Raw genomic sequence first — 55653 nt, 5'->3', positions numbered from 1 at the left:
GGACGTGGCGCCCGAGGCCAGCGCCGGCGCCGTCGCGCCCGCGCCGCTCGCGCCGCCTGTGGCCGCGCCGCCGCCAGCCCCGCCCGCTGCGGCCCGCGCCGCGGCGCCGGCCATGCCCCCCGCCCCCAGCCACACGCTGCAGGAAGAGCTGAAGCAGGCCGCCGCGCTGTGCCGCCAGGCCCATGCGCAGGTCAAGTCGATGTTCAGCGAGGCGCGGTTGGGCCGGGCGGCCGACGCCGAGCAATGCCTGCCGCTGGTCAACGACATCGCCGACTCGGTGTTTCGCAACCCGGGGGCGCTGGTCAGCCTGGCGCGGCTGAAGACGCAGGACGACTACACCTACCTGCACTCGGTGGCGGTGTGCGCGCTGATGATCACGCTGGGCCGCGAGCTCGGCCTGTCGGCCGATGCCTGCCGCGAGGTCGGTCTGGCAGGGCTGATGCACGACCTGGGCAAGGCCGCGATGCCGCTGGATGTGCTGAACAAACCCGGCAAGCTGACCGACGACGAATACACGCTGATGAAGACCCACCCGTTGCGGGGGTACGAATTGCTGGTCGAAGGCCGCGGCGCGCCCGGGGCGGCGCTCGATGTCTGCCTGAACCACCACGAGCGGATCGACGGCACCGGTTACCCGAGCGGCTTGCCGCCCGAGCGCATCAGCCAGTTCGCCCGCATGGGCGCGGTGTGCGATGTCTACGACGCGATCACCTCCGACCGGCCCTACAAGATGGGCTGGGACCCGGCGGCGTCGATCGCCGCGATGGCCACGTGGAAGGGGCACTTCGACCCGGCCGTGTTCAAGGCCTTCGTCAAGGGCGTGGGCATCTACCCGGTCGGCTCGCTGGTCAAGCTGCAATCGGGCCGCCTGGCGGTGGTGCTCGAGCAGAACCCGCAAAGCCTGGCGGCGCCACGGGTCAAGATCTTCTTCTCGACCAAGTCGAACATGCCGGTGTCGGTGCAGGTGCTGGACCTGGCCCGCGCGACCGACAAGATCGTTTCGCGCGAAGACCCGAAGGTCTGGGGCTTTCCGCAGCTCGACGAGCTGTGGGCCGGCGAAATGGCACCGAAGCGGGGCTGACCCCCAAGGGCGCCCGATGTGGGCGCGGATATCCCCTTGCTTGCACCGGCATGGGCCTTGCCTACACTGCGCCGGTCGCCCCCGCCTTCGAGGGGCTCGAGGAGAACCGACCATGCCCCGAACCATTGCAGCGGCCTTGCTGTCGCTGGCGCTCGTTGCCGGCGCTGCCGGCAGTGCCCAGGCCCAGGCCCAGACCTTCCGCTGGGCCAGCCGCGGCGACGTGCAGACGCTCGACCCGGTGTCGCAGAACGAGTTGTTCACCAACGCGATGAACGGCCAGATGTACGAGTTTCTCGTGGCGCGAGACAAGCAGCTGAAGATCGTGCCGTCGCTGGCCACCGAGTGGAAGCAGGACGGCCCGCTGAAGTGGACCTTCAAGCTGCGCAAGGGCGTGAAGTTCCACGAAGGCCAGAACTTCACCGCCGACGACGTGGTGTTCTCGGTCAACCGCGCGAAGGAAAAGACCTCGCAGATCGCCAACTACGCCACCGCGCTGGGCGAGCCGAAGAAGATCGATGACTACACGGTCGAATTCAACCTGACGCAGTTCGACCCGATCTTCCTCGAGCACCTGAACACCATCTACATCATGAGCAAGACCTGGTGTGAAGAGCACAAGGTCACCAAGCCGCAGGACTTCACCAACAAGGAAGAGACCTACGCCGTGCTTCACGCCAACGGCACCGGCCCGTGGATGCTGGTCTCGCGCGCGCCCGACGTGAAGATGGTGCTCAAGCGCAACCCGGCCTACTGGGGCAAGATCGAAGGCAATGTGCAGGAGGTGGTCTACACCCCGATCAAGAGCGACCCGACGCGGGTGGCCGCGCTGATCTCGGGCGAGGTCGATTTCATCCTCGACCCGCCGTCGAACGACCTCGACCGGCTGCGCAACACCGACGGCGTTCGCGTCATCGACGGGCCCGAGAACCGCGTGCTCTTCATCGGCCTGGACCAGGCCCGCGACGAGCTGCTCTACAGCAGCGTGAAGGGCAAGAACCCGTTCAAGGACGTGCGGGTGCGCAAGGCGCTGTACCAGGCGGTCGACATCGAGTCGATCAAGACCAAGCTGATGAAGAACCAGGCCACGCCGACCGGCGCGGTGATGCCGTCGCCGCTGGGTGATTTCAACGACCCCGAGATCGAAAAGCGCCTGCCGTTCGACCTGACCGCGGCGCGCAAGCTGATGGCCGACGCGGGTTACGCCGACGGTTTCGAGGTGACGCTGGACTGCCCGAACGACCGCTACATCAACGACGAGAAGATCTGCGTCGCGCTGGCCGGCATGTGGGACAAGATCAAGGTCAAGGTGCGCGTGAACACGATGCCCAAGGCCACCTACTTCCCCAAGCAGGAGAAGATGGACACCTCGATGTACATGCTCGGCTGGGGTGGCTCGATCACCGACGCGGAGACGACCTTCACGTCGATCTACCGCAACCGGGGCGAGAAGGGCATCGGCGAATACAACCGCGGCAACTTCAAGGACGACGAGCTCGATGCGCTGGTCGCCGCGTCGAGCAAGGAGCCCGATGTCGAGAAGCGCAAGGCGCTGATCAAGAAGGCCTTGCTGCGCCACAACGAGCAGGTGCACCACATCCCGCTGCACCGCCAGTTCATCCCCTGGGCGGCACGCAAGAGCGTCAGCGTCGTGCACCGGGCCGACAACTGGCTCGAGCTGCAGTGGGTCCAGCTGAAGTGAGGCGACCCCGCCATTGACGAAAAACGGGCCGGCCGCTTGCGCGACCGGCCCGTTGTTCATGCAGGCCCGCCGCGAAGCGGGCCAGCCAGGTCAGCGAACGCCTTGGCGGCCTTCGGTCTTGGCGGCCTTGGCAGCCACGGCGGTGCCGCAGGCGACCCAGGTGCCTTCTTGGGCGCCGTACGCGCCGTTGTAGTACCAGGCGAAGTTCGGGTACACGCCACGCAGCATGTACAGCTGGTTGGTGTTGCCGGAGTCGGTCATCGTCAGCTGCTGCTCTTTGCGCTTCGTGCCGGTCTTGTTGGTCGCGTAGCTGCCGCTGAGCGTCCACTGCTCGTTGTTGCGTTGCACGACGGTGGCCACGCCGGTGATCGACTTGTTCACGGCGTCGAAGGTGACGTTGTACTGGTTGCCGTACTGGTCTTGCAGGCATTCCTGGGCCATCACGGCGGGTGCGCTGAACACGGCGGCCAGGGCCAGGGCGGCGATCTTCACTTGCTTCATGCGGTGTGCTCGTTTCGTCTTGATTGGCGAGGCACGCACTGCGCGTACCCCGGCCCGATCTGGGCGGTCGTGAGCATAGGTAAGCTCACCGTCAAACGGCATCCCCAAAAGTCATCCCCAAATTGGGGGGGCTCGCGCTCAACGGGTGAGCCAGCGCGATGGCTGGGTCAGTCGCGCGTGGCGCGTTGGCGCACCCGGTCGAGGTACGCCAGGCCGTCTGGTGGGCGGCCGCTGCGTTGCGACTCCCAGATCATCTCGCCCAGGCACTCCATCACCTCGTGGTGGGCGTCGTGCAGCGATTGGCGCTTGGCGGCCAGCAACTCGACGGCCTGGCGGATGCCGCGGGGCTGGTCGATCGAGACCTGCTCGCTGATCGTCAGGTGCATCGCCAGGTGCAGGAACGGGTTGGTCTTGCCGCCTTCGACGCTGTAGGTGGCGGCCAGTGCGGCGTCGACGTCGGCCAAGTCGGTGGCGTATTCGGGGTGTTCGTCGATCCAGCCACCGGCCAGCACCTCGATCGCGGCCAGCGGGGCACGCTGCTTCTGCTTGGCGGCGACTTCGCAGAAGAATCGCCGGACGTCGTGCTGGGAGGGTTGGAACATTCGACAATTGTCGCCCCGCAGCCTTGCCCCCAGCGCGCCATGCACGTCACCACCGAAGCCTTGTTCACGCAAGCCCGCACCGCCAGGGGCTATCTGCCCGGCGAGGTGCCCGATGCCACGCTGCAGGCGATCTACGAGCTGGTGAAATTCGGCCCGACCTCGGGCAACTGCACCCCGCTGCGCATCGTCTTCGTGCGCACGCCCGAAGCGCGTGAGACGCTGGCGCAGTGCATGAACCCGGGCAGCAACCAGGCCAAGGTGCGCGCCGCACCGGTCGCCGCCATCCTGGGCACTGACCTGCTGTTCACCGAGAAGCTGCCCCGCCTGTTCCCGAGCGCCGATGCGCGGTCCTGGTACGCCGGCAACCCGGCCAAGACGACCGATGCGGCGATCCGCAATGCGCACATCCAGGTCGGCTACTTCATCATCGCGGCCCGCGCGCTGGGGCTGGACGCAGGGCCGATGGGCGGCTTCGATGCCGGCGCGGTCGACGCCGCCTTCTGGCCCGCGAGCCCGAAGCGCAGCATCGTGGTCTGCACGCTGGGCCATGGCGACGCCAGCCGGCTGCACCCGCGTGACCCGCGGCTGGATTTCGACGAAGCCTGCGCATTCGCCTGAGGCCACCGCCGGGTGATCACCGACCCCTGGTTCTATGCGGTGGCGGTGCCGTCGGTGGTGCTGATGGGCCTGTCCAAGAGTGGTTTCGGGGCCGGCTTCGGCGCGCTCGCGGTGCCGCTGATGGCGCTGGCCGTGCCGGTGCCGCAGGCCGCGGCGATCATGCTGCCCTTGCTGGCGATCATGGACGCCATGGGCCTGGCCGCGTTGATCCGCCAGCGTGACAAGGCCCTGGTGCGATTGCTGCTGCCGGCCGGGCTGATCGGCACGGTGATCGGCACGCTGCTGTTCGGCGTGCTGTCGGCCAAGACGGTGGCCGGCGTCGTCGGCGTCATCACGCTGGCGTTCCTGGCCATTCGCATCGCCTTCCCGCCGCGGGCGGACGCGCCACCGCCGCCGCGCTGGCTGGGCTGGCTGCTCGGTGCCACCTCGGGCTTCACCAGCTTCGTGGCCCATGCCGGCGGCCCACCGGTGAGCTTCTATGTGCTGCCGCTGAAGCTGCCGCCGATGGTCTTCACCGCGACGATGTCGGTCTTCTTTGCGGCGATCAATGCCAGCAAGTGGGTGCCCTATGCGTGGCTCGGGCTGATCGACCTGCGCAACCTGTCGACCTCGCTGGCGCTGGCGCCGTTTGCACCGGTCGGCGTGTGGCTGGGCCTGCACGTGGTGCGCCGCCTCGACCCGGTGTGGTTCTACCGCCTGTTCCACATCGGCATGGCGCTCACCGGCAGCAAGCTGGTCTACGACGCGTGGCGTTAGCTGCCCGGTAAGACAGGTGGTCTGCCGGCAGATAGGACGGAACCGCTTACGTCGAACACCGCTTGTCACAGGATTTGTAGGAGCAGGCCGACAAAGAGTGCGGCTGCTGTCCCATGGTGCGCCGCCGGCCATCGCTTCAAGCTGAGGGCCATGGAAAAGACCACCTACTCCCCGACCAGCTATTCCTCCACCACGCCGGATGTGGACGCCTCGGTTGAAGCGTCTTTGTGGCAGCCGCCCTCCGCGTCAACCGGACCTTCGTCCACGGCTGCCCAACAGTGGGAGGCGCCCTCGGGCGGCAAGCGGATCGTTCCGGCCGTCGTCATCGGCGTGGCCGTGGCGGCGCTGGTGGTGGGCATGAACTACCGGTTCAAGCACAACGACCACGACACCACGCTGGCACAAGGTCAGGCGACCGAGTCCATCGTGACCGAGCCGCCGGCGGCGGGCACGCCCACCCCGGCGACGGCAACGACCGAAGCGGCGGCACCCGCCCCCGTCCCTGCAGCCGTCCCCGCCACCGAGGCCGCGCCCCCCGCGCCAGCGGTGACTGAGCCGGCACCCGCCCCGGCCGTGAAGCCACGCGCCGAAGCGCCAGCGCCGGTGCAGCGTTCGACCCCCGCAGCTCCTCGCACGCCTGCCGTCCAACAACCTGCAGCGCCAAGCCCCGACCTGCGCGCCCCGTTGCCTGAGCCGACGCCGGCCCCGGCGGTGCCCGACCCGGCGCCCGTGCCGACACCGATGCCGTCCGCCCAGGTGCCCCAGCCGCTGCCCGAGACCTCACCGCAGCCACCGCTGCCGGTGCCCGCCCCCACGCCGGTGCCGCAACCGGCCCCGGAGCCCAGCAATTCGAATTGACGGCAACCTGAGTTCGCTGTCGCCGCGCTGAAGCCTTCAGCGCGGCGTGGGCGTTTGGGTGGCTTGGGTGGCTTGGGTGTCGTCCTCGGCGTGCCAGCCTTTGCCGCCGGGGTGTTCGGCCCGATGCGCGCGGTCCTGCGCAAACATTTCTTCCAGCTGCTGCCGGCCCGCCTTGGCCATCGCCATCAGGCGGGCCTGGTCGCCGCGGTGCGGCGCGAGCGCGTGCAACTGCTCGACGCTGTGGCGGCGGAACTTGAGCGCCAGCGTGCGCGCATGGTGGGGCTCGAAGCCCAGCGTCTCCAGCACGCTGCGGCCCGACATCAGCGCCGAATCGAAGGTCTCGCGCTCGATGTGCGTGACGCCGCGCTTGTTCAGGTCGTACCAGTGCTGCGCGTTGCGCGCCCGCACGACCAGCGTCAGGTTCGGGAAATGGGCCCGCGCCAGGTCGACCACGGCGAGGCTTTGCTCGATGTCGTCGATCGCCACCACCAGCACCTTGGCGCTGCCGGCGCCGGCCACGCGCAGCAGGTCCAGCCGCGTCGCGTCGCCGTAGTAGACCCGCCAGCCCCATTTGCGCAGGCTTTCGACCTGCTCGGCCGAGTGTTCCAGCACGGTGGCCCGCAACCCGTTGGCAAACAGCAGCCGGCCGACGATCTGCCCGTAGCGGCCGAAGCCGGCGATGATGATCGGCGCGTCCTGCGCCTCGGAGATCGGGGCGAGCCCGTGGTCATCGGGCCGGCCAGCCGCGCGGCTCGCGCACCAGCGGTCGGCGCCCACCAGCAGCAGCGGTGTCAGCAACATCGACAGCGCGACCACCGCCACCAGCAGCGACGAGGTCTGGGCCTCGATCACCCCGGCCTGCGCAGCGGCCTGGAAGACGACGAAGCCGAACTCGCCGCCTTGCGCCAGCAGGATCACGAACACCGGCCGCTCGACCAGCGGGATCGGCATCAAGCGCGCCATCACCGCCAGCACCAGCGCCTTCAGCAGCAAGAAGGCCACGACCAGCCCAGCCACCCAGGCCGGGTGGGCCCAGACCGCGCCGAAGTCGATGCTCATGCCGACGGCGATGAAGAACAGCCCCAGCAGCAGCCCCTTGAAGGGCTCGAGGTCGGTCTCCAGCTCGCGCCGGTATTCGCTCTCGGCCAGCAGCACGCCGGCGAGAAAAGCGCCCAGCGCCATCGACAGGCCCACCGCCTGCATCAAGGCCGCGGTGGCCACCACCAGCAGCAGCGAGGCGGCGGTGAAGATCTCGGGTGTCTTGCTTTGCGCGATCCAGCGCAACGCGGGCCGCAGCAGCAACCGGCCGCCCAGCACGATGACGGCGATCACCGCGACGGCCTTCAGCGCCCCGGCCCAGCCGCCGCCCTCGCTGCCGCCGCCCCCCACGGCCAGCAAGGGCACCAGCGCCAGGATCGGGATCGCAGCGATGTCCTGGAACAGCGCCACGCTGAGCACGCTCTGGCCCGAGGTGGTCGACATCAGGTTGCGTTCGGCCAGCACGCCCAGCCCGATCGCGGTGGACGACAAGGCCAGCCCCAGCGACGCGACCAGCGCGAGCCGCCAATCGGCCCCCAGCGCGACCGCGGCGCCGCACATCAGCGCGGCCGAGCCCAGCGTCTGCACCGCGCCCCAGCCGAAGATCGGCCGGCGCAAGGCCCACAGCCGCCGCGGCTCGAGCTCCAGCCCGACCAGGAACAGCATCAGCACGACGCCGAATTCGGCGAAATGCAACATCGCCTGCGCATCGGTCACCAGCTTCAGGCCCCACGGGCCGATGACGATGCCGGCGGCCAGGTAGCCGATGATCGAGCCCAGCCCGGCCAGCCGGGCCAGCGGCACCGCCAGCACCGCGGCGCCGAGGTAGACCAGGCTGGTCAGCAGCCAGCTTGTCGTGTGTACTTCTTCCATCGCGGCGGGGCTTTCAGTCTTCTTCGGGGCGGTCGGTGGCGGGCACGAAGCAGGAGGTGTCGACCTCCAGCTCGGCCAGTTCGGGCCAGTTCGGGTAGCTGGCCAGGAGCTCGGCGTACATCGCTGCGTGGGCCCGCACGGTGTCGTCGTCGACGCGGTGTGCGGCATGCAGCACCAGCGGCGGCAGAAAGCGCATGCCGGCCAGCGCGGCGGTCTGCTCGGCCGGCGGCCAGAAGGCGTCGATGAAGTGGCGGTTGTGGCCGCTGGGGTGGTAGGCGTCTTCGGCGCCACCGGTGCTGACCACCAGCCACAGGTCTTTGCCGCGCAGCGCGTTGCCGCCCGGCCCATAGGCCCAGCCGAAGCCGAACACCTCGTCCAGCCACAGCTTCAGCAGCGCCGGCATGCCGTACCAATGGAAGGGAAACTGCCAGACCACCAGCTTGGCCTGTGCGAGCAGCGCGCGTTCGGCGTCGATGTCGATCAGGTAGTCGGGGTAGATGCGGTACAGGTCGCGCACCAGCGCGCGGCCGGGGGGCAGGGCATGGGCCGCCTGGAGCAGGGCACGGTTGACGCGCGAGTGGTCGAGCCGAGGGTGGGCCACCAGCACGACGATCTCGGGGGCGGCAGGGGCAGGTGCGGGCATGGATGGGCCGGGAGGGGGCGAGGAAGGCGGGGGCGAGAGGGCCGCCCGCGCCGCCGGGGTTCATCCGGGGCGGGGGCCCGTGGGCTGGCCGTTACCATACCTTCGAATCTGGAGCCTGGGTTGCGAAGCCCGGGTCGGCCTGGCCACAACAGGAGACGAGAGCGCATGCCGGTGATCGCGATCGCAAATCCCAAAGGGGGCGTGGGCAAGAGCACGCTGGCCACCAACCTGGCCGGCGCCCTGGCGCGCCAGGGCCACGCGGTGATGCTGGGTGACCTCGATCGCCAGCAGTCGTCGCGGCAGTGGCTGCAGCTGCGGCCGCCGGCGGCGCCGGCCATCGCCAGCTGGGAGATCCGCGAAGACACCGGCCAGGTGCGGCCGCCCAAGGGCACCACCCACGTCGTGGTCGACACGCCGGCCGGCCTGCACGACAAGAAGCTGAAGGCCTTGCTGAACCTGGCCGACCTGATGCTGGTGCCGCTGCAGCCCAGCCTGTTCGACATCCAGGCCACCCACGCCTTCCTGGCCGAGCTGCGCGGCCACCCGCGGGCGGCCAAGATCCGCATCGGCCTGGTCGGCATGCGGGTCAAGGACCACACCATTGCGCAAGAGCGGCTGCAGGAATACGTGGCCACGCTGCCGGCGCCGATGGTGGCCACGATCCGCGACACGCAGAACTACGTGCACCTGGCCGCCCACGGCCTGACGCTGTGGGACGTGGCGCCCAGCCGCGTCGAGCGCGACCTGGCACAGTGGGAGCCGCTGCTGACCTGGGTGGCCGCATGACGGCCCAGATCGAGCACCTGGCCGACCTGGCCGGCCGCGTGGGCGAGGTGCTGGGCGTCAGCGACTGGATCACCGTCGACCAGGCCCGTATCGACCGGTTTGCCGACGCGACCGGCGACCACCAGTGGATCCACGTCGACCCGGTGCGTGCGGCCGCCGGCCCCTTTGGTGGCACGGTGGCGCATGGTTTTCTCACGCTGTCGCTGCTGCCCTGGTTCTTCGACCACGGCTTCGTGGTGGCCGACACGCGCATGGGCCTGAACTACGGCCTGAACAAGGTGCGCTTTCCGGCGCCGGTGCCGGTGGACAGCCGGCTGCGCGCGCAGTTCAAGCTGCTGGCCTACGAGCCGATCGAGGGCGGGGCGCAGTTGCTGGTCGAGGCGACGATCGAGCGCGAAGGCGCCAGCAAACCAGTGTGCGTGGCAGAGTCATTGACCCGCCGCTTCGTTTGACAGCTACGATCCCAAACTGAGCGCCCGAGGTCTCGGCAAGCCGAGCCCGCCCCCGAGGGGATCAAAGAACTCGGGAACGGCCCTTCGTTTCTTTGAGAGACCCACAGAGCCACAAGCCCTTGATGAAAGTCCTGCTGGTCGATGACCACCCCCTGATCCTGTCCGCGCTGAAGGCCATGATCGAGAACCTGAGCCCCGGCGTGGTGGTCAACGCCGTGTCCAGCGCAAAAGAAGCCCGCTTCACGCTGCGTGTGCAGCAAGACCACGACCTGATGCTGCTCGACCTGCAGCTGGGCGACGCCAACGGCTTCGAGTTGCTGACCGAGGTGCGCCAGACCGACCCCGAGCTGTCGGTGGTGGTGCTGAGCTCGTCCGACCGCGCCAGCGACGTGATCCAGGCGATCGACCTTGGCGCGATGGGTTTCCTGCCCAAGCGCATGACCACCGAAGACCTGGCCGATGCGCTGCGCCTGGTGATGGCCGGCGGCATCTACGTGCCGACGATGACCGTCAACCCGGTGCGTGACGCCGACGAGCCCGAACCCACCTCGCCGCCCGGTGCCCCGGCCCCGGGCGAGAGCCTGCCGTCGTTCGAAGAACTCGGCATCACGCCGCGCCAGGCCGATGTGCTGACGCTGCTGCTGCAAGGCAAGTCCAACAAAGACATCGCCCGCCGCCTGGGCCTCTCGGTCGAGACCATCAAGGACCACGTGCAGGCGGTGCTGCGCGCACTGGGCGTCAGCTCACGCACGCAGGCGGTGCTGGCGGTGGGGCAGATGACGCAGAAGAGGCGCGGCGCGGGACGCTGAAGCGGTGAGTCTGGGAAATGGGACGGCGCTTCGCGGCCGGTCGATCTCATGTCCTGGACATGAGATCGGGCGCGGTGCAAGGAACATCACCTCAGCAACTGTGATGAGACCCGGCTGATTGCGTACCAAGACAATGATGCCGCTGAGGCCTCATGGCTTGGCAACCGGCAAGTTCTAAGAGATTCCAACGGGAGGGCACGATGAAGAGGCAACTGATTGTCATCATTTCGATCGGCATGAGTATGGGCGCTGTGGCGGCGCTTCCCAGCTACCGATGCGAGCGCCTGCGCGTCAAAGCTGATGATCTCGACGTGCGGCCCGCAGCCGTCAATTCCCGCGGTGAAATCGTTGGGACTGTGAGGCCTGACGCTCCTCCCGACGCTATTGCCTACCGCTGGGGAAAGAACCTGGGCGCTTCGCGCCTAACCCGCAGGAAGCGCGAGTCCTATGCCAGTGCCCTCAACGATGCAGGGCAGGTCGTCGGCACTGCCGTTCGGAAAGATGGCAGGGTTGGTGCGCTGACATGGGTCGATGGCGTCGAGCTGGAGTTGCAGGACCTCCCCGGACCGCACAGGAACTCCTACGCCTTTGGCGTCAACAACGCTGGCCAGATCGCGGGCAAAAGCCTTGCCGGCGGGAAGCGATGGCACGCGGTAGTGTGGGACCAGGGATCGATCGTCGAGCTCGTGGATCCGAACGACGAGCAAGACAGCGACGCCAGGCACATCAATGATGATGGACTGATTGTCGGCGTCCGGACAGTCGACGAGTTTCACTCGCACGCCACGAGTTGGGACCACGGCGTGATGACTGATCTTGGTGTGCTCGACGGCGGTGCGCGATCCGTGGCATCGGCCTCGAACAGCCACGGACTCATTGTCGGAATCAGCAACATCGCCGGCGGCGAACCTTGGCTGTACCGCGCGGTTGCGTGGCGCAGCGGCGTCATCACGGATTTGGGTCTACTGACGGGTGCGCAGGCAGGCTATGCCAGCGCCGTCAATGACACTGGAACGATTGTCGGTGCATCCGAGGCCTTTCCGGCGTCCAGGACGGCGGTGGTCTGGTTCGACGGGGCGCCAGGCCCTGTCGATCTCAATTCATTGCTGATCGAAGGCGGGTGCACGGCCGCGGATGGCTCGTCAGTGAAGCTCGAATGGGCAGCCGGCGTCAATCGACACGGCCAGATCGCGGCCTACGGAGTCGCGGAGAAGAGTATTGGCTTCCGCCTCACTCCGCAGTAGCGGCCGCGGTGGGTCGGCTACGCTGGTGTGTACGCCAACCTGACGTAAATCGGCGCAAACGCCTCTGCCTGCGTCAGCTCGAGCAGTCGTTCGCGCGCCAGCTCGAGCATCGCGATGAAGGTCACCACCATCACCGGGGCGCCGCGGGTCACGTCGAACAGGTCCTGGAATTCGACAAAGCGCTGGCCTTGCAGGCGGCGCAGCACGGTGCTCATGAACTCGCGCACCGACAACTGCTCGCGTGAGATCTTGTGGTGCTGGTGCAGCTTGGCGCGCTTGATGATGTCGGCCCAGGCGTCGCGCAACTCGTCCACCGACACGTCGGGAAAGCGCGTCACCAGCGATTGCTCGACCGTGACCTGGGCGCGCAGGAAATCGCGGCCCAGCTGCGGCAGGGCGTCCAGCCGCGCGGCGGCGAGTTTCATCTGCTCGTATTCGAGCAGGCGGCGCACCAGCTCGGCCCGCGGGTCTTCGGGCTCGGCGCCGTCGTCGGTCTTCTTCGGCGGCAGCAACATGCGCGACTTGATCTCGATCAGCATCGCGGCCATCAAGAGGTAGTCGCTGGCCAGTTCGAGGTTGTGCTTGCGGATCTGGTCCACGTAGCGCAGGTACTGGCGCGTGACATCCGCCATCGGGATGTCGAGGATGTTGAAGTTCTGCTTGCGGATCAGGTACAGCAGCAGGTCCAACGGGCCCTGGAAGGCTTCGAGAAAGACCTCGAGCGCGTCGGGCGGGATGTACAGGTCGGTCGGCAGCGCGAACAGCGGCTCACCGTACAGGCGCGCGACGGCGATGCCGTCCACCACCTGCGGCGAGTCCACCTCGGGCGCCGACGGCGGCGGCAAATCCGCTTCCGGCGCGACGGCCGTGCCGGTCACTTGGGCTGGGTCTGGTAGACGTAAGGCTGCTGGGCGACGCGGGCGGCCTGGAATTCAGCCTGGGCCTCGCGGTCTTGCGAGCGGTCCCACAGCAGGGCGCGGCCGGCGCGCTGCTCGGCCTCGAGCGTCGGCCGCTTGGCCTTCAGTTCGTCGATGAACTGGGTGACTTCGGACTTGTAGGGTTTCCAGAACAGCGGCATGGGGGGCCTTCGGGGCGAAATCGCGTACGGATGAAGCGGCGCATTTTAGCGGGTCGGGCTTCCGGGGCGGCTCCGACAGGGCTGGCCCGTGAGCGGCGTCAAGGCTGCCGCTTCACTGCCGTGAGAATCCCGCGCAGGATCTCGATCGGCGCGGGCGGGCAGCCCGGAATGGTCGCATCGACCGGGATCACGTTGCCGACCTTGCCGCAACTGGCGTGACTCTCGCCGAAGATGCCGCCATCGCAGCCGCAATCGCCCACCGCCACCACCAGTTTCGGCTCCGGCATCGCCTCGTGGGCGCGGCGCAAGGCTTCTTCCATGTGGCGGGACACGGGCCCGGTGACCAGCAGCATGTCGGCGTGGCGCGGGCTGGCCGCGAACCGGATGCCCAGGCCTTCGATGTTGTAGTAAGGGTTGTTGAGTGCGTGGATCTCCAACTCGCAGCCGTTGCAGGAGCCGGCATCGACCTGGCGGATGGTCAGTGCCTGGCCCAGGATGGCCAGCAGGTCTTGGTGGATGCGCGAGGCCTCGGCCAACACGGCGTCGTCGACGGGCGGCGGTGCTTCGGTCACGATGCCGACGCGGGTGATCTGGTGCAGGATCTGCCACATGGCGGGGCCCTTATAGGTCGTGTCCGGAGTAGCTGAGGTTGAACGACTTGTTGATGAGCGGAAAGTCGGGAACGATGTTGCCGATCACCGCGTGTTCGAGCACCGGCCAGTTCTGCCACGAGGGGTCGTGACAGTGGCAGCGGCGGATCGTGTCGCCGACCAGTTCGAGCGCGACGAAGACCTCGCCACGCCAGCCTTCGACCCAACCGGCGCCGATCGCGTCACCTTGGCTTGGCTGCAATGCGGCCCGCACCGGCCCGGCGGGTAGGCCCCGGCACAGCGCGCGCAACAGCCGCAGAGATTCCAGCACCTCGTCGAAGCGCACGGTGACCCGCGCCGCGACATCGCCATTGCGGTGGGTGGCCATGCGCACGTCGAGGTGATCGTAGGGCGGCAGCGAGGGGTTGCAACGCAGGTCCCAGGCCTGGCCGCTGGCGCGGCCGGCCAGGCCGGTGAGGCCCAACTGCGCGGCCAACTGCGGTGTCACCCGGCCGGTGGTGATGAAGCGGTCCTGCAGACCGGCATGTTCGTCGTAGATGCTGTGCAGGCGGCGCAACTCGGGCTCGAGCACATCACACTGTGCGGTCAGGCGCCGCAGCGCCTCGGCGTCGACATCGACCGCGACGCCGCCGGGCACGATGCGGTCCATCGTCAGCCGGTGGCCGAACAGCGCCATGGACAGCCGCAGCCAGTCTTCCCGCAGGCGAGAGAACTGGGCGAGGCCGACACCGAATGCGGCATCGTTGCCCAGCGCGCCCAGATCGCCCAGGTGATTGGCCACACGTTCTCGCTCCAGCAGCACGGCGCGCAGCCACTGTGCCCGTTCGGGGATGTGGCATCCGGTGGCGGCTTCCAGCGCCATGCAATAGGCCCAGGCGAAGGCGACCGTCGAATCACCCGACACGCGGCCCGCGAGGCGATGGGCTTGCAGCGGCGGCAGTTCGGTGAAGCGGTGGTCGATGCCCTTGTGCACATAGCCCAGGCGCTGCTCCAGCCGCAGCACCTTTTCGCCGACGACCGAGAAGCGGAAGTGGCCGGGCTCGATGATGCCGGCGTGAACCGGGCCGACCGCGATCTCATGCACCCCTTCGCCCTCGACACGCACGAACGGGTACCGCGCGGGCTCGGCCTGGCCCTGCCACAGGCCGTGGTCGAGCCAGGGCCGGGTGTCGGCGGCACCGTCGGCAACCAGGCCGTGCAGATCGTGGGCGACGCGCTGCATGCGTGCCGCGGCGGGGAACAGACCGGCCAGGTCGGGGTAACCCTCGCCGGCGGCCAGCGGCAACTCGATCCACGCCAGCCCACCTTCGATCGAAAAGGCGTACGCCGCGCAGGCCACCGCGCCGTCTGGGCGCAGGCTGCCCCACAGCGACACCAGGCGGCCGCCGCCGGCCAGCACGTCCTGCGCCACCGTGAGCCAGCCTTCGCGGTCGACCACACCATGGCGGATCGGCACGGGCGTCGACAAGGGCACGAGCATCGACATCGCGCTCAGCCTCCCCCCAGCATGGCGGCCGCTTGGCGGTACCAGGCGTCCAGATAGGGCGGCACATACAGCCCCAGCATCAGGCCCAGCCCCAGGTGCACGAACACCGGGACCAGCGCCGGCGGGTGGGCCAGTGGCTTGAGCGTGGTGTCGCCGAACACCATCGGCTGCACGCGGCTGAACACCGACGCGAAGGCCAGGCCCAAGGCGATCAGCAGGAACGGGGTGGCCCAGGCGTGCTCGCGCATCGCCGTGGTGACGATCAGGAACTCGCTGGCGAAGACGCCGAACGGTGGCATGCCCAGGATGGCCAGGGCGCCGAGCATCAGACCCCAGCCCACCGTGGGGCTGACGCGGATCAGGCCGCGGATGTCGTCCATGACCTGGGTACCAGCTTTCTGGGTGGCATGGCCGACGGCGAAGAAGATGCCCGACTTGATCAACGAGTGCACCGTCATGTGCAGCAAGCCGGCGAAGTTGGCGATCGGCCCGCCCATGCCGAAGGCGAAAGTCATCATCCCCATGTGTTCGATGGACGAGTAGGCGAACATGCGCTTCACGTCCTTCTGGCGGATGATGAAGAGCACCGCCGCCACCACCGACAACAGGCCGAAGGTCATCATCAACCGGCCGGTCAGTGGGTAGTGCAACGCGCCGTCGGTCAACACCTTGCAGCGCAGCACCGCGTACAGCGCGACGTTCAGCAGCAGGCCGGAGAGCACCGCCGACACCGGCGTCGGGCCCTCGGCGTGCGCGTCGGGCAACCAGTTGTGCACCGGCACCAGGCCGACCTTGGTGCCGTAGCCGATGAACAGGAAGGCGAAGGCCAGCGTGATGATGTTCGGGTCGAGCCGACCCTTGACGGCGTCCAGGTTGGTCCACAGCAAGGCACCGCCCTCCGGCCCGATGACCTTCTCGGCGGCCATGTAAAGCAACACCGTGCCGAACAGCGCCTGCGCGATGCCGACGCCGCAGAGGATGAAGTACTTCCAGGCCGCTTCGAGGCTGGCCGCCGTGCGGTAGACGCTGACCAGCAGCACGGTGGTCAGCGTGGCCGCCTCCATCGCCACCCAGACGATGCCGAGGTTGTTGGTGGTCAGCGCCAGCAGCATCGTGAAGCTGAACAGCTGGTACATGCTGTGGTACAGGCGCAGCCGCGGCGGCGTCATCTTGCCGTGGTCGCGCTCGACCCGCATGTAGGGCCGCGAGAAGATCGACGTCGTCAACCCGACGAAGGCCGTCAGGGCAACGAGAAAAACATTCAGCGCGTCGATGTAGAACTCGGCAGCCCAGACCAGCATCGGCCCGTGGTCGATCACCTGTGCGGTCAGCAGGCAGGCGGAGATGAAGGTGCCCAGGCTGAAGGCCACGTTGATGTCGCGCGCGTTGTCGCGGTGGCCGACGAGCCCGAGCACCACCCCACCCAGGAGCGGGATGCCGAGCAGGAAGGCGAGTGCGATCACGTCAGTCTTCCTTCAACTTTTCGAGGTGGCTGATGTCCAGGCTGTCGAACTGCTCGCGAATCTGGAACATGAAGACGCCCAGGATCAGCACGCCGATCAGCACGTCCAGCGCGATGCCCAGCTCGACCACCATCGGCATGCCGTAGGTGGCCGAAGTGGCGGCAAAGAACAGGCCGTTCTCCATCGCCAGGAAGCCGATCACCTGCGGCACGGCCTTGGCGCGGGTGATCATCATCAGGAACGACAGCAGCACGCAGGCCAGCGCGATGCCCAAGGTGCCGCTGGCCAGCGTCGACGACAGGCGCGAGATGGGGATGGCCAGGTTGAACGAGAAGATCACCACCAGGATGCCGATCAGCATCGTCGTCGGGATGTTGATCAGGGTCTCGATGTCCCAACGGACGTTCAGACGGTCGATCACGCGGTGCAGCAGCCACGGGATCACCAACACCTTCAGCACGAAAGTGACGCCGGCCGACACGTACAGGTGCGGCTGGTGGGTCACATAGCCGACGACGCTGGTGGCCAGCACCAGCGTCGCGCCCTGCATCGTGAACAGGTGGATCAGCGACACGATGCGCCGCTGCGAGATCATCGCGAAGGCGAGGATCAGCAGCAGCGCGCCGAGCAGGTTCACGAACTGGGTCAGCAGCGCGGTCATCTCATCGCGCCAGCAACAGGTGAACCAGCATCCCGATCACCGCCAGCAAGAAGGCCGTGGCCAGGAACTCGGGCACGCGGAAGATGCGCATCTTGGCCGACAGTGCCTCCAGCACGGACAGCAGAACACCACCGATGGCCAGCTTGAGCACCAGCACCGGCAGCGCCAGCAGCATGGCCAGTGGCGCCTGCGCCTCGGCTACGCCCCAGGGGAAGAACAGCGCCAGCCCGATGCACGAATAGGCGAACAGCTTGAGGCTCGCTGCCCATTCGAGCAGTGCGAGGTGCCGCCCCGAGTACTCGAGGATCAGCGCCTCGTGGATCATCGTGAGTTCGAGGTGCGTGGTGGGGTTGTCCACCGGAACGCGCGCGTTTTCTGCCAGCGACACCATCGTGAACGCCACGCCGGCGAAGGCGAGGCCGGGATAGATCGCCAGTTCGCGGTGGGCCAGCGTCTCGACGATGGTGGTGAGCGAGGTCGACTTCGAGATCAACGAGGCCGAGAACAGCACCATCAGCAAGGCCGGCTCGGCCAGAAAACCGATCAGCATCTCGCGCCGCGCACCGAGCGTGCCGAAGGCGGTGCCCACGTCCATCGCCGCCAGCGAAATGAAGACCCGTGCCAGTGCGAACAGCCCGACCAGCGCGATCGCATCGGCGGCGGTCGCCAGCGGCAAGTCCGTCGACAGCGTGGGCACGATGGCGCAGGCCAGCAGCATGCAGCCGAAGACGACATAGGGTGCTGTGCGGAACAGGGGGGAGGCGTTTTCGGCCAGCACCGATTCCTTGTTGAACAGCTTGTGCAGCAGGCGGTAGGGCTGCCACAGGCTGGGGGCGGACTTGTTCTGCAGCCAGGCACGCCATTGGTTGATCCAGCCCGTCAGCAACGGCGCCAGCGCGATCGCCAGCACGATCTCCAGCCATTGGGAAACAAAGCCGGTGAGGGTCATCGCGGCCCCGCTACATCACCACCAGCAGCGTCGCTGCCAGCGTGACGAAGCTGTACAGAAGGTACACCGAGATGCGCCCCTGCTGCATCACGCTGATCCAGCGCGCCAGGGTCTGGGCCAGGTCGGCGATAGGCCGGTACATCCAGCGCCAGAAGTGGTCTTCCACCGTCACGCGGTAGTGCGGCTGCAGGTCGAAGGGCGACGGCAACTCGCGCTGCATCTGGAAGAAGGGCTCGAAGATCTGCCGGATCGGCTGGCCAAAGCCCTCGGCCGAATCCTGCATGCGTGCCGTGCCCCAGGTATAGCCGCAAGCCCATGGGCGGCTGCGCCGCAGGCGCCCGTGGTAGAGCACCCGGACCAGCACGAAGGCCAGCGCGAAACTCGCCAGGATGCCGAGCAGGAAGATCACCGGCCCGTAGCTCGCCTGCTCCAGGCTGTTGGGCGCCAGCAGCCAGCCGCTGGCCGAGACGCGTGCGGCAATGCCTGCACCGACCAACTGCTGGGTCACCGGGTCCAGCAGGCCGATGAAGCTCACCGGCAGCAGCCCGAGCGCGACGCAGCCGGCGGCCAGCCACAGCATGCCGGCGCGTTCCCAGCCGCCGGCATCATGGGCGGTGGCCAGCTTTTCTTCGCGCGGCAGGCCGAGAAAGATGATGCCGAAGAACTTGACCATCGTGTAGCCGGCCAGCGCGGCCTCCAGGGCGATCAGCGCGGCCACCACCGGGATCAGCATCGTCAGCAGCGGCACCGGCAGGCCTGGTGTGAACAAGAAGCTCTGCAGCAGCAGCCATTCGGACACGAAGCCGCCCAGCGGTGGCAGGCCGGCGCTGGCCAGCACGCCCAGCAGCGTGAGCCAGCCGACCCACGGCATCGTGCGGATCAGGCCGCCGAGTTTGCCGAGGCTGCGCTCGGCGGTGGCGTGCAGCACGCTGCCCGTGCCCAGGAACAGCAGGCTCTTGAACAGCGCGTGGCTGCTGACGTGGTAGAGCGTCGCGGTCAGCGCCAGCGCGGCCATCGGCTTCATGCCGTAGCCGCAGAAGATCAGCGCCAGCCCGATGCCGACGAACAGCAGCCCCATGTTCTCGATCGACGAATAGGCCAGCAGTCGCTTCATGTCGGTCTGCGCCGCAGCGAACACCACGCCGAACAAGGCGGTGGCCAGGCCGACGGCCAGCAGCAGCGCACCCCACCACCACAGTGGCGAACTCAGCAAGTCGAAGGCCACGCGCAACATGCCGTAGATGGCGGTGTTGAGCATCACACCGCTCATCAATGCCGACACCGGCGACGGCGCGGCCGGGTGGGCCTCCGGCAGCCACACATGCAGGGGCACGATGCCGGCCTTGGCGCCGAAGCCGAACACCGCCAGCATGAAACCGATCGACGCCCACAGCGGCGACAGGGACTGCGCGCGCATGTTGGCAAAGGTGTAGTTGCCGGTGTTGGCCTGCAGCACACCGAAACACAGCAGGATGGCGATGGCCCCGACCCGCGCCATCGTGATGTAGAGGTAGCCCGCGCCGCGCACTTCGGCGATGCGGTGATTGGCCGTGACCAGGAAGTACGACACCAAGGCCATGGTCTCCCACATCACCATGAACGCGTAAGCATCGTCCGCCAGGACCACGCCGACCATGCTGATCAGGAAGACGTGGTACTCAAGGCACAGCAGGCCCGGCGGCGTGCCCTCGCCCTTGCGGAAGTAGCCTGCCGCAAAGGCCGAGATGCCGGCCGAGGCGGCACCGATCACCATCAGAAAGTAGGCGGCCAGGCTGTCCAGCCTCAGGTGGAACGGCAGTGTCGGCAGGCCGATGGGCAGTACCGCCACCTCGGGCGTGCCCAGCAGCGCGCCAATCGATAGCCCGAACAGGCCCAACCCGACCAGCCCGCCGAGCGGAAACAGGACATGCGCCACGAAGGCCAACCGGTGCAGGGCGAGCACCCCCAGGGCGGCGATCACCAACCACCCCAGCGCGATCACCAGCATCCAGTCGATGTGGAGCCACTGGCTGGGCGGCGGCAGGCCGGTCATGGTCAGCGGTTGCGCCGTGTCTTGGCGGGGCTGGCGGACTGGGGTGGGCCGCGCCTGGGCGGTGGATCGGCGGGCGAGGTGTCCTCGCTGCCCTGGCCGCTCGGGGTGTAGCTCACGCCGTGTTGCTCCAGGAAGTCGCGGATCAGCTGCCGCACCACCTGCGAGGCCGTGAGATCAAGCTGCGAGCACAAACGCTCGAAGGCCGCCTTCTTGCTCGGATCGATGAGCAGCGTCAACCGCGCGGTCTTGAGCTCCATGGATCCTCGATATGGCAATGAGATGTTGATCGTCGACACATGCTAACCGAGCAGCTTGCGCAGAAGAAGGGGGTGTCGCGGTGATCGGATGCTGCGTCGTCCATGGCCATCGCCGGTCCCTCGGTGAGGGGGGGCTGGCCGACCGCCATGTGCCTGAGCGTCAGGCCGGTTGACCGGCCTTCCACTGTTGTTTGATCATCGCGAATGCATCGGCCAGTTGGTCGCAGGCCGCCGGATCGAGCGACGTTGGACGCGCCGCCTTGCTCGCCCGCGCCTGGTCCAGTGCGTGCCCCTTGCACGCGAACACGATGCTGTTGCTCAGGTCACCGTCGTCCACCACCAGCACCGCGTCGTCGAAGCTGCGGCGAATGCGCTCCACGTAGGCGTCACGCATGCGGTGGCCGTAGTGCAGGTTCACGACCAGGATGCCGTCGGGCTGCAGCATCTCGTGGCAGTCGTCGTAGAAACGTTGCGAGCACAGGCGCGAGGGCTGGCCGTCGGTGTCGAAGCCGTCCACCATCAGCACGTCGGGCCGGGTCACGCGGTGGCGCACGAACTGAGCCCCATCGGTTCGAATCACCCGGAAACGCTCGTCATCCGCCGGCACGTGGAACTCGTCGCGCAGCGCGATGACATGAGGGTTGATCTCGGCGACCTGGATCGACGCCTTCGGCAGGTGGTGGTGGCAGAACTTGGCCAGCGAGCCGCCCCCCAGCCCGATCATCACGATCTGCCGGGGTGCTGGGTGGAACAGCAGAAAGCCCATCATCGTTCGCGTGTATTCCAGGTCCAGGGCATACGGGTCCCTGAGCTTCATGCGGCTCTGGATCGCGCTGATCGAAAAATGCAGCGCCTTGGAGGTCAAGGTCTCGTAGACGAAAGGCTTGACGTAGTCGGCGGGGTCGAAAGTCTCGGGCATGGCGGCGGGGGCACGTGGGAATGAAAGGCGGGGTGAGCCGGGCCTGCGGGTCAGCTGGGGATGCCCAGCAAGTCCAGGATGCCGCTGATGAAGGTCAGCGGGTGGGGCGGGCAGCCCGGCACATACAGAGAGGGCCGATAGCGTTCGAGGAGGCCCCGGTCGATCTCCGGTGAGCCTTCGAACGGGCTGCCGGAGATCGCGCAAGCGCCGACAGCGATGACCAGCTTCGGGTCGGGCATGCCGTCCCAGCACAGCTGCAGCGCGTCGGCCATGTGGCGGGTGATCGGGCCGGTCAGCACCAGGCCATCGGCGTGGCGAGGCGAGGCGACGATGTCGATGCCGTAGCGACCGATGTCGAAGTTGACGTTGGTCAGCGCATTGACCTCGAGCTCGCAACCATTGCAGCCACCGGCCGAGACCGAGCGCAGCTTGAGCGAGCGGCCGAAGCGCTGCCGCAACGCCGCCGAGACCTGGACCGGGTCCAGCACAGGCCGTGCGGCGCTGACGACGAGCCCGGCGCGCTCGGTGCTGGCGAGCTTGAAGTCGGCGCTGAATGAAAGCTTGCGGCTCGGGCAAACCGGCTCGCAGTCGCCGCACATCACGCAGCGGCCGAGGTCGATGCGCACCGGGTCCAGGGTGATGGCCTGCGTCGGGCACACGGCGACGCAGGCCTCGCAACCGGCCTCGCAAGGCCTGTCGGCGACGACCGGCTTGCCACGAAAACCGGCCGGGTCGGCCCGGCGCGGGTCGGGGATGGTCTGGTGGCCTTGCGAGGCGCGAACGACGATGGCTTTGAACACGTGCTTTCCTACAGGTCGTTCCCGCAATAGGACAGATCGAAACTCTTGTTGCAGATCGGGAAATCCGAGATCTCGTTGTCGCGAGTGGCCAGCGCGAGACCGAACCAGTTGAGCAGCGACGGGTCTTGCAGCTTGTAGTGCAGCAGGCGGCCGTGGGCGTCGGTTTCGAGGGCCTGAAGCACCGGGCCCCGAAAGCCTTCGCGCACCGTGACGCACAGCGTGTCAGGCTCGAGGGGGCCGAGCGGCACCAGCGTGTCAGCGCACAAGGCGGCGGCTGGTGATTCCAACGCCTGCTGCAGCCAGCGCACGGATTCGTCGATCTCGCGCATGCGCAGCCGCAGGCGGGCCCAGCAATCGCCGGTGTCTTCGGTCAGCAGTGCCACGGGTTGCTCGGTGTAGAGCCGGCCGGGCAGATCGTGGCGGCTGTCGGTCGCCACGCCGCTGGCGCGCGCGGTCAGCCCCACCAGGCCCAGTTCGCGCGCCGCCAGGGGGGTGAGGATGCCTGTGCCCTGCAGGCGCGAACGCACGCTGCGTGCGCCGAGCATGAGGGCGTTGACCTCGGCAAAGTCCTTGGCGAACGCGCTCAGCATGCCGAGCAGGGCGCGCCGATGAGCGTCGCCCAGGCCGTGGCGCACGCCGCCCGGGCGCAGCCAGCCGCGGCCGAAGCGGCTGCCGCAGACCCGCATGGTGGCGTTGATGATTGCCGTGCGCAGCCGGCCGTAGCTGGCCCCGCCTTGCAGGAAGGCGATGTCGGTGGCCATCCCGGTCAGCGCCGCCAGGTGCATCGCGATGCGCTCCAGCTCCAGGGCGACGCCGCGCACCAGCTCCACCTCGGGCGCAACAGGCACTCCGGCCAAGGCCTCGACCGCGGCGCAGTAGCCCCAGGCGTAGGCGACGCTGCTGTCGCCGGCGATCGTCTCGACCAGGCTGGTCAACGCCAGCGGCGGCCGGGTCAGCAGCAAGGCCTCGACGCCGCGGTGCTGGTAGCCGAGCTGGATTTCGAGGTGCTGCACCCGCTCGCCGTGGCACATGAAGCGGAAGTGCCCAGGCTCGATCACGCTCGCATGGATGGGGCCGACGCCGACCTCGTGGGTCTCCTGCCCGCGTACCGTGAAGAACGGGTAGTCGGCCATGCGTGGCGCACCGGGGCCTTCGAAGCGCACCGGCTTGAGCCACGGGTGCCCCTCGGGCACCAGCCCGGTCTGCTCCCACAGCTCACGCTCGGGCATCTGCGCCGCCGGGTGCCGCGCGGTGATCGACGGGTAGCCCGCCCCGCGCGGCGCACGTGAGCGCAGCAGGCTCAGGCCGGCGCCGGCCGATTGCAGCACGGTGGTGACGACGATCTCGTCGCCGTCCGGGCGACCGAAGAGCGCGACCAGGCGGCCACCGGCATCGAGCGCCTGGGTACACGCTTCGGCCCAGCCCGCCAGCGGCAGCGTTGCCAGCTCACGCGCCGGCGCCAACACGGTGGATTCGAACGGCCCCATCATGGCCCTCCGATCGATCGGGCCACCTCGACCAGCAGCGCGCTGATCGGTGCCGGCGTGTACACGCCCAGCAGCACCAGCGCGAGCACGAAGCCCAGCTTGGGCAGCGCGGTGACCCAGGTCTCGCGCACCGGCGGCCGGTGCTGTTCGGGCGTGCCCCACAGCATCGGGAACACCGAGCGGCCGGTGGCCACGAAGATGATCGTCAGCATCGTGCACATCAGCGTGAAGGCGATCAGGTTGCCGGCCTGCACGATGCCCGACAGGATCAGCATCTCGGCCATGAAACTGCCGAACGGCGGGAAGCCGAGCAGCGCGAAGGTGCCGACCGCGAACAGCGCCCCCGAGAACGGCAGCACGCGGACGACCCCGGCCAGCGCACCGGTCTCATTGGTGCGGTAGACCGCACGCAAGCGGCCGGCGGTGAGAAACAGCAAGGCCTTGACGAAGGCCGCGCTCACCACGTAGAGCAGCACGCCGTAGGCGGCTGCCTTGCCCACCGACAACCCGATGGCGATGACGCCGGACGAACTGACGCAGGCATAGGCGATCAGGCGCTTGTAGTTGCGCGCCGCCATCACCTGCACCGCGGCAACGGTGAGCGACAGGCAGCCCATGATCAGCAGTTCGTGCAGCACGAAGCCGATGTCGTGGCCGCGGAAGGCTTGCAGCACGCGCAGAACGGCCACGATGCTGACGTTGAACTGCACGGCGGCCAGCAGCGCGCTGGTGCTGGTGGGGGCGGCCTCGTAGGTGGCGGGCAACCAGCTGTACAGCGGGGCCAGGCCGAGCTTGCTGCCCAGGCCGAACAACATCAGGGCCAGACCCAGGCGCTGCCAGCCGTCGGTCGTTGGGGGCAAGGTCCGGGCCATCTCGCTGAACTCGAAATCGATCACCCCGCCTTGCAGCTGCGCCGCCCGCGTCAGGCACAGGATGCCGAGGAAGGTCAACGCGAGCGACACGCTGGAGTACAAGAGGTATTGCCAGGCCACGCGGCGCGGCTGCAGCGCGTCGCCTTGGGCGACCAGCGGCGCGGCGCAGACGGTGGTCAGCTCGATCAGCGCCCACTGCAGCAGCAGGTGGTTGGCCAGCACCCCCAGGTTCATCGCCAGCATGAAAGCCAGCGTCAGGCCGGCGCGCGGCAGCAAATGGTGCGCCAGTACGCGTGAGCTGGCGACGCGCGAAGACATGTAGACGCTGATGCCGAGGAACACGCCGTTGATGACCAGCAGGAACAGCATCGAGGTGGCGTCGAGCACGAAGTAGCGCTGGGCGAAATACAGCGGCATCTCGGCCGGTGGCATGCGCGTGAACACCGTGGCCGACGCCACGAGCGCAGCCAACGCCACCGTCACCAGGGCCGGGCCGGCCCACAAGCCGCGTGCAGATTGACCGCTGTCGACATCGGGCATGGTGGCCAGCGAGGTGCTCATCGGGTCTCCTGCGCCACGCTGGACGTGACGGTGGCCTCACCGCCGACCGCTGCCGCCGCCGATGGCGGCACGGCGATCAACCAGCCACCGACGCCGACCGTCAGCAGGTAGATCGCACTCAGCGCGAAGTGCACCGGCAGTGGCCACGGCGTGGGCAGCAGCAGCTCGAACAGGGCCAGCGCGTTTTCCATGAACAGCACCGCGACCAGTTGCGCCGGTGGCGAATCGTTGGCCGCCAGCAGCAGCAGCGCGACGGCGACGGTGGCGGCCACAGCCCCCAGTACCAGGGCATGGCGCTCACCCATGGCCGGCGCGCCGAACTCGAAGGCCAGCACGATCAGCGCGATGGCGATGGCCCAGGCGAACAGGTTAGACGGCATCAGGTCGAGGTTCGGCTCGGCGCGGCGGGCGATCGCGCGCCGCAGCCACAGCGGTGCGGCGATGGCGCGCAGGGCCAATACTTCCACCAGCGCCGCCAGGGTGTGGCCGGACAGCTCGCCTCGAAGCGCAGCGCCCGCGGCGCCCAGCGCGGCGGCCTGCAGCATCAGCCAAAGGGGGGCGCTGCGGACCTTGCCGAAAAAGATCGGGACCACCGCGGCGGCCAGGAAGAGCACCAGTGCCGCCGTCATGGCGCCACCGCCCATCTACCTGCCGCGGCGAGCCCCAGTGCCGCGAGGGCCGAGCCCAGCATCAGGTAACGCGGCACGTGGCGCATGCGCAGCCGCGCGACCAGCGACTCGACGCAGCCTACCGCCACCGCCACCAGGGCCATGATCACCAGCGCGGCGGCCACCGCAGGCAGCGGATCGACCTGCGGATCGAACGGATTGAGCAGTGCCGAGATCAGGCCCGCGTAGATCGTCAGCTTGATGGCGGCGCCATACTGCATCGCCGCCAGCTCGGGGCCGCTGTGGTCGAGCACCATGACCTCGTGCACCATCGTCAGCTCCAGGTGCGTCAGCGGGTCGTCCACCGGCACCCGGGCGGCCTCGGCCTGCAGCAGGATGAACAGCACCACCACCGCCGGCGCGGCGAGCCAGGCAAACGCCGCCGACTCATGCCAGCGGCCGATCAGCCCGGCCAGGCTCGTCTGCCCGGTGCCGACGATGGCGCTGCCGATCAGCAGGAACAAAGCAGGCTCGATGAAGGCCGTGAACGAGGCCTCGCGCGCCGTGCCCATGCCCTCGAACGAACTGCCCACGTCCATCGCCGAGAGCATCAGGAACAGCCGCGCCAGGCCCAGCGTGTAGGCGAAGACGACAAAATCGTGTGAAAACTGCAGCGGTGCCAACGGCCCCAGGACGGGGGCCATCTGCGCCGCCAGCAGCGACGCCGCCAACACCACCCAGGCCCCGGCCCGGAACAGCGGGGTGGCCACCGTGCTGACCACCGGCCGCTTGCGCAGCAGGCGCAGCAGGTCCCAGGCTGACTGCATCAGACGCGGCCCTTGGCGGCCACCCCACCACGCCTTGGTCCGATTGATCAGCCCGACCAGCAGGATCGGCATCACGAGCACGATCACCATATGGGCCACGACGAGGGCGGCGAACAGACTGGCTTTCACCGCAGCGGCCCCCCGGCCAGCACGATCAGCGCGGCGATGAGGACCAGTGCGGCCAGTCCGGCGGCGAAGGCCAGGCGCGGATCGTCCTCGCGCAGGCGCTGCGACAGATCGCTGGCCGATTCGTCGCCGTGCTTGATCACCGAGAACACGCGCCGCTCGACGGCGTCGACGCAGTCGGTGACCAGGTAGCCGTCCTGCGGGAAGTAGCCCTCGGGCGCCTTCTGGCGGCGCAGCAGCACCATCAGGCCACGAAAGCGCTGGCTGAAGTCCCACGAGAAGCCGGAGCCGGTGGTCTGCATGCGGGTGTTCGGTGCCGTGTAGCCGCAGCCCCAGGTGACGTGGTGCGAGACGGCGGGCGTGCCGGCGGCGCGCGACAGCCGGGAGCGCAACCACCACAGTGCCAGGGCGGCCGCGGCGAGTGCGCCGGAGATCGCGCCGATGCGCGACAAGGTGTGCCCGAGGGCCTCGAGCGCGCGTGCATCGGCGCCGGGCACGCCCGCCAGCGCCAGCCGTACCGCGGCGTCCACCAGCGTCAGCCCGAGCACCGGGGCAACACCGAGCGCGACGACGCCGGCGGCGTGCAGCCCCATCGGCGCGAGCATCCAGCCGCTCACTTCTTGCGGCCGTTCGATCTCGGCATCGCGCGGTGTGCCGAGAAACACCACGCCGAAGGCACGCGTGATGCTGAGCGCCGACACCGCGCCGACGAAGGCCAAGCCGGCGCCGGTGGCGGCCAGCGCGACCTTGGCCCAGGGTTCGATCGGCGCGCTGTTGAACAGGCCCGTGTAGATCGTGAACTCGCTGGTGAAGCCGTTCAGTGGGGGCAGTGCCGAGATCGCGACGCCACCGACCAGGAAGGCGATGGCCGTGGCCGGCATCAGCCGGGCGAGGCCGCCGAGCTTCTCGACGTCAACCGTGTGGGTGGCTTGGTAGACGGCGCCGGCAGCGTAGAAGAGCTGGCACTTGAAGAACGCGTGGTTCAGCACGTGCATCAGACCACCGGCGAAGCCCAGCGCCACCAGCGGCGCGTTGCCCCAGGCCAGCCCGAGGCAGCCGACACCGAAGCCGAGCCCGGCGATGCCGACGTTCTCGGTCGACGAGTAGCCGAGCAGGCGCTTGAGGTCACGCTGCGCGACGGTGTAGAGCGCACCGACCAGCGCCGACAGCAGCGAGAAGCCGATCAGGAACCAGCCCATCCACTCGTCCGGCCGGCCGATCAACAGGATGAAGCGCAGCAGCGCGTACAGGCCGGCCTTGTGGATCACCCCCGACATCAGGGCCGAGACATGGGCTGGCGCTGCGGCATGGGCGCGCGGCAGCCACGAGTGGAAAGGGAAGAAGGCCGACTTGAGCGCGAAGCTGGTCAGCAGCAGCAGGAACACGAGGTTGCGCTCCGTGCCCGGGTTGGCCTGCAGCCAGCGGCCGAAGCTGCCCAGCTCCCACGACGCCGAGTGGGTGTACAGGATCATGAACGCGGCGACGAGGAAGATCAGGCCGATGTGCGTCGAAACGAGGTAGTTGAAGCCGGCGAAGCGCACCTTCTGGTTCGGGTAGTCCCAGATCACCAGCAGCCAGGCGGCCAGGGCGGCGATCTCCCAACCCAGCAGGAACACCAGCGCGTGGTCGCCGGTGTAGACCAGCACGAACGACAGTGCGGTCATGTTCAGCAGCGCGTAGTGCACGCCGACATGGCGTTCGGTGTCGAAGCAGCGCCGCAGGTAGCCGATGGCGTAGACGCTGCCCAGCAGCGTCATGGGCAGCGACCAGACCAGAAAGAACGCGCCCAGGGCATCGAGCCGCATCTTTAGCGTGCCCACCGGGTGCGCCCAGGCCAGTTCACCCTCCAGCGGCGCGCCGCCCCACAGCACCGGCACGGCGGCTGACCACACCAGCAGCGTGGCCAGTGCCTGGCTGGCCAGCCCGAGGGCGGCGCGCCAGCGGTTGGGCATCGGCAACAGGCAAGCCACCGCTCCGACCAGCAGCACCACCTGGGCGGCCAGGAGCGTGTTCATCGGCAGGGCCCGGCCCAGGCGGCCGATGCGATCGGGCTCGGTACTGTCATGGGGATGCCATACGGTTAGGTTTGTATGATACTCACATGTTAATAGAACTGACATACCAATCGCAATGGAACTGAAGACCGCACGCCTGACCGTGCTGATCGATCCGGCCAAGAAGAAAGCCTTGGAGGGTTTGTGCGCACGCCAGGACGTGACGCCGTCACAGGTCGTGCGGCGCTTGATTCGTGAACACCTGGCTCAGCACGGGGTCACGTTTGTGCCCAGTGGTGTCGAGGACGAGGCGGAGGGGGCGACCGCCAAGCCTTGACCAACGCGCTGCGAGCCGCCTCATGAGGCGGCGGCGTTGAAAACGGGCGCGCGCCAACCTCGCCCGCGTCTGGGGATGACGCGGGCGAGGTTGGCGGGGGAGATGGTCGGCGGTGACTCGGCGGGTGGGCGCAGGCGAGCGCCTCGGCTCGCCGCGGCCTACCTGCCCGGGCGCATCAGCGCACCCGCATGCCCGGCTGGGCGCCGGGGAAGGGCTCGAGCACAAAGACGCCGGGGTTGGCCTTCTCGTCGGCGTGGCTGGCGGCCAGCACCATGCCCTCGGACACGCCGAACTTCATCTTGCGCGGCGCCAGGTTGGCCACCATCACGGTCAGCTTGCCGATCAGGTCTGCGGGCTGGTAGGCGCTCTTGATGCCGGAGAAGACGTTGCGCAGCTTCCCCTCGCCCACATCGAGCGTCAGGCGCAGCAGCTTGTCCGAGCCTTCGACATGCTCGGCATTGACGATCTTGGCGATCCGCAGGTCGACCGCGGCGAAGGTGTCGATCTTGATCTCTTCGGCGATCGCCTCGCCGCCGGGCAACGCCGGTGCGGCCTCGGCGGCCGGCGGGGCCTCGAACAGCGCTTCGAGTTTCTTCTCGTCGACGCGCTGCAGCAGGTGCTGGTAGGTGCCGATCGTGTGGGCGCCCAGCGGGCGGGCCGCATCGGTGAACACCATCGGCTCGACGCGCAAGAAGGCCTCGACGCTCGCGGCCAGTGCCGGCAGCACCGGCTTCAGGTAGATCGTCAGCAGTCGGAAGGCCTCGATGCAGGTGCTGCACACGTCGTGCAGCGCCGCGGCGTTGTCGGCGCTCTTCGCCAGCTCCCACGGCTTGTGGGCGTCGACGTATTCGTTGACCTTGTCGGCCAGCGCCATGATCTCGCGCAGCGCCTTGCCGTATTCGCGCTCTTCGTACAGCTGCTCGACGGCGCCGCGGTGGGCGCGCAGCGTTTCGAGCAGGCTGGAGCCCTCGACCCCCAGGTCGCCCGACAGCGTGCCGCCGAAACGCTTGGCCAGAAAGCCGGCGGCCCGGCTGGCGATGTTGATGTACTTGCCGACCAGGTCGGAGTTGACACGGGCCGAGAAGTCATCGGGGTTGAAGTCGATGTCTTCGACGCGGGCGTTCAGCTTGGCGGCGATGTAGTAACGCAGCCATTCGGGGTGCAGCCCCAGCTCGAGGTACTTCAGCGGCGAGATGCCGGTGCCGCGGCTCTTGCTCATCTTCTCGCCGCCGTTGACGGTGATGAAGCCGTGCACGAACACGTGGTCGGGCACCTTGCGGCCCGAGAAATGCAGCATCGCCGGCCAGAACAGCGTGTGGAAGGTGGTGATGTCCTTGCCGATGAAGTGCACCTGCTCCAGCGCGGGGTCGGCCAGCAGCGTGTCCAGGCTCAGGCCTTTCTTGCTGCAATAGTTGGACAACGAGGCGAGGTAGCCGATCGGCGCGTCGAGCCAGACGTAAAAGTACTTGCCCGGCGCGTCGGGGATCTCGATGCCGAAGTACGGGGCGTCACGCGAGATGTCCCAGTCGCCGAGGCCGGTCTTGCCGTTCTCGTCGGTGGCAAACCACTCCTTGATCTTGTTCAGCACCTCGGGCTGCAGCCGGCCCGGCTCGTTCATCCAGCCCTGCAGGAACTCGACGCAGCGCGGGTCGGACAGGCGGAAGAAGTAGTGCTCGCTGCTCTTGATGACCGGCGTCGCGCCCGAGAGGGCCGAGTACGGGTTCTTCAACTCGATCGGCGTGTAGACCGCGCCGCAGACCTCGCAGTTGTCGCCGTACTGGTCTTTGGCGCCGCACTTCGGGCATTCGCCCTTGATGAAGCGGTCGGGCAGGAACATGCCCTTCTCGGGGTCGTAGAACTGCTCGATCGTCTTCACGTCGATCAGCTCGTTCTTGCGCAGCGCGAGGTAGACCTCTTTCGCCAGCGTGTGGTTCTCGGGCGCGTCGGTCGAGTGCCAGTTGTCGAAGGCGATGTGAAAGCCGTCGAGGTACTTCGCGCGGCCCGCGGCCACCTCGGCCACATAGGCCTGCGGCGTCTTGCTGGCCTTCTCGGCGGCGATCATGATCGGCGCGCCGTGGGTGTCGTCGGCGCAGACGAAATGCACCTCGGCGCCGCGCATGCGCTGGAACCGCACCCAGATGTCCGCCTGGATGTACTCCATCATGTGCCCGATGTGGAACGGCGCGTTGGCGTAGGGCAGGGCGGTGGTGACGAAGAGCTTGCGGGTCATGGTGCGGTGAACCAGCGGCGCGGGTGGGGTCGGCGCGAAAAGGTAAACCTCAATTCTAGGCGCGGTGATAGATTGGACGTGCCGTTTTCGCACTGCAGCAAAGCGCCGCCATCCACGTTCGCTCCCCAGTGAAGATGATGCCTTTGTCCACGAGAATTTGCGTGCTCGCCGCGGCGGCCCTGGCAGGCTGCGCGGGCTACGGCCCCGGCCAGTTGCCCACCGGCGCCACCGCCCGCCAGGTGCAGGACCAGATGGGCCCGCCCACCGGCCGCTACCCGCGGCCCGAGGGCGGCGAGCGGCTCGAATTCGCCCGCGGCCCGTTCGGCAAGCACACCTTCATGGTCGATCTCGATGCCACCGGCAAGGTGGAGCGCTGGGACCAGGTGTTGCGCGAAGACGTCTTCAACCAGATCACGCCCGGCATGACCGCCGACGAGTTGCGCTACAAACTCGGCCGCCCGGTCCACCAGTTCGGCATCTGGCGTGGCGCCACCGTCTGGGCCTGGCGCTATGAAACGCCCTTTTGCCAGTGGTTCATGGTGACGGTGGAGCCGAGCCGCGTGGTGCGGGACTCGGGCTACGGCCCGGACCCGATTTGTGAAGTGAACGAGAAAGACGAGCTCCGATGACGTTGCGCCTGCATGGCATCCCCAACTGCGACACGGTCAAGCGCGCCCGCGCCTGGCTGACCGACCATGGTGTGGCGCACGACTTCATCGATTTCAAGAAGGCCGGGGCAAGCCCGACCGATCTGCGGCGCTGGGCCCAGGCGGTCGGTTGGGAAAAATTACTGAACCGCCAAGGCGCCACTTGGCGCAAGCTCGACGCGGCCACGCAGGCCCGCGTTGTCGACGCTGCGAGCGCCGAGCAACTGATGCATCAGCAGACCAGCGTGATCAAGCGCCCGGTCGTGGAGTGGCCCGATGGCGCCGTCACGGTCGGGTTTTCCCCAGAGGCGTGGGCTTCCCGGCTGCCGGGGTGAAAAGGCCGGCTGATTAAATTTGTGACATCGCGCAGCGCATGAGGGCCAGCCCTTTTCAGGGCAGGCACGCGGATTGCCGTCGCAATCGGTTACGAATAGGCCCCACTGAAGGGCCTTTTGGCACTTCATCATTCGCCGCCGGGGTCTAACCGGCACGCAGTACTGTTCCTTCGAACAGGCCGTGCCGCCCGCCACGAACTATGAAGCGACACCTTGTTTGGGAGGGCCGCCCCCTGCGGCGTTGGCTGGTGGCCGGCATGGCCGCCGTGGCGCTGGCAGGCTGTGGCGGCAGCGGGGGCGGTGACGACGACAGCGCGGCCGCGGGCGAGCGGCGCACCGCAGCCGGTGTCACCGGCGGTCAGGGCGAAGGCGCCGAAGCCTTCGTGACCACCCAGTCCGACGCGGTTCGGCTGGCGCACCAGGCCACGTTCGGGCCGAGCGAGGCGCTGGTCGCCAACATCCGCACCAAGGGGGCCAAGGCCTGGATCGTCAACCAGCTGGGCTTGTCGGTCTCGCGCTACAAGCTGGGCGGCGACAACTCGCCCGACAAGAACACCTCGACGACCGACTTCTGCCAGCTGCCGGACCACGTTAAAGACCCCAACTGCTGGCGCGACTACCTGTCGTCCGAACCGCTGCTGTGGGACTTCTACCGCAATGCGGTGCGCAACGACGACCAGTTGCGCCAGCGGGTGGCACTGGCGCTGAACCAGCTGCTGGTGATCAGCAATGTGGACGTCGACGGCACCTACGGCCTGCGCCTGTTCTACAACAACATGATGGCCGGCGCGTTCGGCAACTACCGCGACCTGCTGCGGCAGGTGGCCGTCTCGCCGATGATGGGCGAGTACCTGAACCACGTGAACAACGACCAGGCGGCGCCGAACGAGAACTTCGCGCGCGAGCTGCTGCAGCTGTTCACGATCGGGCCGTGCAAGCTCAACAACGACGGCTCGCTGGTGGGTGGCAAGTGCGTCGCCACTTACGACAACGAGCGCGTGCGCTCATACGCCTATGCGCTGACCGGCTGGACCTACCCGCCCGGTGGTGCTGACCGCTGGGGCTGCCACCCCGACGGCGCCAACTGCAAGTACCTCTACGGCGAGATGGTGCCCGCGGGCGGCACGCTGCGCGACACCAGGCAGCGCAAGCTGCTGTCCGACGTGCTCGTGCCTGCCAGTGCCACGGCGCCGAAAGCGCTCGACAAGGTGCTCGACAGCCTGATGTCGCACCCGAACATCGGCCCGTTCGTCGGCAAGCACCTGATCCAGCAACTGGTGACCAGCAACCCGACGCCCGAGTATGTGGCCCGGGTGACCAAGGCCTTCAATACCGGCACCTACGACGGCATCGGCACCGGCAAGAAGGGTGACCTCTCGGCCACGGTGGCCGCCGTGCTGCTGGACAAGGAAGCCCGGACCGAAAAGCCGTCGGACAAGGCGGGCCGGCTGCGCGAGCCGGCACAGCTGTTCACCGGCGTGATCCGCGCCATCGGCGGCGACACCGACGGCAACGCGCTCGGCTGGTGGCAGGGCGAGAACATGAGCCAGCACATCTTCCGCGCGCCGACGGTCTTCAACTACTACCCGCAGGACTTTCCGCTCAGCGGCAGCAAGCTGATCGGGCCGAGTTTCGGCATCCACAACGCCAGCACCGCGCTGAACCGGCTGAACTACCTGACGATGATGTTCGACTGGAACGGCGCCGACCCGCAGAAAGACGTGCCCGGTGCGGTCGGCACCAAGCTGAACTACGACGCCTGGGTGGCCGACGCCAGCGATGCGCCCAAGCTGGTCGACCGCATGAGCAACCTGGTGCTGGGCCAGCCCTTGCCGGGGCCGGCGCGCACCAAGGTGATCGAGGCCGTGGAGCACTACAACGACAAGAACAGCCCCGGGGACTGGCGCAAGCAGCGCGTGCAACGCGCCGGCTGGCTCGTGATGAGCGCGCCGCAGTACCAGATCATCCGCTGAACGACGCAAGGCCCGACGATGAAACGCATCACCTCTTCCTCTTTGCGCCGTCGCGACTGGTTGCGCATGCTGGGCGGCACGGCCGGCCTGGCAGCGCTCGGCGGCGTGGGCTCGCTGCTGGCGCCGCGCAGTGCGCAGGCCGGCGATTACAAGGCCCTGGTCTGCATCTACCTGGTCGGCGGCAACGACGGCTACAACATGATGGTGCCGACCGATTCGCGCTTTGCGCAGTACAGCCAGGCGCGCAGCCTGCTGGCGCTGCCCAAGACCTCGCTGCTGCGGCTGTCGGGCACCGATTTCGGCCTGCACCCGTCGATGAAGCCGCTGCTGCCGATGTGGTCGGCCGGGCACTTGGCGCCGATCGTCAACGTCGGCCCGCTGTCGGCGCCGTTGACGAAGGCGCAATACGTGGCCGCGGGAGCCGACTCGCCGCTGGTGCCGGACAACCTGTTCTCCCACTCCGACCAGCAGCGCGCCTGGGAAACCGCGAGCACCGAGTCGATGGCCCGCACCGGCTGGGGCGCCCGCGCGACCGAGACGATGGCGACCACCTACCCGGTGATCTCGCTGGGTGGCAACAGCCGCTTCGGCACCGGCGAAACATCGCCGGCCCTGGTGTTGCCCGGGCCAGGCGGCGTGTTCGCTGCGGCCGGCCTGGCGCCCGGTGACATCGCCTACCCGGCCGACCAGAAGCGCAAGGCCGCGGTCGATGCGTTGTACGCGCCGGGCCAGAAGGGCGAGATGACCGAGATCTACGCCAGCATGCAGCGCGACGCGTTCGAGATGTCCGACCGGTTGGCCGAGCTGGTCAAGGGGCTGCCCGGCGACAACAGCGTGCCGGCCGGGATCGACAAGGCGTTCGACCCGCTGATCGACGGCCAGACGCTGACGACCAGCCTGGGCAGCCAGCTTTACCAGATCGCCAAGCTGATCGCCGGCCGCCAGCAGGTGCAGGGCGACCGCCACATCTATTTCGCCAGCCTGGGCGGCTTCGACACCCACGCCAACCAGATCGCCAACAGCGACAGCACGACCGGCAGCCACGCCGACCTGCTGGCCCAGGTGGCCAGCGCGATGGCCTGCTTCCACGACGCGATGGTCAACCTGGGCCTGAACAAGCAGGTCACCGCGTTCACCAGCAGCGATTTCGGCCGCACCTTCCTGCCCAACAACAGCAGCGGGTCCGACCACGCGTGGGGCAACATCCAGCTGGTGTGCGGCGGCTCGGTCAAGGGCGGCGCCACCTATGGCGAGTACCCGACGCCGGTCCTCGGCGGCCCCGACGACGTGGGCGTGGAAGAGTGGGAAAAGCAGGGCCGCTGGATCCCGACGGCCAGCGTCGACCAGTACGCCAGCACGCTGCTGAAGTGGTTCGGCTCCACCGGGCCGCAGATCGACGCGATCCTGCCCAACCTGTCGGTCTTCCCGGACCGCACGCTGGGTTTCATGCTGCCGGCTTGACGTCGTTGGGCGGCGCGCGTGGGCGGCTTTCGCGGCCCCGCGCGCCGTGACGCTCAGGGCAGTTCGAGCGACAGCGCCCCGCTGCGCGCCCAGGCTTCGGCTTCTTCGCGCAACAGGTGCAGCGCGCGCGGGTGCTGGTCGGCCCAGCCTTGAGGCCAGCGCAAGTAAGCCGTCTGCCCGCGCCGCTCGATGTCGATGGCGCCAGGGTCGACCGAGCCTCGCGCATGGCACTGGATGACCGCCAGTCGCAGGCACAGCAGCTGCCAGGCGACGTCCTCCCGGGCCAGTGCATCGTCGATCTTGCGCAGGCCGCCCCGCTGGCCGAGCACCAGCTCGGCCACCCGGCGCTGCTGGCTTTGCGAAAAGCCGGCAGCGTCGACATTGGCCACCAGGTAGGCACTGTGCCGGTGGTGGTCGTGGTGCGACACCATCAGGCCGATCTCGTGCAGCTCGGCGGCCCAGCGCAGCTCGTGCTGCCGTTCGGCGTCGGCGCCGGGGGCGATCTGGCCATGCCAGCGCAGCGCCAGATCGCGCACGCGCCGGGCCTGTTCGCGGTCGACCGCAAAGCGGTGCTGCAGCCGCTGCACCGAATCGTCGCGCAGATCGTGCCCGCGCGCGAGGTGGTGAGCCACCAGACGGTCATGCAGGTCGATGATCACGCCCTGGCGCAGCGCGCCCTTGGCCGGCAGCAGCTCGGGGATGCGAAAGTGCGTGGCCAGCGTGTACAGGATCGCCACCCCGCCGGCCAGCACCGCACGGCGCTCGGGCTTCAGGCCGGGCAGCTTGATGCGCTCGACCGAGCCGGCGGCGATGCACTCGGTGATCAGCCAGCGCAGCCCCTCGGGCGTGATGCGGCCGTCGGTCTTGCCGCTGGCCGCCAGCACCTCTGAGACAGCGCCGGCCGTGCCGGACGAGCCCAGCGCCTCGTGCCAGCGGTTGGGCGTGTAGTCGGCCAGGGCCTCTTCCAGCTCGGCGCCGGCGGCCACCTGCGCCGCGCGGAAGGCGCTGGCCGAATAGCGGCCTTCAGGAAAGTAGCGCATCGACAGGCTGACGCTGCCGACCTGGAACGACTCGGCCTGCGCGGGCTGCCGGCCTTGGCCAAGGATCATCTCGGTCGAGCGGCCGCCGATGTCGATCACCAGCCGTTTGGCGTCCGACGGCTGCAGGTGCGACACGCCGGCGTAGATCAGCCGGGCTTCCTCGCGGCCCGAGATCACCTCGATCGGCACGCCGAGCGCCGCTTGCGCCCGCTCGAGAAAGGCATTGCGATTGCGTGCCTCGCGCAGCGTCTGCGTCGCGACCGCGCGTACCTGCGCCGCACCCAAACCGGCCAGGCCGTCTCGAAAGCGCTTCAGGCAGGCCAGGCCGCGCAGCGCGGCCTCTTCGGTCAGCATGCCGTCGGCGTCCAGGCCGGCGCCCAGGCGCACGGTTTCCTTCAGGTATTGGTGCCTGCGGTATCGGCCGTCTCGCATCTGGCCGATTTCCAGCCGAAAGCTGTTCGACCCCATGTCTATCGCGGCCAGAGGGCCGGATGGGGAGGGCAAAGTTAGGGGCATGGCCACGAATTGTGCAGGCGAACGACAGGGTGGGCAGGCAAAATTCAGGGCAAACCCAAATATGTGGAGGTGCGTCCATGTCCCGCCCGATGTCGTTGAAGAAGAGTCCGTCCATCATCACCGTGCGCCGCGCTGGTGGCCATGCGCTGAAGCTGCTGGCGATTGCCGCGCTGGCCAGTTGCGGCGGTGCGCTGTCGCCCGATGCCTCGTTGCAAGTCGAGGAAGACCGGCAAAGCGCCTTCGATGCACCGGTCGACTACGGCGCCGGCCCGGGAGTGGCCTGGGACGAAGATGCGAGCGGGCGTGAATCGGCCCTGGGTGAGCAGCGCGCGCAGGCCATCAGCGTGCCCACGGGCCCATCCGATGCGCACCAGAAGGGCGTGTTCGGCGCCGCGTTCACCTGGCCGCTGATCCCGCTGCACACCGTGCTGTTGCCCGACGGCCGTGTGCTCAGCTATGGCAGCAAGCCCAGCGGCATCCAGGGCGCCTTGCTGAACTACGCGATCTGGGACCCGGCACAAGGCATGGGCTCGAAGTCCAAGACGCTGTTGTCCAACACCACGGGCACCGACATCTTCTGCGCCGGCCAGGCCCTGTTGCCGGTGACCGGCGACGTGCTGCTGGTCGGCGGTGACCGCATCGTCAACGGCCAGCGCAACTACGCCAACAACGACGTCAACCTGTTCACCCCGGCCAACAACCAGTTGACCAAGCAGGCCCAGTCGATGGCCTACCAGCGCTGGTACGCCACGTTGATCACCACCGCCAGTGGCGAGCAGGCGGTCATCGGTGGCCGCATCGACCGCTTCTACGAAGGCAACAGCCAGTACCCGCCGACGGCCGACACCTACGCCAGCACCCCCGAGGTCTACAACGCCACCACCGGCTGGCGCACGCTGACCACCGCGACCAGCGACGCGGCCTACGGTGGGCGCGTGCAAGCCTGGAACTACCCGCGTGCCTGGTGGTCGCCGCAAGGCAAGGTCGTCATCTTCAACGTGATGGGTGAGATCTACTCGCTCGACGTGTCCGGCACCGGCGCGGTCACCCAGTTGCCCGGCACGATGCCGGCTGGCGCCTACATGCTGCCGGCGGCGATGTACCAGCCCGGCAAGATCCTGTCGGTTCGCGACGCTGCCCAGGCGGTCGTGGTCGACATCAACGGCGACAGCCCGGTCGTCACGCCGGCCGCGCCGCTGTCGGCCGACCGCCAGTTCGGCAACGCCACCGTGCTGGCCGACGGCAAGGTGTGGGTCAACGGGGGCTCGACCACCGGCAACGACCTGGTCGGCGCGGTCTACGACTCGGAGACCTGGGACCCGGCCACCGGCACCTGGACGCCGGCAGCGACCGCCACCAAGGCACGGCTGTACCACAGCATCTCGATGCTGATGCCCGACGGCTCGGTGCTGACCGGCGGCGGTGGTGCGCCCGGCCCGGTGTCCCAGTTGAACGCCGAAATCTACTTCCCGCCGTACCTCTACAAGAACGACGGCTCGGGCTTGCCGGCGACTCGGCCGGGCATCGTCACCGCGCCCACGGCGGCCACCTGGGGCCAAACCATTCCGGTGGCGATGAGCAACAAGAACGCCGTCACCCGCATGACGCTGGTGCGTTTCGGCGCGGTCACGCATGCGTTCAGCAACGAGCAGCGCTTCCAGGACCTGAGCTTCACGCAGACCGGTAAGAACCTCAGCGTCACCTTGCCGGCCCTGGCCAACAATGCGCCGCCGGGGTTCTACATGCTGTTCGCGATCGATTCGAACGGCGTCCCGTCGAAGGCCAAGATCCTGCGTCTCGGCCAGTCTTGAGCCAGTGTGCCGGCGGGGCTGGCCCGTCGGCCCCATCGCCGGGGCGGGCGGGTCGCTTGGCGAGCGCGGCGCTTGACACGGTTGATAAGATCTCGGCAGATCTGGTCCCGGCCGCCCAGCCGCGCGTGACGGTGGGATTGGGCGACCGCCGCGGGCCGCGGTGCAGGGCACTGCCTGCAGCCGCCAGCTGATTCGCGCCGCCGCGCCTTCGGGCGCGGTTTTCATTTCCACGCCAACCCATGACCCTGCTCTACATCGTTGCCGCCACGCTGATCGGCGGGGTGCTGTCGGTCGTGATCGCTGCGTCGATGACCTTCGCCGTGCTGGGCAGGCTGGTCAAGCACCTGGTCAGCCTGTCGACCGGCGTGCTGCTCGCGACGGCGCTGCTGCATGTGTTGCCCGAGGCGTTTGAGAGCCAGAAGGCCAGCCCGCACGCGCTGTTCACCACCTTGCTGGTCGGGTTGCTGTTCTTCTTCTTGCTGGAAAAGGCCGAGCTGTACCGCCATGCCCACCACCACGAGGGCGACGGGCACGAGCACCATCACCACTTCGATGCCGAGCAGGCCGGGCGCGGTGGCTTCAGCGTGCTGGTCGGCGACAGCATCCACAACTTCTGCGATGGCGTGATCATCGCGGCCGCCTTCCTGGCCAGCCCGGAGTTGGGCGTGACGACCTCACTCGCAGTGATCCTGCATGAGATCCCGCAGGAGGTGGGCGACACCATCGTGCTGATCAACGCGGGCTTCAGCCGCCAGAAGGCGCTGCTGTACAACGCGGCGTCAGGCCTCACCGCGGTGGTCGGCGGGGTGTTGGGCTACTTCGTCGTCGGCGCCTGGCAGGACGTGTTTCCGTACCTGCTGGTGGTGGCGTCGAGCAGCTTCATCTACGTGGCGGTGGCCGACCTGATCCCGCAGATGCAACGGCATCTGCCCTGGCGCGAAATCCTCGCCCAGGTGGCGTGGATCGGGGCCGGGCTGCTGCTGGTGTTGTCGGCCACCCGGCTGATGCACGACTGAGCGGCGCCCGGCCGCTGCGTCGCGCTGGCGGCGCGCTACTTGACGATCAGGATCGGCACCGCGCTGTGCGTCAGCACCTTTTGCGTTTCGCTGCCCAGCAACAGCGCGCTGACACCTCGCCGGCCATGTGACGCCATCACGATCAGGTCACAGCCTTGGGCCTTGGCGTAGTCAGTGATCGCTTCCCAGGGGTGGAGTGCTTCGACGGTGTGGCCCGCGCAGCTCAGGCCTTCGAGGGCCGCGGCGTCGACGACCGATTTCACCCTCGCCGCGGCAATGCGCTCCTGGGCGTCGTAAAACTCCTGCGGCGGCACCGGCTGCATCTCGGAGATTGCGCTGTAGGGGAACGGCTCCTTGACGCTGATCGTCGACAACCGCGCCCCCAGCGTCTTCGCCAGCCGGATGGCGGTCTGAACGGCCTTGGACGTGATGTCGGACCCGTCGGTGGGAACCAGGATGTTGCTGTACATGCTGCTCTCCTTCGCTGGCGCGCCGGAAATGCCCGGCCCATCTGTCAAGTGTTGCGCGTTCGGCGCCGCTTGTCTTGATACCCGTCAAGCACCCAAGGTGTCGCGCGGCAGCCTCAGCCGCGCGCCACCGCCCGCTCGGGGTCGCTGGACCACTCGCTCCACGATCCCGGATAGAGGGCCGAGCCGGTCAGACCGGCGGCTTCCATCGCCAGCAGGTTGTGGCAGGCGGTGACGCCCGAGCCACACTGGTGGACGATGCGTTCGGCGGGCGTGCCGAAGGCCGCAAAGGCCTTCTTCAATGCGTCGGCCGGTAGGAAGCGCCCATCCGCGCCGATGTTGTCCTTGAAGAAGCGGTTGCGCGCGCCGGGGATGTGGCCGGCCTGCGCATCCAGCGGCTCGACATCGCCGCGGAAGCGCTCGGGCGCGCGCGCATCGATCACCAACAGAGCGGCGGGCGAGGCCTGCAGCAGACTGGCTGACACCGTCGGCATCGCGGGTGCCCGGGCCGGGTAGGGCGTGGCAGCCGGTTCGGGCCGGCAGGGGGCCAGGTCGACGGGCCCACCGGCCGCTTGCCAGGCGGCGAGACCGCCGTCCAGCACCGCCACCTGGCTGTGGCCCAGCCAGCGCAGCAGCCACCACGCACGCGCCGCGTACGGGCCGCCCTGGTTGTCGTAGGCCACGACCGGCGTGTCCGGGCCGATGCCCCAGGCCGTCAGCGTTGCGGCAAAGCCTTCGCGTGTGGGCAGCGGGTGGCGACCACCGTCGATCGCGCCGCGCGCCGTCTTCGCGCCCGACAGGTCGCGGTCGAGGTGGGCGTAGCGTGCGCCCGGCAAATGGCCCTTGGCATGCGCGGCCTCGCCGGCCTTCGGGTCGGCGAGGTCGAAGCTGCAATCGAGCAGAACCGGCCAGGCGGCCGATGGGCCGAGCCTGGCCAACAGGTCGGTGGCGCTGATCAGGGGGGAGGGCAGGGGCAGGGTGGGCATGGCGGGCATGAGGAATGGGGCTTCAGGATTCGAAGCTGGATGATTCGCTGGCGGCGGGCGCGCTGCGCTGGCGCAGCCGGGTGGCGGCCAGGCCGGCGCCGACGATCAGCACCATGCCGGCCAGCGCCACGAGCGTGACCGGATCGTCGAAGATCAGCACGCCGAAGATGAACGAGAAGACGATGCCCAGGTACTGCAGGCTGGCGTTGGTGAGCGCCCGGCCGATGGCATAGGCGCGCGTCATCATCATCTGCGCCACGGTGGCCAGCACGCCGGTGGCCAGCAGCAGCGCGGCGCCGAGCCAGGTGTGGCCGTGCGCGCCGCTGGCCAGCATCAGCAAGCCGCCGGCCACGATGCCGCCCAGCGAGAAGTAGAAGACGACGCGGTATTCCGGCTCGCCCACCCGGCCCAGCGCGGTGACCTGCAAATAGGCCATGGCGGCGCCGATGCCCGAGGTGAGGCCTGCCAGCGCGCCCTGGAACTGGTCGTGTTCGAGCGTGGGCTGCAACACCAGCGCGACGCCGGCGAAGCCGGTCAACACGGTGGCCACCAGCCGCGGGTCGACCTTGGCCGAGCCCAGCATCACCGCCCCGCCGATCAGGAACAGCGCCATCCACACCGAGCTCATGTAGTTCAGCGTGATGGCGGTGGCCAACGGCAGCTTGCCGATCGAGTAGAACCACAGCACCAGCGAGCAGACGCCGGTCAGGCTGCGCCAGAAATGCATCCCCGGCACGGTGGTGCGCAGGCTGCCGCCGCGCACCTGGGTGAAACCGAAGATGAACAGGGCGCCCACCACGCTGCGGTACAGCACGATCTCACCGGCGCTGTAGTAGGCCGAGGCCAGCTTGACGCAAACGCCCATGACCGAGAACAGCAGCGCCGCCATCAGCATCAGCAGCGGGGCAGACAGGCGGGGCGTCACGTCGTTGCGCCGTCGTATCAGTACGCCAGGCCCATCGCTTCGCGCACGTCCTTCATCGTCTGCCGGGCGATCGTGCGCGCCCGCTCGGTGCCCATCTCGACGATCCAGTGCACCTGCTTCGGGTTCGACAGGTAGGCCTCGGCACGCTCGCGCCAGGGCTGCTGTTCGCGCTGGATCGATTCGATCACCGGTTGCTTGCAATCGAGGCAGCCGATGCCTGCGGTGGTGCAGCCTTGCTGCACCCACGTCTGCGTCTCGGCGTTGGAGTAGAGCTGGTGGAAAGGCCAGACGGGGCAGCGTGCCGGGTCGCCGGCGTCGCTTCGGCGCACGCGCTGCGGGTCGGTCGGCATGCGGCGGATCTTCTGCGCCACCACGTCGGGCTCCTCGCGCATCTCGATCGTGTTGTCGGCGCTCTTGCTCATCTTCTCGCCGTCCAGGCCGGGCAATCGCGCCGTTTCGGTGAACAGGGCCGCAGGCTCGGGCAGCACCGGCTCGGGCTGCCCGCGGCCGTACAGATGGTTGAAGCGGCGGGCCACTTCGCGCGTCACCTCGACGTGCGCGGCCTGGTCTTCGCCCACCGGCACGAAGTTGGCGCGGTAGATCAGGATGTCGGCCGCCTGCAGCAGCGGGTAGCCGAGGAAGCCGTAGGTTGCCAGGTCGCGGTTCGGCTGGGCCGTGATCTGGTGCTTGTAGCTCGGCACCCGCTCGAGCCAGCTGAGCGGCGTGCCCATCGCCAGCAGCGTGAACAGCTCGGCGTGCTCCGGAATGCGGCTCTGGATGAACAGCGTCGCGCGGTTCGGGTCGACCCCGGCGGCCAGCCAGTCCACCACCATGTCGTAGACATTGCGCTCGATGACCTCGCGCTCCTGGTAGTGGGTGGTCAGCGCATGCCAGTCGGCGACGAAGAAGAAGCAGTCGTGGTCGTCCTGCAGCCGCACCCAGTTCTTCAGTGCACCGTGGTAGTGGCCGAGGTGCAAGGCGCCGGTGGGGCGCATGCCGGAAAGAACGCGGGGGCGCGTGACCATGTTCGCGGGGCGGCCGGGAAGCCTCAGTAAAGCGGCCGACGATTCTCTCAGACCGGCACCGGCCGGCGGAGGGCCCGCTTAAACTCTGCCGCCTCTATGAAGCGAATCGTGATCCTGCTGTCCGGCCGTGGCAGCAACATGCAAGCCGTCGTCGAACGCTGCGCCGCCGAGGGCTGGCCGGCGCGGGTGGTCGGCGTCGTCAGCAACAAGGCCGACGCGGCCGGGCTGGCCTGGGCGGCCGAGCGTGGCATCGCGACCGCCGTGGTCGATCACAAGGCGTTCCAGACCCGCGAGGCCTTCGACGCCGAGCTGGCCCGCGTGATCGACCTGTGGGGCCCCGACCTGCTGGTGTTGGCCGGTTTCATGCGCATCCTCGGCGCCGGCTTCGTGCGGCACTACGAAGGGCGGATGTTGAACGTGCACCCGTCGCTGTTGCCGGCCTTCACCGGCCTGCACACGCACCGGCGCGCGATAGAGGCCGGTTGCAAGCTGGCCGGCGTCACGGTGCACTTCGTGACGCCCGAGCTCGACCACGGCCCGATCGTGGCCCAGGCGGTCGTGCCGGTACTGCCGGGTGACGACGAGGAATCGCTGTCGGCACGCGTGCTGGAGCGCGAGCATCTGCTGTACCCACGCGCCGTGCGCTGGTTCGTCGAAGGCCGCCTGCAGCTGGCCGATGGCATCGTGACGCAGCTGGACGGCGAATCACAGGTGCTCTGGCCCGCCTCGGTGCTCAGCTGACCGACGGCAGCAGCCCCGCGGCGATGTTGATCGCCAACGCCAGGATGGCGGCATTGAAGCCGAACGACAGCACCGCCTGCAGCAGCACCAGGCCACGCATCGTGCGGTTGGTGATCACGACATCGGCGGTCTGTGCAGCCACCGCGAGCGTGAAAGAGAAGTACAGGAAGTCGACGTAGTTCGGCTGGAAGCGCGGGTCTTCGTCGGGGAACTTCAACCCGCCCGGCTGGGCGTGGTGGTAGTAGTGGCTGGCGTAGCTGAGGGTGAAGACCACCGGCAACAGCAACCACACGCCGACCAGCGTGCTGACCGCCAGCCCCACGTGAGCCAGGGCCAACGGCGAGCCGTGCCCCGTGCGCGCCCAGGCCAGCTCGGCCACGATGGCCGCCACGCTGGCCACGCTGGCGGCGATCACCAGGCCCAGCACCACCGCGGCACCTTCGGCGTGGGCCAGCGAGGTGCGCCGCAATTGGCCATGGTCGGCCCGCGCCATCGTCCAGGCCATCATCGCCAGGTAAGACCAGACACCGACGTTCCAGCCGATCAGGCCCTGGCTCACCCGTGTGCTGGCCGGCGCGTACAAACCTGCGACCACGCCGATCACCAACGCCAGCGACATTCGCGGCCGCACCGTCAAATGCGACCAGACGCGCTTCATGCGCGGCGGCGCACGTCGCGGGCGCGCTGCGGGGCACGGGGATAATCCACCCATGCATCCTAATGCCCTGTTGGACCTGGCGACCGAGCTGTTGCGCCAGGTGCTGAAACTCGATCAACCGGCCGACGCTGTGGTGTCGGCCTTCTTCCGCCGCCACCGAGGCCTCGGCCCGCGCGAGCGCCACAGCCTGGCCGAGACCACCTACGCCGTGCTGCGCCAGCGCTTGCGGCTAGCCCACCTGGCCCAGAGCGGCAGCGGCGCGCTGGAGCGCCGCCTGGCCGCGCTGGCCTGGCAGGGCAGCGACACCTTCCTGCGTGGGGCCCTGGGCCCTCAAGAGCAGAAGTGGCTGGCCGAGGTGCAGGCCATCGACACCGAGGGCCTGCCCGAGAAGCTGCGCCACAACCTGCCGGACTGGCTGGCTTCGGCGCTGAAGAAGGAATTGGGCGACGACTTCTGGCCGCTGGTGAAGGCCATCGAGCAGGCGGCGCACCTGGACCTGCGGGTCAATGCGCTGAAGGCCAAGCGCGACGACGTTCGCGCGGCGCTGGCCGAGGCCGGCATCGAGGCCGTGCCGACGCCCTATTCGCCGTGGGGGCTGCGCATCGAAGGCAAGCCGGCGCTGCAAAAGCTCGAGCTGTTCATCCGCGGTGATGTCGAGGTCCAGGACGAAGGCAGCCAGCTGCTGGCGCTGTTGCTGGCACCCAAGCGCGGCGAGATGGTGGTCGACTTCTGTGCCGGCGCCGGCGGCAAGACCTTGGCTTTGGGCGCGCTGATGCGCAACACCGGCCGGCTGTACGCCTTCGACGTGTCGGGCCACCGGCTCGAAGGGCTCAAGCCGCGCCTGGCGCGCAGCGGCTTGTCCAACGTCTACCCGGCCCAGATCGCCCACGAGCGCGACGAGCGCATCAAGCGCCTGGCCGGCAAGATCGACCGCGTGCTGGTCGATGCGCCATGTTCCGGCCTGGGCACGCTGCGCCGCAATCCCGACCTGAAATGGCGCCAGTCGCCCAAGGCGATCGAAGAGTTGAACGCCAAGCAGCGCGACATCCTGGCCAGTGCGGCACGGCTGGTCAAACCGGGCGGGCGGCTCGTCTACGCGACCTGCAGCCTGCTGCACAGCGAGAACGAGGCGATTGCCGAGGCCTTCGCCGCCGCCCACCCTGATTTCGAGCCCTTGCCCGCCGGTCCGGCGCTGGCATCGGCGCAGATCGAGCGGGCCGACGAGCTGGTGACCGGTGACTACCTGCGCCTGTGGCCGCACAAGCACGGGACCGACGGCTTTTTCGCCGCCGCCTGGCAGCGCCGGGCTTGAGCTGGCTCGGGTGGCCACCATTTACCTTCGCAACTGCTGGTTTTCTCCTGCGTTTTTCCCACGCTGGCGGGCCCGGCATCGTCACTACAATTTGGCACTTGCCCGAATCCCGGGTGCCTGAGCACGCACATGACCGATCTGGAAGCGATTTTCTCGGCCTTTATTGATTGGGCGGCGCATGGCTTGGTCGGCGCCAATTGGTGGCAGCTGATCGTGCTGACGCTGGTCATGACCCACATCACGATCGCTTCGGTCACCATCTTCTTGCATCGCTCGCAGGCGCACCGTGCGCTCGAGCTGCATGCGATCCCGTCGCATTTCTTCCGCTTCTGGCTGTGGATGACCACGGGCATGGTCACCAAGGAATGGGTGGCCATTCACCGCAAGCACCACGCCAAGTGCGAAACCCAGGACGACCCGCACAGCCCCGTCGCCCACGGCATCAAGACCGTGCTGCTGACGGGCAGCGAGCTGTACCGTGCCGAAGCCAAGGTGCAGGAAACGCTGGACAAGTTTGGCCACAACACCCCGAACGACTGGATCGAGCGCAACCTCTACACCCGCCACAGCGCGCTGGGGGTCAGCCTGATGCTGATCATCGACGTGCTGCTGTTCGGCGCTGCCGGCGCCACGGTGTGGGCGGTGCAAATGGCGTGGATCCCGATCACCGCGGCCGGCATCATCAACGGCCTGGGCCACTGGTGGGGCTACCGCAACTTCGAAGCGGTGGACGCGTCGACCAACATCTCGCCCTGGGGCGTGATCATCGGCGGCGAAGAGCTGCACAACAACCACCACACCTACCCCACCTCGGCCAAGCTGTCGGTCAAGCCGTACGAATTCGACATCGGCTGGGCCTACATCCGCGGGCTCGAGATGCTGCACCTGGCCAAGGTGCGCAAGACCCCGCCGCAGCTGGTGCTGGGCTCGGTCAAGCCGGTGGCGGACTCGCAAACGCTCGAAGCCGTCATCGCCAACCGCTACGAGGTGATGGCGAACTACGCCAAGCAGCTGCGCCGCACCTGCGCGGTCGAGCTGGCGAACTTGAAGGCCCAGGGCGCCGCCAAGACCGGCGCGGCCTGGACGAACCTGCGCATCGCCGAACGCTGGCTGCACCGCGACGCCGAGAAGATCCCCAGCAACCTGCGCACCCACCTCGACCACGCGATGGACGATGCGCCGGTGCTGAAGAAGCTGGTGACGATGCGAGAAGAGCTTCGCCTGCTGTGGACCCGCACCAACGTATCGGCCGAGCAACTGGTGGCCGACCTGCAGGACTGGTGCCGCCGCGCCGAAGAGAGCGGCATCGCTGCGCTGCGTGAGTTCTCCATGCAGCTTCGGGCTGCGCACGCGTAGTTTTTGGCCCCCACGCCCCTTTCCAGGGGCTGCCCCCCGAGGGGGCTCGCGCAGTGGACCGGCGAAGCCGGATCCACGCACGCCACTTGGAGGGTCCGGGCTTCGCCGGACCATTGGAGCCCGCCGAATGGTGGGCTTTTTTCATGGTGATTCGGGCGCGCTGCGCGTTGCATTGCGCAGGAGGCTGAGCGGATTCAAGATTGTCGCGCTCTGCCGAGAAGGCGGCTGGGGCGACGGTGGCTGCGAGGGGGCCCACGCGAAGCGGAGTGGTGCCATACAGCGCGCCCATGAAAAAAGCCCGCCAGGGGCGGGCTTCTTATGCCAAGCAAGCGCAGGGCTTACTTCAGCTTGATTTCCTTGTACAGCACGTGCTTGCGCGCCTTCGGATCGAACTTCATGAATTCGAGCTTCTCGGGCGTGGTCTTCTTGTTCTTGTTCGTGGTGTAGAAGTGGCCGGTGCCTGCGGTGGACTCCAGCTTGATCTTCTCGCGGCCGCCTTTGCTTGCCATGGTGCGTGACTCCTGTCAGTGCGTTGAGTGGGCGGCGCGCTTTACAGCGTGCCCTTGGCGCGCAGGTCGGCGACGACCTGGTCGATGCCGACCTTGTCGATCAGACGCAGCGCGGCGTTGCTGATGCGCAGGCGCACCCAACGGTTTTCGCTCTCAACCCAGAAGCGGCGGTACTGCAGGTTCGGCAGGAAGCGACGCTTCGTTTTGTTGTTGGCGTGGGAAACATTGTTCCCGACCATCGGGCCCTTGCCCGTGACTTGACACACGCGAGCCATGTAGCTCTCCTTGAATTGATGACGGCAGCGCCCCATGCGCTCCGGCTGGGCTCACGCACATGCGCCGAAAGGGCGGCGAGAGCCCAAAGTAACCAGGCATTCTACAACAGCCTGGTTCGGGGCGCCAAGAAGCAAAGGAATCAGCCCTCAGGCCTCTTGCTCGAGGAACCGCTGCGCGTCCAGTGCGGCCATGCAGCCCGAGCCGGCCGAGGTGATGGCCTGGCGGTAGATGTGGTCCTGCACGTCGCCCGCGGCGAACACGCCCGGCACGCTGGTCATCGTGGCAAAGCCGGCCTGGCCGGTGCGGGTGTTGATGTAGCCGTCCTTCATCTCGACCTGGCCCTTGAAGATGTCGGTGTTGGGCTGGTGGCCGATGGCGATGAAGCAGCCCTTGAGCGCCAGCTCGGTGGTGGCTTCGCTCATCGTGTCTTTCAGGCGCACGCCGGTCACGCCGCTCTGGTCGCCCAGCACTTCGTCCAGCGTCTTGAACAGGTGCAGCTCGATCTTGCCGGCGGCGACCTTGTCCATCAGCTTGTCGATCAGGATCGCTTCGGCGCGGAACTTGTCGCGGCGGTGCACCATGTGCACCTTGCTCGCGATGTTCGACAGGTACAGCGCCTCTTCGACCGCCGTGTTGCCGCCACCGACCACGCAGACCGTGTCGCCGCGGTAGAAGAAGCCGTCGCAGGTGGCGCAGCCGCTGACGCCGCGGCCCATGAAGGCTTCTTCAGAGGGCAGCCCCAGGTACTTGGCCGACGCGCCGGTGGCGATGATCAGCGCGTCGCAGGTGTAGGCGCCCGAATCGCCCTTGAGTTTGAAGGGCCGCTGCGACAGATCGACTTCGTTGATATGGTCGAACACGATCTGGGTCTGGAACCGTTCGGCATGCTGCTGGAATCGCTGCATCAACTCGGGGCCCTGCACGCCCATCACATCGGCCGGCCAGTTGTCGACGTCGGTCGTCGTCATCAGCTGGCCGCCCTGGGCCATGCCGGTGACGAGCAGCGGCTTCAGGTTGGCGCGGGCCGCGTAGATGGCGGCCGAGTAGCCGGCCGGGCCGGAACCGAGGATCAGGACTTTGGCGTGGGTGGGGGTCGAAGTGCTCATGGCGTGGCAGGTGAGGGCGCGAAGCGGCGCTTGCAAGAGGCCTGGCCGCGGCGGCCCGAATGTGGCGTGAAGGCCACCATGGACACGCGACGCCCGTCGAGGGAAACCGATATGCTCGGGCCTGCGCAAGAATACGGTCGGTCGCATTCTAATGAGCGGCCGGCATACCCAGCCTCGGTGCGGGCATAACGCCAACGGGGCCGTGCATGCCACCTGCAAAGGGCCAACAAAGAGGGGATGACTGATGTCGATGCTGTCCAACCTGGACTTGATTCGCCGGGTGCCGTTGTTCTCGATGCTGACGAACGAACAGGCCCGCGCGGTGGCCGACGGGGTGGTCAAGCGGCGCTACCGGCGCGGCGAGATCGTCGTCGAGCAGGGCAAGAAAAGTAACGCGCTGTTCATCCTGCTCAATGGCCGAGCACGGGTGCTGACCTCCGACTCGCGCGGCCGCGAAGTGATCCTCGCGGTGCTCGAGGCTGGCGACTACGTCGGCGAGATGAGCCTGATCGACAACCAGCCGCACTCGGCCACCGTGCGCTGCGAGGTGCAAAGCGACATGCTGATCCTCGGCCGGCCCGAGTTCGCGCGCTGCCTGCCCGAAAATTCGAGCCTGTCGTACGCGATCATGCGTGGCCTGGTCGGGCGGCTGCGCAGCGCCGACCGGCAGATCGAATCGCTGGCCCTGCTCGACGTGTACGGCCGCGTGGCCCGCACGCTGCTCGACATGGCCGAAGACGTCGACGGCGAGAAGATCATCAAGGGCAAGGTGTCGCGGCAGGACATGGCCAAGATCGTCGGCGCCTCGCGCGAGATGGTCAGCCGCGTGATGAAGGACCTCGAAGAACGCGGGGTGATCGAGACGCTGGAAAGCGGCTCGGTCGTGTTGAAGAACCGAATGCCTGAATGATCGATCGTTTGCTGTTGCTGATTTCGCCCGATTCGCGCCGCGCCCGCGGCGCCTTCTCTGCCCCGATGTCACGCCATGTGGCGTAACGCCGCACTGAACGGCCCCGGCACCACCGCAGGCGCTGCGCGGGCCGCCGCTGCCCCCGCCCACCCCGTTCGGCAACGCCTGCGCCAGGTGCTGATGACGCTGGCCTGGCTGGCGCTCGCGCTGGCGTTGGTCAGCCGCCGCGCCGACGACCCTGGCTTCTCGACCAGCGGCCAAGGCGGCCCTGTGATGAACTGGCTGGGCGCCCCTGGGGCCTGGGTGGCCGACGTGCTGCTGGTGCTGTTCGGCTTCTCGGCCTGGTGGTGGGTGCTGGCCGGCGGGCGGCAGCTGTGGGTGGGCTGGCGTGCGGTGCAGCGCGGCGAGGCGCTGCAACCGTGGCCGCGCTCGGCGCGCATCGGCGGCCTGGTGCTGCTGCTGGTGGCCAGCTGTGCGCTCGAATGGACGCGCCTGTACGGCTGGGAATCGCGCCTGCCCGGCCATGCCGGCGGGGTGGTGGGCTATTGGCTCGGCCCGCTGTCGATGAAGCTGGGCTTTCTCGCCTCGGGTGTGCTGTGGATCAGCCTGCTCGTGGTGGCGCTGCCGCTGGCCTTGCGCTTCTCGTGGCTGCGCGTGGCCGACGGCCTGGGCGCCTGGGTCGAAGGTTTCCGCGAGCGCCACATCGAAAAGCGTGAGATCGCCGAAGACGTGCGCCTGGGTGAATTGGCCCAGCGCGAGCGCGAGATCGAGGTCGAGGAAGACCGCGAGGAGTTCGAGGAACACGCGCCGATCGTGATCGAGCCGCCGGTGCTCGAAGTGCCCAAGTCCGAGCGGGTCGCGCGCGAGCGGCAGAAGCCGCTGTTCATGGAGCTGTCGGACAACAAGCTGCCGCAGATCGACCTGCTGGACAAGCCGCCGGCGCGCGTCGAGACGGTGACGCCCGAGTCGCTCGAAATGACCAGCCGGCTGATCGAGAAGAAGCTGTCGGACTTCGGCGTCGAGGTGCGCGTGGTCGCCGCCCAGCCGGGCCCGGTGATCACCCGCTACGAGATCGAGCCTGCCACCGGTGTCAAGGGCTCGCAGATCGTCAACCTCGCGAAGGACCTGGCGCGCTCGTTGTCGCTGGTGTCGATCCGCGTGGTCGAGACGATCCCGGGCAAGAACCTGATGGCGCTCGAATTGCCCAATGCCAAGCGGCAGACGATCCGCCTGGCCGAGATCCTGGGCTCGCAGGTCTACAACGACGCCGGCTCGCTGCTGACGATGGCGCTGGGCAAGGACATCATCGGCGCGCCGGTGGTGGCCGACCTGGCCAAGATGCCGCACTGCCTGGTCGCCGGCACCACCGGCTCGGGCAAGTCGGTGGGTATCAACGGCATGATCTTGAGCCTGCTGTACAAGGCCGAGCCGCGCGACGTGCGGCTGATCATGATCGATCCGAAGATGCTCGAAATGAGCGTCTACGAAGGCATCGGCCACCTGCTGTGCCCGGTCGTCACCGACATGAAGCAGGCCAGCAACGCGCTGAACTGGTGTGTCGGCGAGATGGAGCGGCGCTACAAGCTCATGAGCAAGATGGGCGTGCGCAACCTGGCCGGCTACAACAAGAAGATCGACGACGCCAAGGCCCGCGGCGAGCTGATCCCCAACCCCTTCAGCCTCACGCCGGAAGAGCCCGAGCCGCTGGAGCGGCTGCCGTTCATCGTGGTCGTGATCGACGAGCTGGCCGATCTGATGATGGTGGTCGGCAAGAAAGTCGAAGAGCTGATCGCCCGCCTGGCGCAAAAGGCGCGCGCCGCCGGCATCCACCTGATCCTGGCCACACAGCGCCCCAGCGTCGACGTGATCACCGGCCTGATCAAGGCCAACATCCCGACCCGCCTGAGCTTCCAGGTGTCGAGCAAGATCGACAGCCGCACCATCCTCGACCAGATGGGCGCCGAGGCGCTGCTGGGCATGGGCGACATGCTCTACATGGCCTCGGGCACGGGGCTGCCGGTGCGTGTGCACGGCGCCTTCGTGTCGGACGACGAGGTGCACCGCGTGGTCGAGGCGCTGAAGGCGCAAGGCCCGGCCAACTACATCGAGGGCATTCTCGAAGGCGGCACCTTGGACGGCGAGGGTGGCGAAGCCGGTGAGGGCGGCGGTGGCGCGGGCGGCGGCGAAGCCGACCCGATGTACGACCAGGCTGTGGCGATCGTGCTGCAGCACCGCAAGGCCTCGATCTCGTTGGTGCAGCGCCATTTGCGCATCGGCTACAACCGCGCGGCGCGCCTGCTGGAACAAATGGAGCAATCCGGGCTCGTAAGCTCCATGTCGACCAATGGCAACCGAGAAATCCTGTTGCCCAAGCGTGATGAATAGTGTCCGGTTTGTAGCGCCCGCCGTCTTGCTGCTGTCGCTCAGCGGCGCGGCCTGGGCCGATGCCGCCGAATCGCTGCGCGCCTTCGTGCGCGATGTGAAGTCGGGCCAGTCCAGCTTCACCCAGACGGTGACCTCGCCCGACGGCGCGAAGCAGAAGCTGTCGTCGGGCAACTTCAGCTTCGCGCGGCCGAACCGCTTTCGCTTCGACTACGCCAAGCCCTATGCGCAGACCATCGTCAGCGACGGTGTGAAGGTCTGGTTCCACGACCCGGACCTGAACCAGGTCACCGTGCGCAAGGTGGGCGACGCGCTGGGCAGCACGCCGGTCGCGCTGTTGACCGGCTCGTCGATCGAAAAGAACTTCGCGCTGAAGAACCAGCCCGACAAGGACGGCCTCGAATGGGTCCAGGCCACCCCGCACGAGACGGGTGGCACGATCCAGTGGCTCAAGGCCGGCTTCAAGGGCAAGGCCTTGATGGCGGTCGAGATCGCCGACAGCTTCGGCCAGCGCTCGTTGCTGAAGCTCAACGACCTGGCCACCGAGGTGACGCTGCCCGCCGCCACCTTCAGCTTCAGCATCCCGGCCGGCGCCGACGTCTCGGAGCAGTAGGCCTGCGCCGATCCAGAAACGACAAGGGCGCCTCGCGGGCGCCCTTCTTCTTGGCCGGTGAGCGCCGCGTTGCTCAGTGCACCGCGGTGTCGGCGTCCATCAGGCCCATGTCGGGCGCGGTCATCATCTGCTCGATGTCCATCAGGATCAGCATGCGCTCGTCGTCGCCATGCTTGATGGTGCCCAGGCCGGTGATGTAGGCCGCGTCGATCGCACCATTGAATTCCGGCGCCGGCTTGATCTGGCCCGGGGCCAGTTCCAGCACGTCGCTGACCGAGTCGACCACCATGCCGACCGTGCGGTTGCCGATGTTCAGGATGATCACGACGGTGAAGCTGTTGTACTGCACGTCCGCCAGCTGAAAGCGCAGGCGCATGTCGACGATCGGCACGATCACGCCGCGCAGGTTCACGACGCCCTTGATGAAATGCTGGGTGTTGGCGATGCGGGTCGGCGGCTCGTAGCCGCGGATCTCTTGCACGCGCAGGATGTCGATGCCGTATTCCTCGCTGCCCAGCTTGAAAGACAGGTATTCGCGCGGTGCGCCGGCCGTGGCAGCAGCGGCGACGGGGGCGCCCACCGCAGCGGCGGGGCGGGTTTCAGTCGGGGTGGCGCTCATGGCAGGGGCTCCTTCGGTCGTTCCTGGGTCAACAGGCTGAAGTTTCCGCCGCTGCCGCCCCCTGCCAAAGCGTGAATAAGGGCCGGCGGGGCGGGCAATTCGATGCTTCGCCGCTTCGCGCCACAATCCACCAATGCCCCGGCAAGACGCCCTGTTCGACGATCAAGACCTGCCCGACGCCGCTGCCGAAGGGCCGGAGGCCGCCGCGCTGTCGCCGGCCGCGCCGCTGGCCGAGCGGCTGCGCCCGCGCCACCTCGACGAGGTGATCGGCCAGGCCCATCTGCTGGGCCCCGGCAAGCCGCTGCGGGTGGCCTTCGAGCAGGGCCGCCTGCACTCGATGATCCTGTGGGGCCCGCCAGGCGTCGGCAAGACCACGCTGGCCCGGCTGGTGGCCGGCGCGGTCGATGCCCGCTTCATCGTGCTGTCGGCGGTGTTGTCGGGGGTCAAGGAGATCCGCGACGCCGTGGCCCAGGCCGAGCTGGCCCGCGCCCAGGGCCGGCGAACGATCGTCTTCGTCGACGAGGTGCACCGCTTCAACAAGGCACAGCAAGACGCGTTCTTGCCGCATGTCGAGTCGGGCCTGTTCACCTTCATCGGCGCGACCACCGAGAACCCGTCGTTCGAGGTCAACTCGGCGCTGTTGTCGCGGGCGACGGTGCATGTGCTGAAGTCGCTCGAAGACGCAGACCAGCAGCAGCTGCTCGCGAGAGCGCGTGACCTGCTGGCCGCACCCGAGCTGGCGCCGGCCGCCGCGCAGCGATTGATCGGCTACGCCGACGGTGACGCGCGCCGCCTGCTCAACGCCTACGAAAACCTCGTCGCCCAACTGGGCCCCGGTGTCGAGCAGATCGACGAGGCGATGCTCGAACGCTCGCTCGGCGAACAGCTGCGCCGCTACGACAAGGGCGGCGACCAGTTCTACGACACGATCTCGGCGCTGCACAAGTCGGTGCGAGGCTCCGACCCCGACGCTTCGCTCTATTGGTTCGCCCGCATGCTCGATGGCGGCGCCGACCCGCGCTACCTGGCGCGCCGGCTGGTGCGCATGGCCAGCGAGGACATCGGCAACGCCGACCCGCGCGCCTTGCGGCTGACACTCGATGCCGCCGAGACCTACGAGCGCCTGGGCACGCCCGAGGGCGAGCTGGCCCTGGCGCAGGCCGTGGTCTACCTGGCCGTGGCGCCCAAGTCGAACGCGGTCTACAGCGCCTGGAACGCCGTGCGCGCCTTCGTCAAGCAGGACCTGACGCGCCCGGTGCCGGCGCACTTGCGCAACGCACCGACCAAGCTGATGAAAGCCCTCGGCCATGGCCAGGGCTATCGCTACGCGCACGACGAGGCCGGTGGCTTTGCCGCCGGCGAGCGCTACTGGCCCGATGGCCTGGACACGCCACCCCAGTTCTACCAGCCGGTGCCGCGTGGGCTGGAGTTGCGCATCGGCGAGAAGCTGGCCGAGTTGCGCCGGCTCAACGACGAGGCCCGCCAGGGCCCGGCGGACCCGCCCGACGCCGACGGCGAACCATAGCGCGCTGCCCCTTTGTCGAGGCGGCCCCAAGGGGGTAAGCCCGAGGGGGGACTGTGTAAGCGGTTCCTACAATCCCCGCGATCAGGGGGCCTGCACAGGCCCGGCCGTATCACCCGCGGGAGACCAGCTCGATGGATATCTTCGTACAACAGATCATCAACGGATTGGTATTGGGGAGCATGTACG

At 68.1% G+C, this 55653-nt stretch carries 54 protein-coding genes (1 of these 54 only partly in view); 23 read left to right on the top strand and 31 right to left on the bottom strand.

The genetic code is table 11. The annotated features are described in order from the left end of the window. Together ACE3SG_RS27075 and ACE3SG_RS27070 are read left to right on the top strand one after the other, a co-directional pair. On the top strand, window positions 1-1081 hold the 3' portion of the coding sequence (locus ACE3SG_RS27075; RefSeq protein WP_374569371.1) for an HD-GYP domain-containing protein. Its footprint begins 179 nt before the window's first position; only the last 1081 of its 1260 coding nucleotides appear in the window; its start codon lies off the left edge, out of view; the stop codon is at window positions 1079-1081. A gap of 112 nt (window positions 1082-1193) precedes the next feature. After that, a complete protein-coding gene (locus ACE3SG_RS27070) occupies window positions 1194-2780 on the top strand; it encodes an ABC transporter substrate-binding protein (protein ID WP_374569370.1) in 1587 nt (528 codons plus the stop codon). Window positions 2781-2870: 90 nt separating this feature from the next. Here the strand turns inward: ACE3SG_RS27070 and ACE3SG_RS27065 are convergent, their stop codons facing one another. Continuing rightward, on the bottom strand, window positions 2871-3281 hold the full coding sequence (locus tag ACE3SG_RS27065; RefSeq protein WP_374569369.1) for a hypothetical protein: 411 nt from the start codon (window positions 3279-3281) through the stop codon (window positions 2871-2873). Between the two features lie 167 nt (window positions 3282-3448). Next, window positions 3449-3883, bottom strand: coding sequence for a DUF1841 family protein (locus tag ACE3SG_RS27060; protein ID WP_374569367.1), 435 nt, complete (start codon window positions 3881-3883; stop codon window positions 3449-3451). 39 nt (window positions 3884-3922) lie between these two features. Between ACE3SG_RS27060 and ACE3SG_RS27055 the strand changes: the two genes are divergently transcribed. The 3 genes from ACE3SG_RS27055 (at window position 3923) to ACE3SG_RS27045 (ending at window position 6115) form a co-directional block, all read left to right on the top strand. After that, window positions 3923-4501, top strand: coding sequence for a malonic semialdehyde reductase (locus ACE3SG_RS27055; RefSeq protein ID WP_374569366.1), 579 nt, complete (start codon window positions 3923-3925; stop codon window positions 4499-4501). Window positions 4502-4564: 63 nt separating this feature from the next. Beyond that, window positions 4565-5257: a sulfite exporter TauE/SafE family protein gene (locus ACE3SG_RS27050; RefSeq protein ID WP_374569399.1), complete on the top strand. Its 693-nt coding sequence runs from the start codon at window positions 4565-4567 to the stop codon at window positions 5255-5257. Window positions 5258-5407: 150 nt separating this feature from the next. Beyond that, entirely contained in the window at window positions 5408-6115 is a 708-nt protein-coding gene (locus ACE3SG_RS27045) for a hypothetical protein (RefSeq protein WP_374569365.1), read from the top strand. A 36-nt stretch (window positions 6116-6151) separates the two neighbouring features. On the opposite strand, the gene kefC is transcribed toward ACE3SG_RS27045, so the two are convergent. Both kefC and ACE3SG_RS27035 read right to left on the bottom strand, forming a co-directional pair. Beyond that, window positions 6152-8026 (bottom strand): glutathione-regulated potassium-efflux system protein KefC, encoded by a 1875-nt coding sequence (gene kefC / locus ACE3SG_RS27040; RefSeq protein WP_374569364.1) that lies wholly within the window; start codon window positions 8024-8026, stop codon window positions 6152-6154. Between the two features lie 13 nt (window positions 8027-8039). Continuing rightward, a complete protein-coding gene (locus ACE3SG_RS27035; protein WP_374569363.1) occupies window positions 8040-8669 on the bottom strand; it encodes an NAD(P)H-dependent oxidoreductase in 630 nt (209 codons plus the stop codon). Window positions 8670-8834: 165 nt separating this feature from the next. Between ACE3SG_RS27035 and ACE3SG_RS27030 the strand changes: the two genes are divergently transcribed. The 4 genes from ACE3SG_RS27030 to ACE3SG_RS27015 all read left to right on the top strand — a co-directional run bounded on the left by ACE3SG_RS27030 (window position 8835) and on the right by ACE3SG_RS27015 (window position 11960). Then, on the top strand, window positions 8835-9455 hold the full coding sequence (locus tag ACE3SG_RS27030; RefSeq protein ID WP_374569362.1) for an AAA family ATPase: 621 nt from the start codon (window positions 8835-8837) through the stop codon (window positions 9453-9455). Next, the gene (locus ACE3SG_RS27025) at window positions 9452-9907 is read left to right on the top strand and encodes a MaoC family dehydratase (protein ID WP_374569361.1); all 456 of its coding nucleotides are present in this window, start codon (window positions 9452-9454) and stop codon (window positions 9905-9907) included. Before ACE3SG_RS27030 ends, ACE3SG_RS27025 begins: the two co-directional genes overlap by 4 nt. Before the next feature lie 122 nt (window positions 9908-10029). Beyond that, on the top strand, window positions 10030-10716 hold the full coding sequence (locus ACE3SG_RS27020) for a response regulator (protein WP_374569360.1): 687 nt from the start codon (window positions 10030-10032) through the stop codon (window positions 10714-10716). A 200-nt stretch (window positions 10717-10916) separates the two neighbouring features. Further along, on the top strand, window positions 10917-11960 hold the full coding sequence (locus ACE3SG_RS27015; protein ID WP_374569359.1) for a hypothetical protein: 1044 nt from the start codon (window positions 10917-10919) through the stop codon (window positions 11958-11960). 17 nt (window positions 11961-11977) lie between these two features. On the opposite strand, the gene ACE3SG_RS27010 is transcribed toward ACE3SG_RS27015, so the two are convergent. From ACE3SG_RS27010 to ACE3SG_RS26935, 16 genes are all read right to left on the bottom strand, one after another. Next, window positions 11978-12805 (bottom strand): ScpA family protein, encoded by an 828-nt coding sequence (locus ACE3SG_RS27010; RefSeq protein WP_374569398.1) that lies wholly within the window; start codon window positions 12803-12805, stop codon window positions 11978-11980. A gap of 29 nt (window positions 12806-12834) precedes the next feature. After that, complete coding sequence (locus ACE3SG_RS27005) at window positions 12835-13038, bottom strand: DUF3460 family protein (protein WP_374569358.1); 204 nt, start codon at window positions 13036-13038, stop codon at window positions 12835-12837. A 98-nt stretch (window positions 13039-13136) separates the two neighbouring features. Continuing rightward, the gene (locus tag ACE3SG_RS27000; RefSeq protein WP_374569357.1) at window positions 13137-13649 is read right to left on the bottom strand and encodes an NADH-quinone oxidoreductase subunit B family protein; all 513 of its coding nucleotides are present in this window, start codon (window positions 13647-13649) and stop codon (window positions 13137-13139) included. A gap of 10 nt (window positions 13650-13659) precedes the next feature. After that, the gene (locus ACE3SG_RS26995; RefSeq protein WP_374569356.1) at window positions 13660-15135 is read right to left on the bottom strand and encodes a Ni,Fe-hydrogenase III large subunit; all 1476 of its coding nucleotides are present in this window, start codon (window positions 15133-15135) and stop codon (window positions 13660-13662) included. 5 nt (window positions 15136-15140) lie between these two features. After that, on the bottom strand, window positions 15141-16598 hold the full coding sequence (locus tag ACE3SG_RS26990) for a hydrogenase 4 subunit F (RefSeq protein ID WP_374569355.1): 1458 nt from the start codon (window positions 16596-16598) through the stop codon (window positions 15141-15143). Window position 16599: 1 nt separating this feature from the next. Further along, entirely contained in the window at window positions 16600-17259 is a 660-nt protein-coding gene (locus ACE3SG_RS26985; protein ID WP_374569354.1) for a formate hydrogenlyase, read from the bottom strand. Between the two features lies 1 nt (window position 17260). Next, window positions 17261-18208: a respiratory chain complex I subunit 1 family protein gene (locus tag ACE3SG_RS26980; RefSeq protein ID WP_374569353.1), complete on the bottom strand. Its 948-nt coding sequence runs from the start codon at window positions 18206-18208 to the stop codon at window positions 17261-17263. Between the two features lie 10 nt (window positions 18209-18218). Continuing rightward, complete coding sequence (gene hyfB, locus ACE3SG_RS26975; protein ID WP_374569352.1) at window positions 18219-20240, bottom strand: hydrogenase 4 subunit B; 2022 nt, start codon at window positions 20238-20240, stop codon at window positions 18219-18221. A 2-nt stretch (window positions 20241-20242) separates the two neighbouring features. Next, window positions 20243-20497, bottom strand: a complete 255-nt coding sequence (locus tag ACE3SG_RS26970) for a CopG family transcriptional regulator (protein WP_374569351.1) — start codon at window positions 20495-20497, stop codon at window positions 20243-20245. Between the two features lie 160 nt (window positions 20498-20657). Beyond that, a complete protein-coding gene (locus ACE3SG_RS26965) occupies window positions 20658-21416 on the bottom strand; it encodes a fused MFS/spermidine synthase (protein ID WP_374569350.1) in 759 nt (252 codons plus the stop codon). Window positions 21417-21466: 50 nt separating this feature from the next. Further along, the gene (locus tag ACE3SG_RS26960) at window positions 21467-22216 is read right to left on the bottom strand and encodes a 4Fe-4S dicluster domain-containing protein (RefSeq protein ID WP_374569349.1); all 750 of its coding nucleotides are present in this window, start codon (window positions 22214-22216) and stop codon (window positions 21467-21469) included. 8 nt (window positions 22217-22224) lie between these two features. Then, complete coding sequence (locus ACE3SG_RS26955; RefSeq protein WP_374569348.1) at window positions 22225-23703, bottom strand: NADH-quinone oxidoreductase subunit C; 1479 nt, start codon at window positions 23701-23703, stop codon at window positions 22225-22227. Beyond that, window positions 23703-25136 carry a complex I subunit 5 family protein gene (locus ACE3SG_RS26950; RefSeq protein ID WP_374569347.1) on the bottom strand — a complete coding sequence of 478 codons (1434 nt, stop codon included), beginning with the start codon at window positions 25134-25136 and terminating at the stop codon, window positions 23703-23705. Before ACE3SG_RS26950 ends, ACE3SG_RS26955 begins: the two co-directional genes overlap by 1 nt. Continuing rightward, window positions 25133-25765, bottom strand: a complete 633-nt coding sequence (locus ACE3SG_RS26945; protein WP_374569346.1) for a hypothetical protein — start codon at window positions 25763-25765, stop codon at window positions 25133-25135. The genes ACE3SG_RS26950 and ACE3SG_RS26945 overlap by 4 nt, the downstream gene beginning before the upstream one ends. Continuing rightward, window positions 25762-26700: a respiratory chain complex I subunit 1 family protein gene (locus tag ACE3SG_RS26940; RefSeq protein WP_374569345.1), complete on the bottom strand. Its 939-nt coding sequence runs from the start codon at window positions 26698-26700 to the stop codon at window positions 25762-25764. Before ACE3SG_RS26940 ends, ACE3SG_RS26945 begins: the two co-directional genes overlap by 4 nt. Next, window positions 26697-28712 carry a proton-conducting transporter membrane subunit gene (locus ACE3SG_RS26935; RefSeq protein WP_374569344.1) on the bottom strand — a complete coding sequence of 672 codons (2016 nt, stop codon included), beginning with the start codon at window positions 28710-28712 and terminating at the stop codon, window positions 26697-26699. The genes ACE3SG_RS26940 and ACE3SG_RS26935 overlap by 4 nt, the downstream gene beginning before the upstream one ends. 115 nt (window positions 28713-28827) lie before the next feature. Here ACE3SG_RS26935 and ACE3SG_RS26930 point away from each other — a divergent pair, with 115 nt between their 5' ends. After that, complete coding sequence (locus tag ACE3SG_RS26930) at window positions 28828-29028, top strand: ribbon-helix-helix protein, CopG family (RefSeq protein ID WP_374569343.1); 201 nt, start codon at window positions 28828-28830, stop codon at window positions 29026-29028. A 175-nt stretch (window positions 29029-29203) separates the two neighbouring features. On the opposite strand, the gene metG is transcribed toward ACE3SG_RS26930, so the two are convergent. Beyond that, window positions 29204-31258 (bottom strand): methionine--tRNA ligase, encoded by a 2055-nt coding sequence (metG, locus tag ACE3SG_RS26925; protein WP_374569342.1) that lies wholly within the window; start codon window positions 31256-31258, stop codon window positions 29204-29206. Between the two features lie 143 nt (window positions 31259-31401). Here metG and ACE3SG_RS26920 point away from each other — a divergent pair, with 143 nt between their 5' ends. The 4 genes from ACE3SG_RS26920 to ACE3SG_RS26905 all read left to right on the top strand — a co-directional run bounded on the left by ACE3SG_RS26920 (window position 31402) and on the right by ACE3SG_RS26905 (window position 35674). After that, window positions 31402-31887 (top strand): hypothetical protein, encoded by a 486-nt coding sequence (locus ACE3SG_RS26920; protein ID WP_374569341.1) that lies wholly within the window; start codon window positions 31402-31404, stop codon window positions 31885-31887. Continuing rightward, window positions 31884-32240 (top strand): arsenate reductase, encoded by a 357-nt coding sequence (locus ACE3SG_RS26915; RefSeq protein ID WP_374569340.1) that lies wholly within the window; start codon window positions 31884-31886, stop codon window positions 32238-32240. The genes ACE3SG_RS26920 and ACE3SG_RS26915 overlap by 4 nt, the downstream gene beginning before the upstream one ends. A 200-nt stretch (window positions 32241-32440) precedes the next feature. Beyond that, on the top strand, window positions 32441-34213 hold the full coding sequence (locus tag ACE3SG_RS26910; RefSeq protein ID WP_374569339.1) for a DUF1800 family protein: 1773 nt from the start codon (window positions 32441-32443) through the stop codon (window positions 34211-34213). Between the two features lie 18 nt (window positions 34214-34231). Beyond that, on the top strand, window positions 34232-35674 hold the full coding sequence (locus tag ACE3SG_RS26905) for a DUF1501 domain-containing protein (protein WP_374569338.1): 1443 nt from the start codon (window positions 34232-34234) through the stop codon (window positions 35672-35674). Between the two features lie 53 nt (window positions 35675-35727). On the opposite strand, the gene ACE3SG_RS26900 is transcribed toward ACE3SG_RS26905, so the two are convergent. Beyond that, window positions 35728-37230 (bottom strand): exopolyphosphatase, encoded by a 1503-nt coding sequence (locus tag ACE3SG_RS26900; protein WP_374569337.1) that lies wholly within the window; start codon window positions 37228-37230, stop codon window positions 35728-35730. A gap of 77 nt (window positions 37231-37307) precedes the next feature. Between ACE3SG_RS26900 and ACE3SG_RS26895 the strand changes: the two genes are divergently transcribed. Both ACE3SG_RS26895 and ACE3SG_RS26890 read left to right on the top strand, forming a co-directional pair. Next, a complete protein-coding gene (locus tag ACE3SG_RS26895; RefSeq protein ID WP_374569336.1) occupies window positions 37308-39041 on the top strand; it encodes a galactose oxidase-like domain-containing protein in 1734 nt (577 codons plus the stop codon). A 239-nt stretch (window positions 39042-39280) separates the two neighbouring features. Further along, window positions 39281-40057 carry a ZIP family metal transporter gene (locus ACE3SG_RS26890; protein ID WP_374569335.1) on the top strand — a complete coding sequence of 259 codons (777 nt, stop codon included), beginning with the start codon at window positions 39281-39283 and terminating at the stop codon, window positions 40055-40057. Between the two features lie 35 nt (window positions 40058-40092). Here the strand turns inward: ACE3SG_RS26890 and ACE3SG_RS26885 are convergent, their stop codons facing one another. The 4 genes from ACE3SG_RS26885 to trpS all read right to left on the bottom strand — a co-directional run bounded on the left by ACE3SG_RS26885 (window position 40093) and on the right by trpS (window position 43460). After that, a complete protein-coding gene (locus ACE3SG_RS26885) occupies window positions 40093-40527 on the bottom strand; it encodes a universal stress protein (RefSeq protein ID WP_374569334.1) in 435 nt (144 codons plus the stop codon). 113 nt (window positions 40528-40640) lie between these two features. Beyond that, the gene (locus ACE3SG_RS26880) at window positions 40641-41510 is read right to left on the bottom strand and encodes a sulfurtransferase (RefSeq protein WP_374569333.1); all 870 of its coding nucleotides are present in this window, start codon (window positions 41508-41510) and stop codon (window positions 40641-40643) included. Between the two features lie 22 nt (window positions 41511-41532). Then, a complete protein-coding gene (locus tag ACE3SG_RS26875) occupies window positions 41533-42435 on the bottom strand; it encodes a DMT family transporter (protein ID WP_374569332.1) in 903 nt (300 codons plus the stop codon). A gap of 17 nt (window positions 42436-42452) precedes the next feature. After that, window positions 42453-43460, bottom strand: coding sequence for a tryptophan--tRNA ligase (gene trpS, locus ACE3SG_RS26870; RefSeq protein ID WP_374569331.1), 1008 nt, complete (start codon window positions 43458-43460; stop codon window positions 42453-42455). A 96-nt stretch (window positions 43461-43556) separates the two neighbouring features. Between trpS and purN the strand changes: the two genes are divergently transcribed. After that, entirely contained in the window at window positions 43557-44201 is a 645-nt protein-coding gene (gene purN, locus ACE3SG_RS26865; protein ID WP_374569330.1) for a phosphoribosylglycinamide formyltransferase, read from the top strand. Here purN and ACE3SG_RS26860 read toward each other — a convergent pair. Then, window positions 44194-44859, bottom strand: a complete 666-nt coding sequence (locus tag ACE3SG_RS26860; protein ID WP_374569329.1) for a DUF1345 domain-containing protein — start codon at window positions 44857-44859, stop codon at window positions 44194-44196. The two genes, purN and ACE3SG_RS26860, sit on opposite strands and share 8 nt — an antisense overlap. A gap of 52 nt (window positions 44860-44911) precedes the next feature. Between ACE3SG_RS26860 and ACE3SG_RS26855 the strand changes: the two genes are divergently transcribed. Continuing rightward, window positions 44912-46171 carry an RsmB/NOP family class I SAM-dependent RNA methyltransferase gene (locus ACE3SG_RS26855; RefSeq protein ID WP_374569328.1) on the top strand — a complete coding sequence of 420 codons (1260 nt, stop codon included), beginning with the start codon at window positions 44912-44914 and terminating at the stop codon, window positions 46169-46171. A 129-nt stretch (window positions 46172-46300) separates the two neighbouring features. Beyond that, window positions 46301-47527 (top strand): fatty acid desaturase, encoded by a 1227-nt coding sequence (locus ACE3SG_RS26850; RefSeq protein ID WP_374569327.1) that lies wholly within the window; start codon window positions 46301-46303, stop codon window positions 47525-47527. A 338-nt stretch (window positions 47528-47865) separates the two neighbouring features. Here the strand turns inward: ACE3SG_RS26850 and rpmG are convergent, their stop codons facing one another. From rpmG to trxB, 3 genes are all read right to left on the bottom strand, one after another. Then, a complete protein-coding gene (gene rpmG / locus ACE3SG_RS26845) occupies window positions 47866-48036 on the bottom strand; it encodes a 50S ribosomal protein L33 (protein ID WP_025564431.1) in 171 nt (56 codons plus the stop codon). 41 nt (window positions 48037-48077) lie between these two features. Further along, window positions 48078-48311 (bottom strand): 50S ribosomal protein L28, encoded by a 234-nt coding sequence (gene rpmB / locus ACE3SG_RS26840; RefSeq protein ID WP_329716519.1) that lies wholly within the window; start codon window positions 48309-48311, stop codon window positions 48078-48080. Window positions 48312-48458: 147 nt separating this feature from the next. Further along, window positions 48459-49418 (bottom strand): thioredoxin-disulfide reductase, encoded by a 960-nt coding sequence (trxB, locus tag ACE3SG_RS26835; RefSeq protein ID WP_374569326.1) that lies wholly within the window; start codon window positions 49416-49418, stop codon window positions 48459-48461. Window positions 49419-49662: 244 nt separating this feature from the next. Between trxB and ACE3SG_RS26830 the strand changes: the two genes are divergently transcribed. The 3 genes from ACE3SG_RS26830 (at window position 49663) to lolA (ending at window position 53323) form a co-directional block, all read left to right on the top strand. Continuing rightward, window positions 49663-50328 carry a Crp/Fnr family transcriptional regulator gene (locus ACE3SG_RS26830; protein ID WP_374569325.1) on the top strand — a complete coding sequence of 222 codons (666 nt, stop codon included), beginning with the start codon at window positions 49663-49665 and terminating at the stop codon, window positions 50326-50328. Window positions 50329-50403: 75 nt separating this feature from the next. Beyond that, window positions 50404-52713 (top strand): DNA translocase FtsK, encoded by a 2310-nt coding sequence (locus ACE3SG_RS26825; protein WP_374569324.1) that lies wholly within the window; start codon window positions 50404-50406, stop codon window positions 52711-52713. Next, window positions 52706-53323, top strand: a complete 618-nt coding sequence (gene lolA / locus ACE3SG_RS26820) for an outer membrane lipoprotein chaperone LolA (RefSeq protein ID WP_374569323.1) — start codon at window positions 52706-52708, stop codon at window positions 53321-53323. The genes ACE3SG_RS26825 and lolA overlap by 8 nt, the downstream gene beginning before the upstream one ends. Window positions 53324-53396: 73 nt before the next feature. Here lolA and ACE3SG_RS26815 read toward each other — a convergent pair whose 3' ends face one another. Further along, the gene (locus tag ACE3SG_RS26815) at window positions 53397-53942 is read right to left on the bottom strand and encodes a chemotaxis protein CheW (RefSeq protein WP_374569322.1); all 546 of its coding nucleotides are present in this window, start codon (window positions 53940-53942) and stop codon (window positions 53397-53399) included. 133 nt (window positions 53943-54075) lie between these two features. On the opposite strand from ACE3SG_RS26815, the gene ACE3SG_RS26810 reads away from it, so the two are divergent. Next, window positions 54076-55467, top strand: a complete 1392-nt coding sequence (locus ACE3SG_RS26810; RefSeq protein ID WP_374569321.1) for a replication-associated recombination protein A — start codon at window positions 54076-54078, stop codon at window positions 55465-55467. Window positions 55468-55653 lie beyond the last annotated feature (186 nt).

The sequence above is a fragment of the Ideonella sp. genome (assembly GCF_041914305.1).
Classification (GTDB): Bacteria; Pseudomonadota; Gammaproteobacteria; order Burkholderiales; family Burkholderiaceae_C; genus Ideonella.
Note: the sequence above shows the minus strand (reverse complement) of the source record. Positions and strands in the feature narration are given on the sequence as shown.

Coding starts and splice junctions, on each gene's coding strand:
- kefC (WP_374569364.1), bottom strand. CDS start 8,026: ATGGAAGAAGTACACACGACAAGCTGGCTGCTGACCAGCCTGGTCTAC.
- ACE3SG_RS26935 (WP_374569344.1), bottom strand. CDS start 28,712: ATGAACACGCTCCTGGCCGCCCAGGTGGTGCTGCTGGTCGGAGCGGTG.
- ACE3SG_RS27020 (WP_374569360.1), top strand. CDS start 10,030: ATGAAAGTCCTGCTGGTCGATGACCACCCCCTGATCCTGTCCGCGCTG.
- ACE3SG_RS26890 (WP_374569335.1), top strand. CDS start 39,281: ATGACCCTGCTCTACATCGTTGCCGCCACGCTGATCGGCGGGGTGCTG.
- lolA (WP_374569323.1), top strand. CDS start 52,706: ATGAATAGTGTCCGGTTTGTAGCGCCCGCCGTCTTGCTGCTGTCGCTC.
- trpS (WP_374569331.1), bottom strand. CDS start 43,460: ATGGTCACGCGCCCCCGCGTTCTTTCCGGCATGCGCCCCACCGGCGCC.
- rpmG (WP_025564431.1), bottom strand. CDS start 48,036: ATGGCAAGCAAAGGCGGCCGCGAGAAGATCAAGCTGGAGTCCACCGCA.
- ACE3SG_RS26995 (WP_374569356.1), bottom strand. CDS start 15,135: ATGTCGATGCTCGTGCCCTTGTCGACGCCCGTGCCGATCCGCCATGGT.
- ACE3SG_RS26855 (WP_374569328.1), top strand. CDS start 44,912: ATGCATCCTAATGCCCTGTTGGACCTGGCGACCGAGCTGTTGCGCCAG.
- ACE3SG_RS27070 (WP_374569370.1), top strand. CDS start 1,194: ATGCCCCGAACCATTGCAGCGGCCTTGCTGTCGCTGGCGCTCGTTGCC.
- ACE3SG_RS27000 (WP_374569357.1), bottom strand. CDS start 13,649: ATGTGGCAGATCCTGCACCAGATCACCCGCGTCGGCATCGTGACCGAA.
- ACE3SG_RS27015 (WP_374569359.1), top strand. CDS start 10,917: ATGAAGAGGCAACTGATTGTCATCATTTCGATCGGCATGAGTATGGGC.
- ACE3SG_RS27060 (WP_374569367.1), bottom strand. CDS start 3,883: ATGTTCCAACCCTCCCAGCACGACGTCCGGCGATTCTTCTGCGAAGTC.
- trxB (WP_374569326.1), bottom strand. CDS start 49,418: ATGAGCACTTCGACCCCCACCCACGCCAAAGTCCTGATCCTCGGTTCC.
- ACE3SG_RS27025 (WP_374569361.1), top strand. CDS start 9,452: ATGACGGCCCAGATCGAGCACCTGGCCGACCTGGCCGGCCGCGTGGGC.
- ACE3SG_RS27065 (WP_374569369.1), bottom strand. CDS start 3,281: ATGAAGCAAGTGAAGATCGCCGCCCTGGCCCTGGCCGCCGTGTTCAGC.
- ACE3SG_RS26910 (WP_374569339.1), top strand. CDS start 32,441: ATGAAGCGACACCTTGTTTGGGAGGGCCGCCCCCTGCGGCGTTGGCTG.
- hyfB (WP_374569352.1), bottom strand. CDS start 20,240: ATGACCGGCCTGCCGCCGCCCAGCCAGTGGCTCCACATCGACTGGATG.
- ACE3SG_RS27035 (WP_374569363.1), bottom strand. CDS start 8,669: ATGCCCGCACCTGCCCCTGCCGCCCCCGAGATCGTCGTGCTGGTGGCC.
- ACE3SG_RS26815 (WP_374569322.1), bottom strand. CDS start 53,942: ATGAGCGCCACCCCGACTGAAACCCGCCCCGCCGCTGCGGTGGGCGCC.
- ACE3SG_RS27055 (WP_374569366.1), top strand. CDS start 3,923: ATGCACGTCACCACCGAAGCCTTGTTCACGCAAGCCCGCACCGCCAGG.
- ACE3SG_RS26885 (WP_374569334.1), bottom strand. CDS start 40,527: ATGTACAGCAACATCCTGGTTCCCACCGACGGGTCCGACATCACGTCC.
- ACE3SG_RS27005 (WP_374569358.1), bottom strand. CDS start 13,038: ATGCCGCTGTTCTGGAAACCCTACAAGTCCGAAGTCACCCAGTTCATC.
- ACE3SG_RS26965 (WP_374569350.1), bottom strand. CDS start 21,416: ATGCCCGAGACTTTCGACCCCGCCGACTACGTCAAGCCTTTCGTCTAC.
- ACE3SG_RS26830 (WP_374569325.1), top strand. CDS start 49,663: ATGTCGATGCTGTCCAACCTGGACTTGATTCGCCGGGTGCCGTTGTTC.
- purN (WP_374569330.1), top strand. CDS start 43,557: ATGAAGCGAATCGTGATCCTGCTGTCCGGCCGTGGCAGCAACATGCAA.
- ACE3SG_RS26970 (WP_374569351.1), bottom strand. CDS start 20,497: ATGGAGCTCAAGACCGCGCGGTTGACGCTGCTCATCGATCCGAGCAAG.
- ACE3SG_RS26915 (WP_374569340.1), top strand. CDS start 31,884: ATGACGTTGCGCCTGCATGGCATCCCCAACTGCGACACGGTCAAGCGC.
- ACE3SG_RS27045 (WP_374569365.1), top strand. CDS start 5,408: ATGGAAAAGACCACCTACTCCCCGACCAGCTATTCCTCCACCACGCCG.
- ACE3SG_RS26945 (WP_374569346.1), bottom strand. CDS start 25,765: ATGACGGCGGCACTGGTGCTCTTCCTGGCCGCCGCGGTGGTCCCGATC.
- ACE3SG_RS26860 (WP_374569329.1), bottom strand. CDS start 44,859: ATGAAGCGCGTCTGGTCGCATTTGACGGTGCGGCCGCGAATGTCGCTG.
- ACE3SG_RS26895 (WP_374569336.1), top strand. CDS start 37,308: ATGTCCCGCCCGATGTCGTTGAAGAAGAGTCCGTCCATCATCACCGTG.
- ACE3SG_RS26985 (WP_374569354.1), bottom strand. CDS start 17,259: ATGACCGCGCTGCTGACCCAGTTCGTGAACCTGCTCGGCGCGCTGCTG.
- ACE3SG_RS27050 (WP_374569399.1), top strand. CDS start 4,565: ATGGGCCTGTCCAAGAGTGGTTTCGGGGCCGGCTTCGGCGCGCTCGCG.
- ACE3SG_RS26950 (WP_374569347.1), bottom strand. CDS start 25,136: ATGAGCACCTCGCTGGCCACCATGCCCGATGTCGACAGCGGTCAATCT.
- ACE3SG_RS26980 (WP_374569353.1), bottom strand. CDS start 18,208: ATGACCCTCACCGGCTTTGTTTCCCAATGGCTGGAGATCGTGCTGGCG.
- ACE3SG_RS26955 (WP_374569348.1), bottom strand. CDS start 23,703: ATGGGGCCGTTCGAATCCACCGTGTTGGCGCCGGCGCGTGAGCTGGCA.
- ACE3SG_RS26930 (WP_374569343.1), top strand. CDS start 28,828: ATGGAACTGAAGACCGCACGCCTGACCGTGCTGATCGATCCGGCCAAG.
- ACE3SG_RS26900 (WP_374569337.1), bottom strand. CDS start 37,230: ATGCCCCTAACTTTGCCCTCCCCATCCGGCCCTCTGGCCGCGATAGAC.
- ACE3SG_RS26810 (WP_374569321.1), top strand. CDS start 54,076: ATGCCCCGGCAAGACGCCCTGTTCGACGATCAAGACCTGCCCGACGCC.
- ACE3SG_RS26905 (WP_374569338.1), top strand. CDS start 34,232: ATGAAACGCATCACCTCTTCCTCTTTGCGCCGTCGCGACTGGTTGCGC.
- ACE3SG_RS26825 (WP_374569324.1), top strand. CDS start 50,404: ATGTGGCGTAACGCCGCACTGAACGGCCCCGGCACCACCGCAGGCGCT.
- rpmB (WP_329716519.1), bottom strand. CDS start 48,311: ATGGCTCGCGTGTGTCAAGTCACGGGCAAGGGCCCGATGGTCGGGAAC.
- metG (WP_374569342.1), bottom strand. CDS start 31,258: ATGACCCGCAAGCTCTTCGTCACCACCGCCCTGCCCTACGCCAACGCG.
- ACE3SG_RS26880 (WP_374569333.1), bottom strand. CDS start 41,510: ATGCCCACCCTGCCCCTGCCCTCCCCCCTGATCAGCGCCACCGACCTG.
- ACE3SG_RS26850 (WP_374569327.1), top strand. CDS start 46,301: ATGACCGATCTGGAAGCGATTTTCTCGGCCTTTATTGATTGGGCGGCG.
- ACE3SG_RS27030 (WP_374569362.1), top strand. CDS start 8,835: ATGCCGGTGATCGCGATCGCAAATCCCAAAGGGGGCGTGGGCAAGAGC.